Annotated in this window: 29 protein-coding genes; 11 read left to right on the forward strand and 18 right to left on the reverse strand. The window is 73.4% G+C overall.

What is annotated here, in order from left to right; all coding sequences use genetic code 11:
• Positions 1-90: 90 nt before the first annotated feature.
• From AB0958_RS34395 to AB0958_RS34455, 13 genes are all read right to left on the reverse strand, one after another.
• Complete coding sequence (locus AB0958_RS34395; protein ID WP_366894387.1) at positions 91-840, reverse strand: class I SAM-dependent methyltransferase; 750 nt, start codon at positions 838-840, stop codon at positions 91-93.
• A 97-nt stretch (positions 841-937) separates the two neighbouring features.
• Entirely contained in the window at positions 938-1,135 is a 198-nt protein-coding gene (locus AB0958_RS34400; protein ID WP_366894388.1) for an MbtH family NRPS accessory protein, read from the reverse strand.
• A gap of 120 nt (positions 1,136-1,255) precedes the next feature.
• Positions 1,256-2,338 (reverse strand): GntG family PLP-dependent aldolase, encoded by a 1,083-nt coding sequence (locus tag AB0958_RS34405; RefSeq protein WP_366894389.1) that lies wholly within the window; start codon positions 2,336-2,338, stop codon positions 1,256-1,258.
• Complete coding sequence (gene argH / locus AB0958_RS34410) at positions 2,325-3,848, reverse strand: argininosuccinate lyase (RefSeq protein WP_366894390.1); 1,524 nt, start codon at positions 3,846-3,848, stop codon at positions 2,325-2,327. Before argH ends, AB0958_RS34405 begins: the two co-directional genes overlap by 14 nt.
• Entirely contained in the window at positions 3,845-5,077 is a 1,233-nt protein-coding gene (locus AB0958_RS34415) for an ATP-grasp domain-containing protein (protein WP_366894391.1), read from the reverse strand. The genes argH and AB0958_RS34415 overlap by 4 nt, the downstream gene beginning before the upstream one ends.
• Entirely contained in the window at positions 5,074-6,132 is a 1,059-nt protein-coding gene (locus tag AB0958_RS34420; protein ID WP_366894392.1) for a pyridoxal-phosphate dependent enzyme, read from the reverse strand. The genes AB0958_RS34415 and AB0958_RS34420 overlap by 4 nt, the downstream gene beginning before the upstream one ends.
• Positions 6,107-7,114 carry a GHMP kinase gene (locus AB0958_RS34425; RefSeq protein ID WP_366894393.1) on the reverse strand — a complete coding sequence of 336 codons (1,008 nt, stop codon included), beginning with the start codon at positions 7,112-7,114 and terminating at the stop codon, positions 6,107-6,109. The genes AB0958_RS34420 and AB0958_RS34425 overlap by 26 nt, the downstream gene beginning before the upstream one ends.
• Entirely contained in the window at positions 7,115-11,176 is a 4,062-nt protein-coding gene (locus tag AB0958_RS34430; RefSeq protein ID WP_366894394.1) for an amino acid adenylation domain-containing protein, read from the reverse strand. It lies immediately after the preceding gene.
• Entirely contained in the window at positions 11,173-14,484 is a 3,312-nt protein-coding gene (locus AB0958_RS34435; RefSeq protein WP_366894396.1) for an amino acid adenylation domain-containing protein, read from the reverse strand. Before AB0958_RS34435 ends, AB0958_RS34430 begins: the two co-directional genes overlap by 4 nt.
• The gene (locus tag AB0958_RS34440) at positions 14,481-19,502 is read right to left on the reverse strand and encodes an amino acid adenylation domain-containing protein (protein WP_366894397.1); all 5,022 of its coding nucleotides are present in this window, start codon (positions 19,500-19,502) and stop codon (positions 14,481-14,483) included. Before AB0958_RS34440 ends, AB0958_RS34435 begins: the two co-directional genes overlap by 4 nt.
• Positions 19,503-19,793: 291 nt before the next feature.
• The gene (locus AB0958_RS34445; RefSeq protein WP_366894398.1) at positions 19,794-21,095 is read right to left on the reverse strand and encodes an MFS transporter; all 1,302 of its coding nucleotides are present in this window, start codon (positions 21,093-21,095) and stop codon (positions 19,794-19,796) included.
• A 397-nt stretch (positions 21,096-21,492) separates the two neighbouring features.
• Complete coding sequence (locus AB0958_RS34450) at positions 21,493-21,609, reverse strand: peptidoglycan-binding domain-containing protein (protein WP_366894399.1); 117 nt, start codon at positions 21,607-21,609, stop codon at positions 21,493-21,495.
• Positions 21,570-22,382 carry a lysozyme gene (locus AB0958_RS34455; RefSeq protein ID WP_366894415.1) on the reverse strand — a complete coding sequence of 271 codons (813 nt, stop codon included), beginning with the start codon at positions 22,380-22,382 and terminating at the stop codon, positions 21,570-21,572. The genes AB0958_RS34450 and AB0958_RS34455 overlap by 40 nt, the downstream gene beginning before the upstream one ends.
• Positions 22,383-22,462: 80 nt before the next feature.
• On the opposite strand from AB0958_RS34455, the gene AB0958_RS34460 reads away from it, so the two are divergent.
• Positions 22,463-22,951, forward strand: a complete 489-nt coding sequence (locus tag AB0958_RS34460) for a hypothetical protein (protein WP_366894400.1) — start codon at positions 22,463-22,465, stop codon at positions 22,949-22,951.
• Between the two features lie 39 nt (positions 22,952-22,990).
• On the opposite strand, the gene AB0958_RS34465 is transcribed toward AB0958_RS34460, so the two are convergent.
• The 4 genes from AB0958_RS34465 to AB0958_RS34480 all read right to left on the reverse strand — a co-directional run bounded on the left by AB0958_RS34465 (position 22,991) and on the right by AB0958_RS34480 (position 25,977).
• The gene (locus tag AB0958_RS34465; RefSeq protein ID WP_366894401.1) at positions 22,991-23,845 is read right to left on the reverse strand and encodes a helix-turn-helix domain-containing protein; all 855 of its coding nucleotides are present in this window, start codon (positions 23,843-23,845) and stop codon (positions 22,991-22,993) included.
• 151 nt (positions 23,846-23,996) lie between these two features.
• The gene (locus AB0958_RS34470; RefSeq protein WP_366894402.1) at positions 23,997-24,935 is read right to left on the reverse strand and encodes a hypothetical protein; all 939 of its coding nucleotides are present in this window, start codon (positions 24,933-24,935) and stop codon (positions 23,997-23,999) included.
• Positions 24,936-25,045: 110 nt separating this feature from the next.
• A complete protein-coding gene (locus AB0958_RS34475; RefSeq protein ID WP_366894403.1) occupies positions 25,046-25,567 on the reverse strand; it encodes a hypothetical protein in 522 nt (173 codons plus the stop codon).
• A gap of 200 nt (positions 25,568-25,767) precedes the next feature.
• Entirely contained in the window at positions 25,768-25,977 is a 210-nt protein-coding gene (locus AB0958_RS34480) for a hypothetical protein (protein ID WP_366894404.1), read from the reverse strand.
• Positions 25,978-26,178: 201 nt separating this feature from the next.
• On the opposite strand from AB0958_RS34480, the gene AB0958_RS34485 reads away from it, so the two are divergent.
• The 10 genes from AB0958_RS34485 to AB0958_RS34530 all read left to right on the forward strand — a co-directional run bounded on the left by AB0958_RS34485 (position 26,179) and on the right by AB0958_RS34530 (position 40,467).
• A complete protein-coding gene (locus AB0958_RS34485) occupies positions 26,179-26,622 on the forward strand; it encodes an SRPBCC family protein (protein WP_366894405.1) in 444 nt (147 codons plus the stop codon).
• Positions 26,623-26,771: 149 nt separating this feature from the next.
• On the forward strand, positions 26,772-29,201 hold the full coding sequence (locus AB0958_RS34490) for an MFS transporter (RefSeq protein ID WP_366894406.1): 2,430 nt from the start codon (positions 26,772-26,774) through the stop codon (positions 29,199-29,201).
• A 200-nt stretch (positions 29,202-29,401) separates the two neighbouring features.
• On the forward strand, positions 29,402-31,888 hold the full coding sequence (locus tag AB0958_RS34495; protein ID WP_366894407.1) for a SpoIIE family protein phosphatase: 2,487 nt from the start codon (positions 29,402-29,404) through the stop codon (positions 31,886-31,888).
• 135 nt (positions 31,889-32,023) lie between these two features.
• Positions 32,024-32,749, forward strand: coding sequence for a methyltransferase domain-containing protein (locus AB0958_RS34500; protein ID WP_366894408.1), 726 nt, complete (start codon positions 32,024-32,026; stop codon positions 32,747-32,749).
• Positions 32,750-32,839: 90 nt separating this feature from the next.
• Entirely contained in the window at positions 32,840-33,673 is an 834-nt protein-coding gene (locus AB0958_RS34505; protein WP_366894409.1) for a M55 family metallopeptidase, read from the forward strand.
• The gene (locus AB0958_RS34510; protein ID WP_366894410.1) at positions 33,666-34,970 is read left to right on the forward strand and encodes a M20/M25/M40 family metallo-hydrolase; all 1,305 of its coding nucleotides are present in this window, start codon (positions 33,666-33,668) and stop codon (positions 34,968-34,970) included. Before AB0958_RS34505 ends, AB0958_RS34510 begins: the two co-directional genes overlap by 8 nt.
• Before the next feature lie 16 nt (positions 34,971-34,986).
• A complete protein-coding gene (locus AB0958_RS34515; RefSeq protein ID WP_366894411.1) occupies positions 34,987-36,921 on the forward strand; it encodes a prolyl oligopeptidase family serine peptidase in 1,935 nt (644 codons plus the stop codon).
• 50 nt (positions 36,922-36,971) lie between these two features.
• Complete coding sequence (locus AB0958_RS34520) at positions 36,972-37,895, forward strand: LD-carboxypeptidase (RefSeq protein ID WP_366894416.1); 924 nt, start codon at positions 36,972-36,974, stop codon at positions 37,893-37,895.
• Positions 37,896-37,935: 40 nt separating this feature from the next.
• Positions 37,936-38,490, forward strand: coding sequence for a GNAT family protein (locus tag AB0958_RS34525; RefSeq protein WP_366894412.1), 555 nt, complete (start codon positions 37,936-37,938; stop codon positions 38,488-38,490).
• Between the two features lie 60 nt (positions 38,491-38,550).
• Entirely contained in the window at positions 38,551-40,467 is a 1,917-nt protein-coding gene (locus AB0958_RS34530) for a DUF5107 domain-containing protein (RefSeq protein WP_366894413.1), read from the forward strand.
• On the opposite strand, the gene AB0958_RS34535 is transcribed toward AB0958_RS34530, so the two are convergent.
• A complete protein-coding gene (locus AB0958_RS34535) occupies positions 40,468-40,818 on the reverse strand; it encodes a VOC family protein (RefSeq protein ID WP_366894414.1) in 351 nt (116 codons plus the stop codon).
• Between the last annotated feature and the right edge of the window lie 274 nt (positions 40,819-41,092).

A 41,092-nucleotide genomic window follows, 5' to 3' on the forward strand; every position in this document is an offset into this window, starting at 1 on the left:
GGCGCAGTACCAGCAGGTCCTCTCCGCCACCAGCAGCCTCACCCGGGACACCCTCTACAACATGGTCCGTGACCGCTGGTCGGCACCGCGTCAGGCCAGGGTGAGGACGACACCGTAGTCCGGGCCGTGCCGTTCGGCCTCGGCCAGCTCCCAGCCGGTGCCCTCGGCCAGCGCTTCGAGCTCCGGCAGCGAGGTGAACAGGTAGTCGAACCAGTCCGTCACCAGCAGTCGGTGCCGCAGCCGCAGCCGCATCTGGCCGCTCATCCGGCCCTGCCGCCGGTTCGCCGCGAGGTACTCGGCGTGCTGCGCCCCGTCGAGCAGGTAGGGGTCCATCCCGGTCCCGACGATCCGGGCCCCGGGCCGCGCCAGCCGGGCCAGCGCGCCGAGCAGCCGCGGGGCGCGCTCGCGGCTCTCCAGCAGGCCGAGGTTGCGGCCCAGCAGCAGGAAGGTGTCGAAGCGGGCACTCTCCGGCAGGTCGTCGACGGTGCCGAGGAACGTCTCCGCCAGTCCGCGGCGTCGGCACACGTCGAGCGCGTCGGCCGACACGTCGAGGCCCACGATCTCGCCGCCGCGGTCCTGGAAGGGAACCGCGAACCGGCCGGCCCCGACCCCGATGTCCAGGACCCGGCCGCGGAACCGGGAGAAGGCCCAGCGGTCCAGCGCGGGCCAGGCGTCCGGGCCCGCGAAGAAGCCCACCGCGTCGTAGCCGCTGATGTATCCGTCGTCGCGTTCACAGATCTCGAAATAGGCGTCCCGCGGCAGCCCCGCGGTGTGGCAGTCGAGCAGGAGCTGCCCCCACGCGTCTGCCGTGCGGGGCGTGAGCGGCTGGGCCACGGTCATCCGCGAAGTCCTTTCCGGGCGTGTGCCCTGTCCTGGTGGTCGGGTGCGGGACGGGGGTGCCGGCGGACCCGTTCCGCCGGCACCCCCGGGTCCGCTGTCAGGCGGCGGTGGCGGAGCGCAGGCTCAGCGGGCGCATGTCGGTCCAGACGCGCTCGATGTGGTCGAGGCAGTCCTCCTTCGGACCGCTGACGCCGACCGCGCGCCAGCCCTGCGGGATGTCCCGGTCGGCGGCCCAGACCGAGTACTGCTCCTCGTCGTTGACGACGACGAGCCACTGCTGGGAGCTCTGCTGCATGACGGTTCTCCGATCGTGTGGTGAAGCTGTTTCAGGGAGGTGGTTCGAACAGGTGGAGCGGTGGTGCGGGTGGTTGCTGTGGTGCGGGTAGTGGTCGCTGTGGTGCGGATGAGGCAAGGGTCAGACGGCGGCGGGCTGCGGCAGCAGGAGCTGCCGGAAGACCGCCAGGGCGCGGTCGACGTCGGCGTCGTCCACCCCCGCGTGGGTGACGGCCCGGATCCGGCCGCGACCCAGCTCGGCGAGGCGTACGCCCTCCTCCCAGGCCCGCTCCATGAACCGGGCCTGGGTCAGACCGGGGGCGTCGACCCGGAAGAAGACCATGTTGGTCTCGACCGGCTCCACCACCACCCCGGGCAGCGCGGCCAGCCCCTCGGCCAGCCGGCGCGCCGTGGCGTGGTCGTCGCCGAGCCGTAGCGTCATCTCCCGCAGCGCGACCAGCCCGGCCGCGGCCAGCACCCCGGCCTGCCGCATGCCGCCGCCGAGCATCTTGCGGATGCGCCGCACCGACCGGATGAACTCGGCACCGCCCGCGACCATCGAGCCGACCGGCGCGGACAGCCCCTTCGACAGGCAGAACTGCACCGAGTCCGCGTAACCGGCGATGACGCGCACCGGCACGCCGAGGACGAGCGCGGCGTTGAAGAGGCGGGCCCCGTCCAGGTGGACCGCCACCCCGCGGGAGCGGGCCAGCGCCCGGACCTCCGCCAGGTACTCCAGCGGCAGCACCCGCCCGCCGCAGCGGTTCTGCGGGTTCTCCACGCACAGCAGGGCGGGCAGCGCGAACTGCGGGTCCTCGGGGTCCTCCGGGAAGGCGGCCTCGATGTCGGCGAGCGCCATGGTGCCGTCGGCCCGGTTGGCCACCGGCTCGACGATCACCCCGCCGCAGTAGGAGGCGCCGCCGGCCTCGTAGACGTAGATGTCGGACTCGGCGCCCGCGAGGGCCTTGGTGCCGCGCGGGCAATGGGCCAGCAGGGCCGCCAGGTTGCCCATGGTGCCGCTGGGCATGAAGCAGGCGTCCTCCATGCCCAGCAGCCCGGCGGCCAGCTCCTCCAGTTCACGGACGGTGGGGTCCTCGCCGTAGACGTCGTCGCCGAGCGGCGCCCTGGTCATCTCCGCCAGCATGCGGGGCGTGGGCAGGGTGAACGTGTCGCTGCGCAGTTCGACGACGTGCGCCGGGGCGGCGCCGCGGTCAGTGTTCGTCATGGATGTCCTCCTCGGAATCGGGGCCGGCGGCCGCGGCGGTCCCCCGCGTCCTGCCGTGCACCAGGGCCATGGCGTCCCGCAGGCGCTCGTCGGCGTCGCGCCAGCGGGCGGTCTGCTTGGCCAACCGGGCGCGGTGGTCCTCCCAGCTCTGGATGAGCGGTTCGTGGCAGCGGCGGAACGAGGCCGGGCCGGGGCCGCCGCCGAACTCCGCCGCCCACCACACGCTCTCCGGCCGCAGGTCGGCGCAGTCGCCGGCCGGCAGGTGGCCGTTCGCCTCCAGGGCCGTGCCGAGCGAGCCGGCCCGCCCCTCCACGACGGCGAGCGCGGCCTCTCCGACCTGGTGGTGGGCCCGCCGGAACGGCACGCCCTGGCGCACCAGCCACTCCGCGGTCGCGGTCGCGTGGGTCAGCCCCGCCGTCGACCGGTCCGCCATGGCCCGGGGCACCGGCCGGGCCCCGTCGTAGGCCATCCGCAGGATCTTCACCGCGTCGATCGTCGCGTCCAGCGCCGGCATCACATGGGTCATCGCCTCGGTGCCGACCGCGATGGAATTGGTGAACGGAGTACCCCGCATCGCGCTCACCGCGGCCGTCAGCCCGCCGAGGGCGGCGGCCGACTTGCCCTGCACGTGCTCCAGCACGAACGCGTTGCGCTTCTGCGGCATCATCGAACTCGACCCGACCAGCCCGTCGGGGATCGTCACCAGCCCGAACTCCGCGCTCGACCACATCAGCAGGTCGAGGGCGGCCCGGTCGAGGGTGACGCCGAGGACCACGGCCGTCGACAGCAGCCGCAGCGCGGTGTCCCGGCTGGCGATGGCATCCACCGAGTTGCGCACCGCCTCGCCGAAACCGAGGAGTTCGGCCGTGCGCCCCGGGTTGATCGGCACGGTCGTCCCGCCGATCGACCCGGCGCCCAGCGGGCACCGCTCCAGCAGCTCGCCGGCCTGGGCCAGGGCCCGGGCGTCCCGCTCGAAGGCCTGCGCCAGCCCGAGGAGGTAGTGGCCGTAGGTGATCGGCACGGCCGCCTGGAAGTGGGTGTAGGCGGGCATCAGCACCTCGCGGTGCTCGTGGGCGCGTTCCAGCAGCACCCGGCCCAGCTCGGCCAGCTCCTCCGACAGCCGCCGGTACGGTTCGCGCAGGGCCAGCTGGAGGCAGGTGACGCCGAGGTCGTTGCGGGAACGGCCGGTCTGCAGGACACCGCCGGTCTCGTCGCCGAGGGTCTCGATCAGGTGGGACTCGTAGGCCAGGTAGAGGCCGCGCGGGGCGGGCACGGTCTCCAGGGCCCGGTAGTCCTGCTCGCGCAGTGCGGTGATGGCCGCGAGCAGGGTGGAGGCGGTCTCGGCGCCGACGATGCGGCGCTCGGCGAGCATCACGACGTGGGCGAGGTCGACGTGGGTGATCCGGTCGAGCTCGGTCTTCCAGGCGGGCCGCGGTGGGTCCCGCCGCTCCAGGAGCATGCGGCGGATCTCGGGCGACGCGGCGCTGCGCAGGCGGCCGGAGTCCGTCATGCCGGCACCTCCTGACGGGCCGCCAGGGACGGGGTGATGCGGCCCACGCCCTCCTCGGCGGCCGCGGCCGCCTCGGCGGCGGTCGCGCCCCGGGCCAGCACGTGTCCGATCCGGTCGCGGAAGTCGCCGCCCACGGTGATCTCCGCGCCCGGCTCCCGGTAGGTCTCCACGTCGACCACACCGGGAACGGCGCAGGCCCGTGCCACCCCGTCGACGCCGCGCAGCCGGCCGCTCTCGGCCGGGACCACGAACCGGATCGCCGCGCCCTGGGCCGCGGTCACGGCCACCGGGGACGGAAGTCCGGCGAACGCGGCGACCGTGCCCAGGATCAGGTCGGCGCCGGTCGCCTCCCGTACCAGCCGGGGGATCCAGCCGCCCGCCAGCCGCGGGTTGACCTCGATCAGGACCGGACCCGCCGGGCCGAGCCGCAGCTCCACGTGGGCCGGGCCGAGGGCGATGCCGAGCGCCCGTACGGCCGCCTCGGCCGCCTCGGTGATCGCCTCCCGCGCGGCCGGGGCCAGGGCGGCGGGGAAGTCGTGCCCGGTCTCGACGAACAGGGGCGGTGCGCCGAGGTGCTTGGCGGTGATCCCGGCCACGGTGCCGTCGAGGACCTCGGCCGAGTACTCCGGGCCGCTCACGAACTCCTCGACCGTGACCCGGCGCGGCACCGGCCGGCCGCGCTCGTCGGACCCGCGGGACAGCAGGGCGCGGGCGTGCCCGGCCGCCTGCTGCGGGTCCGCGCACAGCCGCACGCCGAGGCTGCCGCTGCCGGTGACCGGCTTGACGACCACCGGGTAGCCGGTCCCCGCCGCCGCGGCCAGGACCTCCTCGACCGTGCCGGCCACCGTGTACCGCGGCACCCGCACTCCGGCCGCGGCGAGCCGGGCCCGCTGCGTGCCCTTGTCGCGGACCGCGGCCAGGTCGGCGGGGGAGTTGGCCGGCAGGCCGAGCGCGACGGCCGCAGCCGCGGCGGTCTCCACGTAGTAGTCGGAGCTGGTGGCGACGCCCACGACGCGCCGCCCGACGGCCGGCCGGCGGCAGGCGTCGACCACCGCCGGCACGCTGTCGGTGTCGGTGCGGACCACCTCGGCGCCGCCGACCGACGCGTACCGGGACGGGTCGGCGGCCAGCAGCACCGGGTGCAGGCCGAGCGCGCGGGCCGCCGCGGGGAACAGCCGGCCCGTACCGGTGGTGTTGCTCTCGACGAGGACGAACACGTCCCGGGTCATACGGTCGCTCCTTCCGCGAGAGCGACGACCTCGTCGCGGGTGCGTCGCTGCCAGGCGTACCGGGACCAGCTGCCGGCGGCCTGGACGGGATGGTCCAGGGTGCGCGGCGCCGGGGGCGGCGGGGTCAGGAAGCCGTTGCGGCGCAGCCAGGCGTCGTTGTGCACGGTGTTGGTGTAGCGGTGACCCTCGTCCGGGAAGAGCGCCATCACCCGCAGTTCCGGGTGCTGTTCGGCGTACCAGCTCGCCACGTGGTGCGCGGCGCCGCTGGTCGGCCCCATGTAGAGGGCGTGCTCCGCGTGCAGCCGCCGGGTCGCGGTGAACGCGGTCCCCGCGTCCAGCCAGTGGACCTCGTCGAACAGCGTGTGCTCCAGGACCGGCGGCACCAGGCCGTTGCCGAGACCGCGCAGCTGCCGGGGCCCGGCGGGGGCGCCGAACAGCACGCTGCCCGGGGTGTCCACGCCGATCAGCTTCAGCTGCGGGTTCAGCGCCCGCAGGAACGAGCCGATCCCGGACGACGAACCGCCCGAACCGACCGGGCAGACCAGCGCGTCGAACGTGCCCATGCTCTCCAGCAGGAGTTCGGCGACCGCGCCGTACGACACCGGGTTCAGCGGATTGTCGTACTGGCCGGGGGTGTAGTAGGAGCCGAGCCGGGCCTGGATGCGGGCCACCCGGTCCAGGCGGGCCTGCTGCACCCCGCGGGTGCGCAGTTCGGGACCCGAGACGATGCTCACCCGGGCGCCGAGCGCCTCCAGCCGGCGGCGCAGCGGCGGTTCGATCGCCGGGTCCCCGACGAGGACCAGCGGAATGCCCTTGAGCCGGCACACCATCGCCAGCCCGAGCCCGAAGGTGCCGGACGTGGTCTCCACGACCGTGGTGCCCTCGTCGAGCTCGCCGGTCTCGATGGCACTGGTGAGGATGAACTGGGCGGGCAGCAGCTTCATCAGATGGAAGGCGGCCCCGTACACGTTGGGCCCGATCTGGATGACCTTGGGCAGGACGTGGCCGTCGACCACGCTCCTGAAGGCCCTACGACTGGTGTGCGTACGGGACATGAGTCTCGCTCCCGGCTGTGTAGCGCCAATGGTCGGTGATGCGCAGTTCCGCGAGCCGGCGGGCGGCCAGCGCGGTGCGCTGCTCCAGTCCCGGCCGCTGGGGTGCGAAGAGGAGGCCGGCGACCGTGCCGCTGTGGGCCACCTGCACGCCCAGCGCCTCGGTCTCCTCGGCGATCTCCAGCAACCGGTCGAAGCGGGGCACCGGCAGGAACCGCTGGTTGATCCGCGCGCTCGCGGTGGAGATCCGGCCGAGTTCCCGGTGGTCACCCCGGGCCACGGCCCGGCGCATGAGGCCGCGCAGCGCGCGGAAGCACTCGATCTCCCAGGCGTTGTACCGCGCCCGCGGCAGCGCCAGGGTGTCCACCTCCTGCTCCGTCGTGGCGAAGCCCACCACCGCGAGCGGTGGCACCGGCCGGTGGAAGTCCTCGATGACCGCGCCCTCGCGGTGCGCGAACAGCAGCATCCGGTCGAAGTAGATCAGGGGATCGGTGGCCGCCTCGGCGGCCACCGCGATCCGGGCGATCCGCTCCGGCGCGAGGTTGCGGCCGACCGCGGCCAGCACCGCCAGGATCGCCGCGGTCACGTCGCTGGTCGACGAGCCGAGGCCGCGGCCGACCGCGACGTCGCCCCGCAGCTCCAGCTCTCCGCCGTAGGCGCCCATGCCGAGCACCTCCAGGGTGGTGCGGGCGGCGGCGAGGGCCTTCGTCTTCCACGACGGGGTGACCGTCAGCTCCGGCTCCCAACGGCTCAGCCGCACCGTCGCGTTGCTGGCGAACAGCGGGCAGGGCAGCGTCACCAGGCCGCGGCGGAGCCTGCCGTCGTCCTCGAACACCCCCTGGAGCAGTTCACCGTGGTGGCTGGGGGCGGTTCCGGTGCCCATGAGCACGCCGTGCTCCAGGTGCGGGGGCTCCAGCCCCCTCTGTGCCTGGCCGTGCGTGTCCTGTGCGGACAGCACGCCCTGGCTCTGCACGCCGATCTTCACCTACGCCTCCTCGGACGTTCGGGTAATGGAGGTCACGCGCTCAGCCGCGCGGGCGGCGGGGACCGGGAAACCGGCGGGGCGGCCGGCGGTCTGGTGCGGGCCGACGATCTCGGCGATCCGCGCGGCCAGTTCGGCGACGTGCGGAGGGTGCACCATGTCGTGGTGGTTGCCCGGCACCGGGACGGTGCGGACCAGGCCGCGGGTCAGCGCCTGCCAGGCCGCCGGGTCGACGTCGGGGCTCTTGAGGGTCGGGTGGGACTCGGAGACGGTGAGCAGGTGGACGTCTGCGTGGACGACCGCGCCGGGCCGGTAGCGGCCGGCGGCCTCCCCGTTGGCGCGGGCGACCTCGACCATGCGGCGCACGGCCGTCGACTCGATCCGGTCGGGCAGCCGGCCGTTCTGGTGCGACTGGCGGACCAGGGCGGCGATGAGCGCGTTGTCGTCGAGGTCGTCCATCTCGTCGGACGACAGCCCGGCGTCGGCCCCGAACCGGGACAGCACGTCCTCGTCGCCGACGAGGTCCGCCGAGCCCGGCACCGGCGAGTCCAGCAGCACCAGCGCGCCGACCTCGCGGCCCGCCCGCTCCAGCCGCACCGCCATCTCGAACGCCACCACCCCGCCGAACGACCAGCCGCCCAGCAGCACCGGCCCCTCGGGGGCCCGCTCCGCCATCTCGGCGAGATAGCGCTCGGCGATCTCCTCGACGGTGCGCAGCGGCGCCGCGTCCGTGTTGTAGCCGACCGCCTCGACGCCGTACAGGTCGACCGCGCCCTCCAGCTCCCGCGCCAGGCCCATGTAGGAGCTGACGCCGCCGCCGTGCGGATGGACCAGGAACAGCGGCGAGCGGGTGGCGGGCGAGGCCGTCGACAGCGGGACCAGCAGCCGCTCGGAGACCGCGGACAGCCCGGGGAGCGCGCCGCACAGCGCCTCGATGGTGGGCGACCGGAAGAAGGTGCTGAGCGGCACGCTCACACCGAGTTCCCGCCGTACCGCCTCGACCAGTTCGAAGGCGCTGAGCGAGTTGCCGCCGGCGGCGAAGAAGTCGTCCCGCACGCCCACCGGGGACCGGCCGAGGACCCGCTCGCAGATCGAGGTGACCCGCAGCTCCAGCGAGTCGCGGGGCGCGACCGGCTCGGCGCCCGCCTCGGCGGCCGGTTCGGGCAGCTGCTTGCGGTCCACCTTGCCGTTCGGCGTCAGCGGCATCCGCTCCAGGCCGACCAGCACGGCCGGGACCATGTACTGCGGCAGGTGCTCCCGCAGGTGGGCGCGGAGTCCGGGCTCGTCGGGCTCGTCCCGCCAGGAGACGTAGCCGACGATCCGCCGGGCCATGTCCTCGCCCGCCGTGATCACCGCGGCCCGTTCCACCGAGGGGTACCGCTGGAGGACCGACTCGATCTCGCCGAGTTCGATGCGGTGGCCGCGGATCTTGACCTGGGTGTCCTCGCGGCCGATGTACTCCAGCCTGCCGTCGGGCCGCCTGCGGGCCAGGTCACCGGTGCGGTAGAGCCGGCCGCCGGCCCCGAACGGGTCCGGCACGAACCGCTCCGCCGTGAGGGCGGGCCGCCCGGCGTAGCCGCGGGTGACGCCCGCGCCGCCGATGACCAGTTCGCCGACGGCGCCGATCGGCACCAGCCGCATCCGGTCGTCCACCACGTGCACCGTGGTGTTGGCGATCGGCAGACCGATCGACACCGGCTCCCCGGGCCCCGGGGGCGCGATCAGCTGCACGGTCGAGTAGACGCTGGTCTCGGTGGGGCCGTACACGTTCCACAGCCTCGACACCCGCGGCGCCAACTCCTGGGCGAGCTGCGCCGAGAGCGCCTCGCCGCCGGAGACCGCCTGGAGGTCGCCGCCCTGCCAGCCGCTGAGCAGCAGCAGGTGCCAGGTGGCCGGCGTCGCCGCCATGACCGTCGTCCCCGACTCCGCCACGATCCGGGCCAGGGCCGCGCCGTCCGCGGACGTCTCCCGGTCCACCAGCACCACCCGGGCGCCGTGGACGAGCGGCACGAACAGCTCCAGCACCGACGCGTCGAACGCCACCGTGGTCACCGCGCACAGCACGTCGTCACCGGACAGGCCGAGGGTGGCGCCGATGTCCGCGACGAAGTTCACCAGACCGCGGTGCGGGACCATCACGCCCTTGGGGCGGCCGGTCGAACCGGAGGTGTAGATCACGTACGCCAGGTCGTCCGGGCCGAGCGGCGCCGCCGGCCCGCTCTCCGCGGGCACCCGCGGGGCCCCGCCCACGTCGACGAGCCGCACGTCCGGGGCCGGGTCCAGCCGGGCCACCAGCTCCGGGCGGCCCAGCAGCAGCCGGGCCCCGCTGTCGGCCAGCACGTACGCCAGCCGCTCCGGCGGATAGTCGGACTCCAGGGGCAGATAGGCCGCGCCGGACTTGAGCACCGCCAGCAGCGCCACCAGCAGGTCCGGGGACCGCTCGACCAGCACGCCCACCGGGGCGTCCTGGCCGGCGCCCTCCGCGCGCAGCACGGCGGCCAGCGCCGAGGCCCGCCGCACCAGTTCGGCGTAGGTGAGCCGCTCGCCGCCGGGTCCCTCCACGGCGACCGCGTCCGGGGTCCGGGCGGCCTGCCGGTCCACCAGGTCCGGCACGAGCAGCGGCGACTCGGGGCCGGCGGTGTCGTTCCAGTCCGAGAGCAGCAGCCGCTCCTCCTCGGGCGCCAGCAGATCGAGGTCGCCGATCCGGGTCTCGGGCCGCCGCACCGCGTGCGCCAGGATCCGCCGGTAGTGCTCGGCGAACCGGGCGACGGTGTCGGCCTCGAACAGCTCGGTCGCGTAGGAGATCAGCACCTCCATGCGCCGGCCCCGGGTCACCACGGTCACGTCCAGGTCGAAGCGGGCGGTGTCCGTCTCGACCGGCAGCGACCTGGCCGACACCCGGGGCAGCCGCAGCTGCGAGGTCTGCTCCTCGACCAGGTTGAACAGCAGCTGGAACAGCGGGTTGCGGCTCAGGTCGCGCTCCGGCCGCAGTTCGTCCACCAGCACGTCGAACGGCACGCCCTGGTGCTCGTACGCCTCCAGGGTGGTGGCCCGGACCCGGGACAGCAGCTCGGCGAAGGTCGGGTTGCCGTCCAGGTCGGTGCGGAGCAGCACCGTGTTGACGAAGAACCCGATCAGGCCCTCGGTCTCCTGGAGCGTACGGCCGGACATCGGCACGCCCACGGTCACGTCCCGGCTGCCGGAGTGCCGCGACACCAGCGCGGCGAACGCCGCGAACAGCACCATGAACGGCGACACGTGGTACTTCTGGGCGAGTTCCCGCACCCCGTCGGCGACGGCCGGGTCGATCACGTGCGAGACCCGGGCGCCCGCGCCGCCGCGCACCGCGGGCCGGGGCCGGTCGCCGCGCAGTTCGGTCGGGGTCGCCCCGGCCATGGTCCGCTTCCAGAACTCGACCTCGGCGGCCGCCTCGGGCGTCTCCAGCTGCCGGGCCGCCAGGTCCGCGTAGTCCTCGTACTGGATCGGCAGCTCGGGCAGCTCCGGACGGCCGCCCGCGGTGAACGCCGCGTAGGCCTGGGAGAGTTCCTGCCAGAGGATCTGCATGGACGCCGCGTCCACGGCGATGTGGTGCACGACCACCGTGAACAGATAGCGCTGGTCGGGGAGTTCGGTCAGCCGGGCGCGCAGCCAGGGGCCGTTTGCGAGGTCGAACCGGCCGCTGATGTCCGCGTCCCGCATCCGGTACGCCTCCTCGTACGCCGGGCCGACCGCCAGATAGCGCAGGTCGGTGCGCTGGAGCCGTACCGCCGACGCCGGTCCCACCCGCAGCCGCGGTCCGCCGACGGCGTCCTCCACCACCCGGGAGCGCAGGATGGTGTGCCGCTCCACGACCAGCCGCAGGGCGGCGGCCAGGGCGTCCACGTCGAGCAGCCCGGCCAGTTCGAAGACCTGCGCCATGTTGTACTCGACGAGTTCCGGACGGAGGTGCTCCAGGAGCCACACCCGTCGTTGCGCCGCCGACAGCGGCGCGTCCACGGCGGGACCGGAGCCGGTCCCGCGCCGCGCGGTCTCCACCGCGCGTTCCACGATCGGACTTGTCGTCATCGGGATGTCCTCCCGTCGGCGGTACCGGACGCGGGCAGCAGGTGTCCGACCGCTTCCGCCATGGTGCGGATGGTGGGGTTGTCGAAGATCAGCGCGAGTGGGATGTCGGGGGACAGAGCGGTCCGCAGCCGGGAGACGATCCGGGTGGCGAGCAGCGAATGCCCGCCCAGGGCGAAGAAGTTGGCGTCAACGTCCAGCTCCGGCCGGCCCAGCACCTCCGACCAGATCCCCGCGACCAGTTCCTCGGCCGCCCCACTCGCCCGGGTGGCCGTCTCCTCGGCGGCGGCCTTCGGTTCGGGCAGCGCCCGGTGGTCGGTCTTGCCGTTGGCGTTGACGGGGATGCGGTCGAGCACGGTGATGCTGGAGGGGATCATGTAGAGGGGCAGCAGGTCGCTGAGGTGGGTGGTGAGCCCGGCGAGCAGTTCGTCCTCGGGGCCGGTGTGTTCGGCGGTGATGTAGGCGGCGAGGCGCTGGTCGCCGGGGACGGGTTCCCATGTGCTGACGACGGCGTCGCGGACGCCGGGGTGGCGGCGCAGGGTGTGTTCGATCTCGGCGGGTTCGATGCGGATGCCGCGGATCTTGACCTGGCTGTCCACGCGCCCCAGGAAGACCAGGGAGCCGTCGGCGCGCCGGATGCCCCGGTCACCCGTGCGGTACAGCCGGGTGCCGGGCACCCGGGGGTGCGGCAGGAAGGCCGCGGCGGTCTTGCGGGCGTCACCCAGGTAGCCGCGGGCCAGGCCCACGCCGGCCAGGTACAGCTCCCCGGGGATGCCGTCCGGGACGGGGTCGAGGTGCTCGTCCAGCAGCAGCACCTCGTTGTTGGCGATGGCACGCCCCAGCGGGACGTCCGCGTCGTGGTCGTCGGTGGTGCAGGTGTGGCTGGTGGAGTCGATGGAGACTTCGGTGGCGCCCCATTGGTTGTGGAGGCGGGCGGGGGTGTGGGCGAGTCGGTCGTGGAATGTGGCGACGAGGTCGGGGCGGAGGGCTTCGCCGCTGGAGATGACGTGGCGGAGGTGGGTGAGGGGTTGTCGGGTGGGGGTGAGCTCGTCGAGGAAGAGGGTGAGCATGGAGGGGACGAAGTGGAGGGCGGCGATGTGGTGGTCGCTGGTCCAGTCGGCGATAGCGCGGGGGTCGCGGTGGAGGCCGGGGGGGAGCATGACGACGGTGGCGCCGGCGATGAGGGGCCAGAAGATCTCGACGGCGGAGTCGTCGAAGCTGAGGACGGTTTTGTGCAGGACGGTGTCGCCGGGGGTGAGGGGGTACTGGGCCTGCATCCATTGCATGCGGTTGGTCCAGCCGGCGTGGGTGGAGGCGACGCCCTTGGGCGTGCCGGTCGACCCGGAGGTGTAGTACACCGAGATCAGGTTGTCCCCGGTGACCCCGCTGCCGGGGGCGGCCGGGGACGACCCGGTGAGCGTTCCCGGCCCGCAGTCCAGCACCGCGCACCCGGCACCGGCCCCGTCGCGGGCCCCGGTGAGCAGGGCTGCCCGCTCGGCGTCCGCGCAGGCCACCGGGGCGCCCGCGTCGGTGAGCACCTGGACGGCGCGGCCGAGGGGCAGGTCCGGGTCGAGCGGGACGAAGGCCCCGCCCGCCTTGAGGATGGCCAGGAGGGTGACGGCCATCTCGGCGGAGCGGTCCATCCAGAGGCCGACGGGGGTGTCGGCGACGACTCCGGCCTCGCGGAGCCGGGCGGCCAGGTGGTTGGCGCGGCCGGTGAGTTCGGCGTAGGAGAGGGTGTTCTCGGAGTCGGTGACCGCCGGCGCGTGCGGGGTCGCCGCCGCCACCGCGTCCACCAGATCCGTCAGCAGACCCTCCGGGAACACCGTGGCCTCGCCCAGCCCCGTGGCGAGCAGCCGCTCGCGTTCGGCCGCGTCGACCATGCCGACACCGGAGACCGGACGGCCCGGCTCGGCCAGCGCGTTGCGCAGGAACGTGACGAAGTGCCGCATCAGCCGGCTGATCGTGGCCGGCTCGAACAGGTCCGATTCGTAGTAGGCGATCCCGGAGAACGCGTCGCCGGAGCGCGTGAGGGCCACGCTCAGGTCGAACCGCGACTTGCCGTCGACCAGTTCCACCCGCTCGGTCGCCAGACCGGGCAGGACCAGGTCGTCGGTCTCCTCGTCGCCCAGCGCGAACAGCACCTGGAACAGCGGGTTGCGGCTCGGGTCCCGCTCCGGCTGGAGCTCCTCCAGCAGGGCTTCGAAGGGGAGTTCCTGATGCTCGTAGGAGGAGAGGGTGTTCGCCCGGGTGCGGGCCAGCAGCTCCTCGAACGACGGGTCGTCGGCCAGCTCGGTGCGGATCAGCAGCGTGTTGACGAAGTAGCCGATCAACTCGTCGAGTTCGGGACGCACCCGGCCGGCGATCGGCGTGCCCAGGGTGACGTCCCGGGTCGCCGAGTGCCGGGCGAGGACCACGCTGAACGCGGCCGTCAGCGTCATGAACGCGGTCGCGTTGTGCTCCCGTGAGAAGCGGTTGACCGCCGCCCCCAGCTCGCCGTCCACGGTGAACGAGAACTGGGCGCCGTTCCCGGTGCGCACGGCCGGCCGGGGCCGGTCCGTCGGCAGTTCGTCGGTGCTCGCGCCGGCCAGCCGCTGCCGCCAGAACTCCAGCTGGTGCCCCAGCCGCTCCGGCGTCTGGTGGTCCCGGCTCCACGCCGCGTAGTCCCCGTACTGGAGGGGCAGAGGCGGCAGTTCCGGCTCGCGGCCGGCCGCCAGGGCCGTGTAGGCCCGGGACAGCTCCGACCACAGCACCCGCATCGACGTGCCGTCGATCGCGATGTGGTGGACCACCAGCACCAGCAGCGCGTCGTCCTCGGCCAGCCGCACCACCGCGACCCGGAAGACGGGGCCGGTGGCCAGCGAGAACGGCTCGCGCATCAGCGAACGGGCGAACTCCACGCCCGCCGCGTACCGTTCACCGGCGCTGTCCCCGACGACGTCGTGGACCTGCACCGGGACCGGCGCGGCCGGCAGCACCCGGGGGACGGGGGCACCGTCCCGCTCGTCGAAGACCGTTCGCAGCACCTCGTGCCGGCCGGCCACCACCGTGAAGCTCCGGGCCAGCACCTCGGTGTCGAGCGCGCCCCGGACCCGGATCACGGTGGACGTGTTGTAACCCGGCATCATCTGCTCCAGAAGCCACATCCGCTCCTGCGAGTACGACGCCACCCGCGCGTCCGGTCCGGCCACCGGAATGGCCGTCGCCGCCGCGTCGGCGCGCCGGGCGGCACGGGCGCCCTGGAGCAGCGACCTGACCTGCGCGCGCCGCGCCTCCCGCGGGTCCGCCTGGGGTGTCCTGCTCGTGGTCATGAGCGGGTCCTCTCGGCAGTCGCGTCCCCGGCCTGGTCCGTCTCCGGGTCACCGACCGCGTCCAGCAGCAGGTTCTCCAGGGCGGTGGCCATGGTGTGGATCGTCGGGTTGTCGAAGATCAGCGCCAGCGGGACGTCCACGGACAGCACCGAACGCAGCCGGGAGACGATCCTCGTGGCGAGCAGCGAATGCCCGCCCAGGGCGAAGAAGTTGGCGTGGATGTCCAGGTCGGTGCGGTCCAGCACCTCCGACCAGATGCCGTCGATGAGCTGCTCGGCCTCGGTGGCCGGCCGCACCGCGACCGCGTCCGCCTCGAAGCGCGGCCGGGGCAGCGCCCGGTAGTCCGTCTTGCCGTTGGCGTTGACGGGGATGCGGTCCAGCACGGTGATGCTGGAGGGGATCATGTAGAGGGGCAGCAGATCGCTGAGGTGCGTGGTGAGCCCGGCCGGCAGCTCGTCCTCGGGACCGGCGTGCTCGACGGTGATGTAGGCGGCGAGGCGCTGGTCGCCGGGGACGGGTTCCCATTTGGTGACGACGGCGTCGTTGACGCCGGGGTGGCGGCGCAGGGTGTGCTCGATCTCGGCGGGTTCGATGCGGATGCCGCGGATCTTGACCTGGCTGTCCACGCGCCCGAGGAACGACAGCCTGCCGTCCGGTCGCCGCACGCCCCGGTCGCCGGTACGGTACAGCCGCTCGCCGTCCGCGTACGGGTGCGGGACGAAGGCCGCGGCCGTCTTGCGGGCGTCGCCGAGGTAGCCGCGGGCCAGGCCCACGCCGCCCAGGTACAGCTCCCCGGGGACACCGTCGGGCACCGGGTTGAGGTGCTCGTCCAGGATCACCACCTGGTTGTTGGCGATCGCCTCGCCGAGGGACACGTCACCGGCCCACTCGTCCTCCGGGACACAGGTGTGGCTGGTGGAGTCGATGGAGACCTCGGTGGCGCCCCATTGGTTGTGGAGGCGGGCGGGGGTGTGGGCGAGTCGGTCGTGGAACTTGGCGACGAGGTCGGGGCGGAGGGCTTCGCCGCTGGAGATGACGTGGCGGAGGTGGGTGAGGGGTTGTCGGGTGGGGGTGAGCTCGTCGAGGAAGAGGGTGAGCATGGAGGGGACGAAGTGGAGGGCGGCGATGTGGTGGTCGCTGGTCCAGTCGGCGATGGCGCGGGGGTCGCGGTGCAGGCCCGGGGGGAGCATGACGACGGTGGCGCCGGCGATGAGGGGCCAGAAGATCTCGACGGCGGAGTCGTCGAAGCTGAGGACGGTTTTGTGCAGGACGGTGTCGCCGGGGGTGAGGGGGTAGTGGGCCTGCATCCACTGCATGCGGTTGGTCCAGCCGGCGTGGGTGGAGGCGACGCCCTTGGGTGTGCCGGTCGACCCGGAGGTGTAGTACACCGAGATCAGGTTGTCCCCGGTGACACCGTTGTCCACCGCCGTGGGCGAGGAGCCGGTGAGCGTTCCCGGCCCGCAGGCCAGCACCGTGAGCGCCCCGGCCGCACCGGCCGCCAGCGACTCGGCGCGCTGCCCGTCCACACAGATCAGCGGGGCGCCCGCGTCCGTCAGCAGGGTCACCACCCGGCCCACCGGCAGGTCCGGGTCGAGCGGCAGGAACGCGCCGCCCGCCTTGAGGATGGCCAGGAGGGTGACGGCCATCTCGGCGGAGCGGTCCATCCAGAGGCCGACGGGGGTGTCGGCGACGACTCCGGCCTCGCGGAGCCGGGCGGCCAGGTGGTTGGCGCGGCCGGTGAGTTCGGCGTAGGAGAGGGTGCTGTCGGAGTCGGTGACCGCCGGCGCGTGCGGGGTCGCCGCCGCCACCGCGTCCACCAGATCCGTCAGCAGACCGCCGGGGTACTCGACGCGTTCGCCCAGCCCGCCGCCGAGCGGCGGCAGTTCGCGTTCCGCGGCGCCGGACTCCAGCCCGATGCGGTCCATCGGCCGCTCCGGGTCGGCGACCGCCGACCGCAGCAGGGTGATGTAGTGGTCCACCATCCGTCGGATGGTGTCCTCGTCGAACAGCGACGAGGCGTACTCCCAGATCAGGGTGATCCGGTCGCGGTCCGGGTGGTCCTCACGGCCGGCCCGCTGCTGGGCCCGCGGCACCACCACGATGTTCATGTCCATCTTGGACGAGCCGTTGTGCCGCTCCAGGACGGTGCCCCGCACACCCCCGAACTCCAGGTCCGGGACGATGGCGTTGTGGAAGCTGAACATCACCTGGAACAGCGGGTTGATGGACGGCACCCGCGGCGGGGCCACGGCCTCCACCAGCCGGTCCAGCGGCACGTCCTGCCAGTCCGAGGTCTCCATCAGCACGTCGTTGACGCGGCGTCGCAGGACCTCGAAGCCCGGGGAGCCCGAGGTGTCCAGCCGCAGCGGCAGGGTGTTCACCACCATGCCCAGCATGCGTTCGGTCTCCGCGAGCCTGCGGTTCGCGACACCTGAGCCGACCACCAGGTCGCTCTGGCCCGAGTAGCGGCTCAGCAGGGCCGCGAAGCCCGACAGCATCGAGGCGTACAGCGTCACCCCGGAGCGCTCGCTGGACTCCCGCAGCGCACGGCTGAGTTCGGCCGGCAGCTCGATCCGCAGGGCCGCGCCGTGGAAGGACGGGACGCGGGGCCGCGGCCGGTCCGTCGGCAGATCCAGGACGAGCGGGGCGTCCTCCAAGTGCTTCTTCCAGTACTCCAGGTGACGGTCCAGCACGTCGTCGCGCATCCAGGAGCGCTGCCAGGCGGCGAAGTCGGCGTACTGGATGGGCGGTTCGGGCAGCGGTGACGGGCGGCCGGCCGCCAGCTCGGGGTAGATCGCCCGGATCTCGTCCAGGAGCACGCCGAACGACCAGCCGTCGTGCACGAAGTGGTGCTCCACCTGGACGAGGGTGTGGTCGTCGGCCGCGTGCCGGATCAGCAGCCAGCGGGCCAGCGGCGGGTCGGTGAGCTCGAAGGGACGGCGGATGGTGTCCCGTACGACCTCCTCGGTACGGCGCTCCCGGTCCGCCTCCGGCACGTCCTGGAGGTCGACCACGGGCAGCCGGACCGTCATCGGCGGACGGACCTCCTGCATCGGCGCGCCGTCGACCGTGGAGAAGGCCGTACGGAAGATCTCGTGGCGGCGGACCACCTCGGTGATCGTGGCGCCCAGCGCCTCGGCGTCGAGCGGGCCGCGCAGCCGAATGGTGGCCTGGGCGTTGTAGGCGAGGTTGCCGGGGGAGAGCTGCTCCAGGAACCAGATCCGCTCCTGGGGGAAGGACAGCGGCAGCGGACGGTCCCGAGGCACCCGGACCACCGGCGGCAGCGGCGGCGCGCTGCGGCCCAGCCGGTCCAGCTCGGCGGCCATCCGGGCCACCGTGCGCTCCTGGTAGATGCTCGATATCGGCAGCTCGGTGCCGAACTCCGAACGGACCCGCGCCGCGAGGCGCCCGGCGAGCAGCGAGTGGCCACCCAGCAGGAAGAAGTCGTCGTCGACACCGACCTCGTCGATGCCGAGGAACTCGGCGGCGAGCTCCGCCAGTCGGCGCTCGGTCTCGGTGCGGGCCTCGGCCCCGTCGCCGCCCAGCCCCAGCGACGCGCGGTCCAGGGCGGGCAGGGCGGCCCGGTCCAGCTTGCCGTTGGGCAGCAGCGGCAGCCGGTCGATCAGCACGACCGACGGCACCATGAAGTGCGGCAGCCGGCCGGCGGCGAACTCGCGAAGCTCCAGCGGCTGCGCCGACGGCGCCACGGCGTAGGCCACCAGCCGGTCCTCGTCGCCGACCCGGCCGACGACCACCGCGACATCCTGGACGGCGGGGTGTTCGCGCAGCACGGCGGCGATCTCGTCGGGCTCGATGCGGAAGCCGTTCAGCTTGACCTGCTGGTCGATGCGGCCGAGGAAGTCCAGCTCGCCGTCGGGCGTCATCCGTACCAGGTCGCCGGTGCGGTAGGCCCGCTCGCCGGGGGAGTCCGGGTCCGGCACGAAACGGTCGGTGGTCAGGTCCGCCCGGCCGATGTAGCCGCGGGCCACCCCCGCGCCGCCGATGACCAGTTCACCGGGCTCGCCGGGCGCCACCGGGCGCAGCGACTCGTCCAGGACGTAGAGGCGCACGCCGTCGATGGCCCGGCCGATGACCGGCTTGCCGCCGCCCGGCACGGTCCGGGACACCGAGGCCCACACGGTGGTCTCGGTCGGGCCGTACGCGTTGAACATGGCCCGGCCCGGCGCCCACCGGTCGACCAGCTGCTGGGGGAGCGCCTCACCGGCGCACACGATCGTCTCCAGGTGCGGCAGTTCCCGCTCCGGCACCATCGCGAGCACGCTCGGCGGCAGGGTGATGTGGGTGATCCGGGCGTCGGCGAGGAAGTCGCCGAGGCCGGGCCCGTACAGGACGTCGCGGCGCGGCGGCAGGACCAGGGTGGCGCCCGAGCACAGCGCCATGGCCAGCTCGAAGACGGACGCGTCGAAGCTGGGCGAGGCGAACTGGAGGACCCGGTGGCCCGGACCGACGGTGAACGTGGAGCGCTGGGCGTCGGCCAGGTTGGCGAGCCCGCGCTGGGTGAGCGTCACGCCCTTGGGGCGGCCGGTGGAACCGGAGGTGTAGATGACGTAGGCCGCGGACTCCGGGCGCAGCCGGGGCAGCGGGAGGGACTCGGCCGGCGCGGTGTCGTCGGCGGGGTCCGCGAGCGGCACGCCGAGGGAGCGCAGCCACTCGGGCGCGTCCGCGTCGGCGATCACCAGCGCGGCACCCGAGTCGCTGATCATGTACGACAGCCGGTCGGCCGGGTACGAGGGGTCCAGCGGCAGCCAGGCGGCGCCGACGTGGGCGACGGCGAGGACCGAGGCCACGAGGTCGAGGGACGGCTCCAGGAACACGCCGACCGTCGCCCCGGGGCCCACGCCGAGGGAGCGCAGCCGGGCGGCCAGGGCGCGGGCGCGGGCGCCGAGTTCGGCGTACGTGAGGTGCCGGTCGCCGAGCTCTGCCGCGGGGCGGTCGGGGGTGGCTGCTGCTTGCCGGAGGAACTTGTCGAGGAAGTGTCCGGAATCTGCTGGTGTCACGGAAGTCTCCATGAGGGGCGGTGACGGACGGGCGAGGACCGGGGGACCGGGGCGTTCCATGGCCGGCCCGGGGGCCTGCCGCGGAACGCCCCCGTCCCGGTCGCCCTGCTTCGGCGGTTGCGGGCAGACGCGGGCGGACGTCCGGGAAAGGGGTGGGAAGCGTGCGAGCTGCGTGCGCGGTGCTGCGACGGCGATCATCGATCGGTACAAGAACGCTAACCGCGCCACGACGGCCGGAACGGCACTGTCACAGGCAGTCCGGGCGGCACTTCCGGCTGCCGCTTGTGCCGCTCAGGTCTGCTGTACGGCCTCGGGCGTGGTCCTGCGGGACAGCGGCGAGGGCAGGATCCACAGGCAGGCGGTGAGGGCCCCGGCCGCGGCGATCCACAGGGTCGTCCGCAGCCCCAGCGGCCCGGCGACGGCACCGGCGAGCAGCGCGGCGAGCGGCCGCATGCCGAGGTTCACCCCCTGGTAGGCGCCGAACACGCTGGACCGCATGGCGTCCGGGACCTGCGAGGTCAGCAGGGTCGCGGCGGTGATGTCGATCCAGATGACGCCCATCGCCGAGCCGAACTGGGCGCCGACCAGCATCGTCAGGACCGTGCCCCCGGACCCGTGGGCCGCGGGGATCAGCAGCAGCGGGGCGGGGGTCGCCAGGCAGCCGAGCAGGAAGGTCCGCCCCATCCCCAGGCGCCGCGTGAGCGGGGTCGCGGAGACGGCGCCCACCACCGCGCCGACGGCTCCGGCACCCAGCACCGTGCCCAGCAGGCCGGCGCCGAGGCCGAGCGTGGTGGTGGCGTACAGCACGAAGAGGGTGGTGGTCACGAAGCAGAAGAAGTTGACGGTGGCGGTGGCGGCCAGCGCCGCCCGGATGGTCCGGGAGCGGACGATGAACCGGCCGGCCGCCCGCAGCCGGGCACGCTCCTTCGAGGGCGGTGCCTCCTGGGGCGCGATCCGCGCCAGCTGCACGGCCGAGACGAGGTACGACACCGCGTCCACCAGTAGGGCGACGGGCGCGGAGAACAGCTGCACCAGGAAGCCGCCGGCGCTGGGGCCGACGACCTTCGCCATGGCCCGGCTGCCGCTGCCCAGCGAGTTCCCGGCGACGTAGTGCTCGGGCGGCACCAGCGCCTTGAACACCGGGGGGTTGCACACCTCGAAGAGGACCGACAGCAGCCCGACGCCGAACGCCACCGTGAACAGGACGGTGAACGTCAGCGTGCCGAAGGTGTACACGAGAGGCAGGCCGAGCAGCAGCGCGCAGCGCCCCAGGTCGGCGGCGATCATGACACGGCGGCGGTGCCTGCGGCGGTCCGCCCACAGTCCGGCGTACGGCCCGAACAGCAGGTGCGGCAGCCAGACCGCGGCGCCGAGGTAGCCCATCTGGGCCGCGCCCGCGTGCACCACGGTGACGGCGATGAGGGGGATGGCGAGGGCGGACACCTGGTCGCCGAGGTACGACACGGTCTGCGCGGTCCAGTAGCGGCGGAACGCGGTGTCGCGCAGCAGGCCGGGGATCCAGGACAGGGCGCGGGAGAGGCCGGCCGGTCGGGTCGTGGGGGCGGCGGTCTCCTCGGGGGCGGACACGTGCACGAGAGGGCCTTCCTCTGGTCGTCGGGCATGACGTGCGGCGGGATGCCCGTGGCCGCACGGCATGCCGGGACCTGGGAGGACCGCCCGGCGCGGGGCGCGGGCCGGTCGGGGGCACGGCATGGCACACGGCCACGACCGTTCGACGACCCGGCCGTCCGGGAGCGCGTGACCCGGCCGGGGTGAGGTGTGGACCGCCCGTCCCACCCTTCGCACCCACCGGCCGAACCCCCACGATAGCGCGCCACCCCCGCGCCGATCTCCCCCCGACCCCCGAACCCCCGCCGCCCGCAACGGATTTCGGCCGGTACGGGCCGACGACCACCCCGGTCCGGTCACCTCACCGGGTGGTGCCCGCCTCCCGGGCCGCCTGGCCGCAGCGGGCGCGAGCGGGTTGCTTTCAGGAGACCAGGTGCTGCCAGGTGTCGGGGCCGACGATGCCGTCGGCGGTGAGCCCCTGGTCGTTCTGGAAGGCGGTCACGGCACTGCGTGTGGCCGGCCCGAAGTCGCCGTCCACCGCCAGGGTGGCGCCGTGGGCGTCGAGCAGGTACTGGATGGCCGTGACGCTGTGGCCGGTGGCGTTCTGCGACACCACGGGCCAACTGCTGCCGGCGGGGGCGGAGGCGGCGTGTAGGTGCCGTGCGCGAAGGTCCTGAGGTTCGCCAGGGTGCCGTTGAAGACGTCCTGGTCGCCGGGGAAGGTGCCCGCGGCGGCGTTCTGCCAGAGCGTGTAGGTGGTCCAGCCGGCCGGGAGCGGCGTGGCGGAGCCGCTGTAGTCGGCGATCCACAGGGGGTCGTACCGGCCCGGTGTGGCCGAGTCGCCGGTGCAGGTCGACCACCAGTCCCGGGTGGAGTAGACGATCGGGTAGCGGCCGGTCCTGCTGTGGTATTCGGTGCTGAAGGCGGTGATCCAGGAGATCATCGCGCTCTGGCTGAGGCCGTAGCAGGTGGCTCCGTAGGGGTTGTATTCGATGTCGAGGGCGCCGGGGAGCGTCCTGCCGTCGTCGGACCAGCCGCCGCCGTGGGCGACGAAGTAGTCGGCTTGTGTGCTGCCGCCGGAGACGTCCGGCAGGGCGAAGTGGTAGGCGCCGCGGATCAGGCCTGCCGCCGCGGATCCGTTGTACTGCTGGGAGAACTGGCCGCTGGTGTAGTTGACGCCCTCGGTCGCCTTGACGTAGGCGAAGGACGCCCCCTGGGCCGCCACCGAAGGCCAGTTGAGGTTCTCCTGGTACGCGCTGACGTCGAGGCCCTTGAGGGTGTCGGCGGTGTTCGGGACGGCCGCCGCTCGCAGGCCCGGTACGGCTCCGGCCGGACACCACCCGGCTGTGGAACGTCACCGACCCGGCCCACCCCGAGCAGTCGGGTCCGCCGTTGAACGCGCACGCCGGCGGCGTGGGATCGGTGGCCTTCAGCCCCGACGGCCACACCCTCGCCACCGCCAACGACGACCACACCGTACGGCTGTGGGACGTCCGCGACCCTCGCCACCCGGCCGCACTCGCCGCACCGCTCACCGGGCACACCAGCTTCGTGCTGTCCGTGGCGTTCAGCCGGGACGGCCGGACCCTCGTCAGCAGCGGCAGCGACGGCACGCTCCGGCTGTGGGACGTGGCCGACCCGGCCGCGCCGGCCGCCTCCGGTGGCGCGATCAGCGGCCACACCGGGCCCGTCGACCAGGCGGTACTGAGTCCCGACGGACGTACGCTGGCCAGCGCGGGCGACGACCACACCGTCCTGCTGCAGTCCCTGGACACCGGCGAGGCCGTGCGACGGGTCTGCGCCACCACGGCTGGAACCCTCACCCGCCGGGTGTGGGGCCAGTACATCTCCGCACTGCCCTACCGGCAAGTCTGCGACTGACGCGGCGGGGCGAGCGCCCCCCGGCAGGACGGAAGCGCATCACGCAAGAGGAAGATGCCTTCTGCGCCATTCGCCGGGGGGCAGGCCGTACGCCTGCTTGAAAGTGCGGCAGAACACCGCGTCGCAGCTGAATCCCCAGCGCGAACCGATCCGCCCGACACTCACCCCGGACAGCGACGGATCGGACAGATCGACCCGGCAGCGCCTCAGCCGCTGTTCCAGGATGTAGCGGCTGACGGTCCGGTTGTCCCGTCGGAACAGGTAGTGGAGGGAGCGCACGGAGATGTGGTGCGCCGACGCGACTGTCCGCGGCGACAGGTCGGGATCGGCCAGGTGACGGGTGATGTACGAGGTCAACCGCCCCAGGAGCGCGTCGTGGCGGGACGCTTGCGGAGCCGGTGTGCGCGCGGTCGGCAGGCTCGCCAGGAATTCGGCAGCGAGGTCGATCGCGGCCGTGCCGAGCCGCTCGGTCCGGGCGGCGGCCAGCGATGACGCCACGTCCGCCACCGACTCGAGGAAGCCCGCGAGGAGCGCGGCCGGCCCCGAGGCCGAGGGCACCGGACGGCCCGCCAGCCGGCCGAGCAGCCCGTCCGGGATCGGCAGGGCGCGTGGCGGGAGGCGCAGGACCGTCGCACACGCCGGATCTCCGGTGGCCTTGGAGACGGTCACCGGGTGGGCCGGATTCCACAAGACCAGGTCTCCGGAGCGCAGGTGCGTACCGCCCCGGTCGTGCCACACCTGCAAGGGTGCCCCCGAGACCAGTGTCAGCGGCCAGGACGTCGGTTCACCGCCTGCCTCGCTCGGGGCGAACGCCGCTGACACCCCGCAGCGCAACACCGCGACCCGCACCCCCGCGCCGAGCGCGACTTCCGAATCCGCGGGTGATCCGTTCAACGTTCCGTCGACCATGGTCCGAACCCCGTTCACAGCGCTTGAGCAGCGACTCCGGCGTTGCCGTTCTACTGCCGGGCGCCATGTCAGCTGTCGGGGCCAGAGCGCCGGACAACGCAGTCAGGACAACGAGGTGACGACATCGCGACCGCTCTCAGCCGCCGAACCGGGACATCAGCGAGTTGATGTCTGCGGCTTCTCGGGCACGCGCCGCGGCCACGGCTGCAAGCGGGCCGGCGTTCTTCGCCATCATCGATCGCTGGTACTCCGACTCCACGGCCAGCCAGCGGGCCACCAGGCCTGTCCTCTTCTTGCATGCCACGTCTGCCAGCGCCTGGGTGATCTCCGCCCGACTCGGCTTCGGGGCGGCCATGGAGAGGTGATCGGCGGCGTGCAAGGGATCGGCGAGGTGGTATCCGCGGGCGGCCATGCAGGCGGACCACCGTGCGAAGACCGCGGTGACCCGGTGGTCGCCCAGTGAGCGCTCGAAGGTCTTCTGCTTGATCCGTGCTATCAGGCCACCGGGTTCGGCACCCGGTCCCTGCGAGCTGGCACTGTCGGCGTGGATCAGCCCGTGTGCCTCCCCGACACATCCGCCGTGCGGGATCGCGGTGCCGGCGGCGCTGTGCGGCACCGGTCCGGCCGCCGCACCGAGCAGGGTGCTTCGGGCCGCGGGCGGGAACTGCGACAGGTTCACCGCGGGGGCCGGCGTCCGTGGGGCGTTGCGGGGGGCGTGCGGGAGGTGATAGCCCCAGATGCGTACGCTGGCCGGGTCCGTTACTCCGTAGCGCCGGTAGAGCAGCGCGCGGGAGGCAACGGCCGCACTGTCGGGGGCCGGGAGTTGTGCGACCGGGTAGTTCCAGCCGTAGCGACTCATGCAGGCGCTGATGGCGGCGTCGGTGACATGGTCGAGCTCGACGGACTGCCAGGGGGTGAGCATGTATGCCTCGATCGGCAGGTGCCGAGCCGGGTCGCTCGCGGGCGGAGTCGGCCGACCTGCTGCCGCCGGGGGCGTGAGCTGTCGGCCGGTGCAGGCGGTGAGGGCGACGGCGGCGACGACGGCGACCGTCCATCGGGAGATCGTGCTGTGCATCGCAGCATCCCTGTCTTTCCTTCCGCGGTACGCGGACAGCGGCCTTCGCGGTGGTCCGGGCCGGTTGCGTGCCGGCCCGGACCACCGCCCCTTCCTACGAGGGCTCAGGATCATCCGATCCCGATGCCGGGGCAGCGTGAGCTGTCGTCGACCGCGATGGAACGCTCGTTGTCGATCAAGCCGCTCGAGAGGTTCCCGCCCCTCCACGGACTCAGCCAGTCGGAGTCGCCGCTGAAGTCGGCCGAGTACCAGATGCCGACGTTGCAGTTCGACTTGTTCTCCGCCGACTCCGCGTTGTTGCCCACCACCTGTCCGCTGCCGGGGCCGTCGTTGCTCGGAAAGCGGTAGTTGTTCAGGTCGTGGACGTTGGCGTCGGCGTGCGGGTAGCCCCAACCGGCCTGGGTGCCGTCCAGGTTGTAGTAGAGGCAGAACCAGTTGACGCTGTTGCACCGGGAGGTCGTCCACTCGCTGATGCCCGTGGAGGTGGCGGGCTGGTAGGCGACGGCCTGCACGGTGTGCGCACTGCTCGGGGCGGCGTGGGATGCGGGGGCGAGGCCCAGCAGCCCGCCCAGAGCGAGCGTGGTCGCGCCGGCGAGAAGGCCGGACCGGCGGCGTAACGGTGAAAGGTTCACCAGAGTCCTTTCCTGACGATGCTGGTCTGGAACAGGGGGGACAACCCCTGGCACAACGATGGCGTCTGCCCTGTTCGGTGTCTTTGCCCGTCAGTGAAAGCCCTTTGACACGTGAGGCATTGCCCGCGGTGGTCCACGGTGTGCCTCACTCGACGACCTGCCACGGCGGTAAGGCGACAGGTTCAGGCGACGAGTGGGCGTCAGGTGGTGAGGCGGGTGGCGGTGCGGTCGCGCAGCAGAAGCCACTGCTCGGCCCGGGGGCTCGGCTCGCCGCTGTCCTGCGGGTCACGCAGGAGCGTGCTGTAGGCGGCCGTCCCTGCCGCGCTGCGGTGTCTGCCCGTCGCTCCCTGGCTCGGGAACGACCTCGTCATGCCTTTCCAGGCCTGGTCCGCGTTCGGAGTGCTGAGCATCGGCCCTCCCGGGCTCCCTGGGGTCAGGCGGTGACGTGCACGCACACAGAATAGAACATGTGTTCCCTTGATCGTGCGAACGATCCGTGGAGACCGTGCGGACGCGCTTTCCGACCGCTTCCGGCACCCCGATTTGGGGCGCCGGGTGCCGGGGTGGTTGGCTTGGCACCACCCCGAGAACCCAGCTGCTGGAGGAACGCAATGGCGCAGGTCGAGGCCACCACGGAGCGGATCGTCGCCGCGGACCCGGAGACGGTGTTCGACACACTCGCCGACTACGGCGGCACGCGTGCGAACCTGCTGACCGAGCACTACAGCGAGTACGAGGTGCGCGAGGGCGGCGACGGCGAGGGCACCCTCGTCCACTGGAAGCTCCAGGCCACCAGCAAGCGCGTCCGCGACTGCCTGCTGGAGGTGACCGAGCCCACCGACGGCGAGCTGGTCGAGAAGGACCGCAACTCCTCCATGGTCACCACCTGGCGCGTCACCCCCGCCGGGGAGGGGAAGTCCAGGGTCGTCGTCACCACCACCTGGCAGGGCGCCGGCGGCATCGGCGGCTTCTTCGAGAAGACCTTCGCCCCCAAGGGCCTCGCCCGGATCCACGACGGAGTGCTCGGCAGGCTCGCCGCCCACGTCGAGAAGTAACCTCCGGACGAAAAGGGGGCGTTGGCCGCCCTCACCGGTTCGAGTGGATCTCCGTTCCGGACGGTCTCGTGCCGTAACCCGTCGCGCCTGCCCGTAGTTGTCGCCATCACGGCGGCAATGGTGCGCAGGCGCGACGAGGGGAGCGGTACGTGGGCGGAACGACGCTGGTGGAGTACGAGGAACCGGCGGCGGCGCCTTCGGCCGCCCCGGTACCCGAACCCGCCCCGGCGCCCGGACTCGGTCCGCGCCGCACCTGGCTGGTCTTCTGCGGGCTGATGCTCGCCCTGCTCCTCGCCGCGCTGGACCAGATGATCGTCGCCACCGCGCTGCCGAAGATCGTCGGTGAACTGCACGGCCTCGACAGGATGTCCTGGGCGATCACCGCCTACCTGCTCACCGCCACCGTCGGCCTGCCCGTCTACGGCAAGCTCGGCGACCTGATCGGCCGCAAGGGCGTCTTCCAGTTCGCGATCCTGGTCTTCGCCGTCGGCTCCGCGCTGGCCGGACGGGCGCAGAGCATGGACCAGATGATCGCCTTCCGCGCCGTACAGGGCGTCGGCGCGGGCGGGTTGATGATCGGGGTGCAGGCGATCATCGCCGACATCGTGCCGCCCCGGCAGCGCGGCCGGTTCATGGGACTGATCGGCGCCGCCTTCGGCCTCGCCTCCGTCGCCGGGCCGCTGCTCGGCGGCTACTTCACCGACCACCTCTCCTGGCGCTGGTGCTTCTACGTCAACGTGCCCTTCGGGCTGGTCACGCTGGCCGTCGTCACCCTCGTGCTGAAGCTGCCGAAACCCCGGCCCCGCGCCCGGTTCGACGTGCTGGGCGCGCTGTCGCTCACCGCCGCCTCCACCTGCCTCGTGCTGCTCACCAGTTGGGGCGGGACCGAGTACGCCTGGGGCTCGGGCGTCATCCTCGGCCTGGGCGTCGGCGCGGTGGCCGCCGCCGGGCTGTTCCTCGTCGTCGAGCGCCACGCGGTCGAACCCCTGATCCCCCTCCGGCTGTTCCGGGACCCCGTCTTCACCGTGACCGGTCTGGTGGGGCTGGTCGTCGGCGTCGCCCTGTTCGGCGCGGCCAGCTACCTGCCGACCTTCCTGCAAATGGTCGACGGGGCCTCGGCGACCGGGTCCGGGCTGCTGATGCTGCCCATGATGGGCGGGATCGTCGGGGCCTCGATCGTCGCCGGACAGCTCATCAGCCACACCGGGCGCTACCGGATCTACCCCGTGCTCGGCGGGGGTCTCTCGGTCGTCGGCATGTGGCTGCTGTCCCGGCTCGACATCGGCACCCCGCGCTGGCAGTACAGCATCTGGATGGCCGTCCTCGGCGCCGGGATCGGCATGGTGATGCCGGTACTGGTCCTCGCCGTGCAGAACTCCGTGCGCCCCACCGACCTCGGCACCGCCACCAGCGCCAACAACTACTTCCGGCAGATCGGCGGGAGCGTCGGCGCCGCCGTCTTCGGCACCCTCTTCACGGACCGGCTCACCGACGCCCTGCACCGCCGCCTCCCCGTCCACGCCGGTGCCCGGCTGCCCGACCCGGAGGCCCTCACCCCGCAACTCGTCCACGCGCTGCCCCCGGCACTGCGTGACGCCTACATCCGCGCCTACGCCGACGCCATGCCCCGGATCTTCCTCTACCTGGTCCCGGTGCTCGTCCTCGGCCTGATCGTCGCCTGCTTCCTCAAGGAGAAACCGCTGGTGTCGCACCACACCGCCGAAACGGAGTCCGCTCCCGTGACCGCCCCGATCCCGCAGGCCCGCATCCAGCCCCCGGCCGCGGGGACCCACGCCCCGCCCCGCCCGCCGGGCACCGGAGCGGGGATCCCCGTCTGCGGCACCGTCCAGCACCCCGACGGGACCGTGGTGCCCCGCGCGGCCCTCACCCTCATCGACGCGGTCGGCCGGCAGATCGGCCGCGGCGCCAGCGGCGAGGACGGCCGGTACGCACTGGCCACGCCCGGCTCCGGGGCGTACGTCCTGATCGCCGCCGCCGGCGGACACCAGCCGCAGGCCGTCACCGTGACCGTCGGCGAGCGGCCCGTCGAACTCGACGTGGTCCTCGGCGGCGCCGGACGCCTCGCGGGCAGCGTGCTCACCGCGGACGGCACGCCGGTACGGGACGCCACCGTCACCCTCACCAACGTGCACGGCGAGGTCGTCGCCAGCGTGCGCAGCGGGCGCGAGGGCGGCTATGTCATCACCGAGCTGGTGGCCGGCGAGTACACCCTCGCCGGCAGCGCGCCCGCCTTCCGCCCGGCCGCCCTCCCGGTCACCGTGCAGGCGTCCCGGGAGACCCGGCAGGACGTGGAACTCGCCGGCGGCGCGGTGCTGAAGGGCACGGTCCGGGCCGGCGGCGGGCGGCCGGTGGAGGACGCGCGGGTGACCCTGCTCGACGCCGCGGGGAACGTCGTGGACACCCTCACCACCGGCGCCGACGGAACCTTCCGGTTCGTCGACCTCTCGTCCGGCGAGTACACCGTCATCGCCGCCGGCTACCCGCCGGTCGCCACGGTCCTCCAGGTCGCGGGCGGCGGCCGTACCGAACGCGACCTCCAACTCGGCCACGAGGACTGACCGCCGACCGGGCCGGGCGGCCCCGGCTCCGGTGCGGTGCGGACGGTTCGCGCGGCGGCCGGGGGCGTGGACCTGCGCGCCGGTGCGATCGGGTGAAACCAATTCCAGGAATGCCACACATCGCGACCTGCGGCCACCGTACGGTAGTGGCGGGCGGCACAGATCTTTTTGCGGAGCCGTGGGGAGAGAGGGCCTGGGTCATGGACCGTGGCAGCGAGCGGGACGCACCTGCCGGCCTCGGTGCCGGAGGCGGCACGGTGGGCCGCATCCCGCTGGCCGTGGTCGTCGTCGACCGCGCCGGCCGGGTCTCCCACTGGAGCACCGGTGCCCGACGGCTCTTCGGTGCCGCCAGGGAGGAGGCGATCGGCCGCGCCGTCCTCGACCTGCTGCCCGTCTCCGGCGCCCTCCCCGAAGAGGACGAGAGCACCCCGTACGGGGCCTACGCGGCGTACGACGGACTCGGCCCCGACCTGGAGGCGTCCCTCGACGGACGGCTCAACTTCCCGGCTGCGGGCCGCGCCCGCCTCACCGTGCCCGCGCGAAGCGAGCCGGGGGCACCCGCGCCCGAAGAGCAGGGCGGCGACCGCACCGACGTGCTCTGGTGGGCGTACCCACTGGTCGGCCCCGGGGACGAGCGGCTCCTGGTGCTGGCCGCCGACGCCGGACGGCTGCACAGGGCCGAGCAGGACGAGGACGTCGCCTTCGAGCGGATCGCGCCCGGCTTCGCCCTGCACACCGACTTCCCCGGCGCCGAGGAACTGGCCCGCAGGCTGCCCGAGATCCTGCCCAGCATGAGCGTGGGCGAAAGCGCCCGGATAGTCGCCCAGGTCCTCGAACTGGGCTATCCCATCCTGGAGTTCAGCCAGAACGACCGGGTGCCCGTCACCCCCGACTGGGGGGTCGCCCGGCGCACCGAGCGCAAGGCCCGACGGGCGCGCGCCGCGCACGCCGCCGCCCAGGGGCTGCCCGTCCCCGCCGAACTCGCCGACGACGTGGCCGAGGACCTGGAGTACGCGGCCGTCCGCGAACGCCTGGAGTTCCTCAACGAGGTGAGCGGGAAGATCGGCACCTCGCTCGACCTGTCCCGCACCATCGTCGAGGTGAGCAGAGCCGTCGTACCCCGCTTCACCGACGTCGCCGGCACCTACCTGCGGGAACAGGTCGTCGCCGGTGAGGGGTTCCCGGACGGTGTGCCCGACACCACCACGATGTGGCACCGGGTCGCCCTGGAGCACACCGACGAGCCCGGCCGCTGGGACGACGTCGTACCGATCGGCGAGGCCATGCCCTTCCCGGCGCACACCCCGTTCTTCCAGTGCATGACCAGCGGCGAACCGGTCCTCGTCCCGCACATCAGCGAGGAGATGGGCCACGCCATCGCCGCCCAGTTCGAGAAGCGCGACATCCGGCCCCTGATCACCGGCCGTTCGATGCTGGTGGTGCCCCTGAAGGCCCGCAACGTCGTGCTCGGCTTCATGATCCTGCTGCGCCACCCCGAGCGCGAGCTGTTCAACGACATGGACCGGGTCACCGGCGCCGAACTCGCCGCCCGCGCCGGTCTCGTGCTCGACAACGCCCGCATGTACACCTTCCAGGAGAGCGTCGCCGAGACCCTCCAGGACAGCATGCTGCCGCACATCCCGCCCCGGATGGCGGGCTGCGACATCGCCACCCGCTACCTGCCCGGCACCCTGCTCGGACGGGTCGGCGGCGACTGGTTCGACTCCGTGAAACTTCCCGGCGCCCGTACCGCGCTCGTCGTCGGCGACGTCATGGGCCACGGCCTCAACTCGGCAGCGATGATGGGCCAGTTGCGCACCGCCGTCCAGACGATGGCGGCGATGGACCTGCCGCCCGCCCAGCTCCTGCGCAACCTGGACGACCTGGCGCAGCGCCTCGGCGACACCTACCTGGCCACCTGCCTCTACGCCGTCTACGACCCGATCGAGGGCGAACTGCACCTCGCCAACGCGGGCCACATCCCGCCGGTCCTGGTGCGGGCCGCCGACGGCCGCAGCGAACTCCTCGACCTGCCGACCGGCGCGCCCATAGGGGTCGGCGGGGTCGCCTTCGAGTCGCTGCGGGTGCGCGTCGAGCCCGGGGACCGACTGGTGATGTGCACCGACGGCCTGGTCGAGATGCGCGGCGAGGACATCGGTGTCGGCCTCGCCACCCTCTGCGAGTCCGCCGCCCACCCGGCCGCCTCCATGGACCAGGCCTGCGACACCATCATCCGCGCGCTCAACACCCGAGGCGGCCGCAAGGACGACGTCGCCCTGCTGATGGCCCGGCTCAACGGCATCGCGCCCGAGGACGTCGCCGAATGGCGGCTCGCCCTCGACCCGGCCGAGGTCGGCCGGGCCCGCGCCGCCGTCCGCGAGCAGCTGCACGACTGGGGTCTCGGGCGCCTCGCCGACCCGGCCGAACTCATGGTCAGCGAGCTGGTCACCAACGCGGTACGGCACTCCCACAGCCGTCCGGTGCAGCTCCGGCTGATCCGCGGCGAGACCCTGCTGTGCGAGGTGGACGACGACGACCACACCCTGCCCACCCTGCTCAACGCGCGCCCCGACGCCGACGCCGGACGCGGACTGCGGGTGGTCAGCACCCTGGCCCGGGAGTGGGGCACCAGCCGTACGGCGGCCGGGAAGACCGTCTGGTTCGAGCTCACCTCGGGGCGCCGCTGACCCGGGGGGCGCAGGTTGGCCGAACGGGTGGTGAAGGAAAGCGCCGGGCGCTTGTGGCCGAAACCCGCGCAGGGTAAACCGTACTGGCCCGTCAGTGATGACGGTCATCTGCGGTTTCACCCTGGGGAGTTGGCCATGAGCGTGACTAGTCGGAACCGGCATGCGTGGGAGGGCTTCTGGCGAGAAGCACCCGACGAACCGGGGGCGGTGTTCTGGGACGCCGATCCGGACGTGACCGCAGCGGTCCACGTCGCCCTCTTCGAACCCCACCTCATCGACCCGGGCCTGCCCCTGGTCGACCTGGGCTGCGGCAACGGCACCCAGACCCGCTTCCTCGCCCAGCACTTCCCACGCGTCCTGGGCACCGACATGTCCGAGGCCGCCCTGGAGCACGCCCGGCACGCCGATCCCGCGGGCCAGGCCCGCTACCGGCTCCTCGACGCGGCCGACAAGACCGACGCCCAGGCCCTGCACCTGGAGCTGGGCGACGCCAACGTCTACATGCGGGGCGTCCTGCACCAGTGCGAACCGGACGACCGACAACCACTGGTCGACACCATCGCCACCCTCGTCGGCAGCCGCGGCCGCGCCTTCCTCGTGGAACTCGCCGAGGCCGCCGGGCCCCTCCTCGGCGGCCTCGCGCAGAGCCCGTCGGGCCCGCCGCCCAAGCTCGCCCCGGTCTTCCGGCACGGCATAGCCCCCGGCGAGGTCGCCGACGACGCGATCCCCGGCTACCTGCGCAGCGCCGGCCTCACCGTCCTGGCGAGCGGTGAACTTCCCCTGACCACCACCGAGTTCACCCCGGACGGCGAGCTGATCGTGCTGCCGTCGAAGTGGCTGCTCGCGGGCCGGGAGGGCTGAGGGACCACGCGGGGGGCCGGGCGGGGCAGGTGGGCGCGCTGCCGCCCGCCTGCTGGCCCGGCCCTCCCGCGACGCGTAACGTGACCGACCATGAAGATCCTCATCAGCGCCGACATGGAGGGCGCCACCGGGGTGACCTGGCCCGGTGACGTGCTGCCGGGGACACCGCAGTGGGAGCGGTGCCGGTCGCTGTTCACCTCGGACGTGAACGCCGCCGTCCTCGGCTTCTACGACGGCGGCGCCGACGAGGTCCTGATCAACGAGGCCCACTGGAGCATGCGCAACCTGCTCCTGGAGCAGCTCGACGAACGCGCCGAAATGATCACCGGCCGCCACAAGTCCCTCTCCATGGTCGAGGGCGTCCAGCACGGCGACGTCGACGGGGTCGCCTTCGTCGGGTACCACACCGGCGCCGGCATGGCGGGCGTCCTCGCCCACACCTACCTCGCCAACTCCATCACCGGGGTCTGGATCAACGACGTCCGCGCCAGCGAGGGACTGCTCAACGCCCACGTCGTCGCCGAGTACGGCGTCCCCGTCGTCCTCTTCACCGGCGACGACCTGGCCTGCGAGGACGCCCTCGGCTACGCGCCCGAGGCCCTCAAGGTCGCCGTCAAGGACCACGTATCCCGGTACGCGGCGGTGTGCCGGACCCCGGCCAGGACGGCCGGGGACATCCGGGCCGCCGCCAAGGAAGCCGCCCGCCTCGCGGTGCGGCACGAGCCCGTGACCGGCGGCCCCTTCACGATCGCCCTGGAGTTCGACGCCGAGCACCTCGCCCTCTCCGCCACCGTCGTCCCCGGCGTCGAGCGGATCGGCGAGCGCAAGGTGGCGTACACCGAAGAAACCATGTACGACGGCATCCGCACCTTCAAGGCGGTCACCACGATCGTCTCGGCCGCGGTGGAGGAGCAGTATGGCTGACCAGCAGGCACGGGACGAGGTCGTCCGGTTCACCTCCGAACTGATCCGGATCGACACCAGCAACCACGGCGGCGGCGACTGCCGGGAGCGCCCGGCCGCCGAGTACGCGGCCGAGCAGCTCGCCGGAGCGGGCCTGGAACCGATCCTCCTGGAGCGCACCGAGGGCCGTACCAACGTGGTCGCCCGCATCGAGGGCACCGACCCGGCCGCCGACGCGCTCCTGGTCCACGGCCACCTCGACGTGGTGCCCGCGCGGGCCGCCGACTGGAGCGTCGACCCCTTCTCCGGGGAGATCCGCGACGGGGTGGTGTGGGGGCGGGGCGCCGTCGACATGAAGAACATGGACGCGATGATCCTCGCGGTGGTGCGCGCCTGGGCCCGGCAGGGAGTACGGCCGCGCCGGGACATCGTCGTCGCCTTCACCGCCGACGAGGAGGACAGCGCGGTCGACGGCTCCGGCTTCCTCGCCGACCACCACCCCGAACTGTTCGAGGGCTGCACCGAGGGCGTCGGCGAGTCGGGCGCCTTCACCTTCCACGACGGCACCGGGCGGCAGCTCTACCCGGTCGCCGCCGGGGAGCGTGGCACCGGCTGGCTCAAGCTCACCGCGCGCGGCCGGGCCGGACACGGCTCCAAGGTGAACAAGGAGAACGCGGTCACCCGCCTCGCCGCCGCCGTCACCCGCATCGGCGAGCACACCTGGCCGCTCCGGCTCACCCCGACCGTCTCCGCGGCCCTCACCGAACTCGCCGCGCTGTACGGCATCGACAGCGACCTGCGCGACGTCGACCTGCTCCTCGACAAGCTCGGCCCGGCCGCCCGGCTGGTCGAGGCCACCGTCCGCAACAGCACCAACCCGACGATGCTGGACGCCGGCTACAAGCTCAACGTCATCCCCGGCGAGGCCGTCGCCTTCGTCGACGGGCGCTATCTGTACGGCACCGAGGACGAGTTCCGCGCCACCCTCGACGAGCTCACCGGACCCGACGTCGACTGGGAGTTCCAGCACCGCGAGGTCGCCCTGCAGGCACCGCTGGACTCACCGACGTACGCCAGGATGCGCGCCGCCGTCGAGGAGTTCGCCCCCGAGGGGCACGTGGTGCCGTACTGCATGTCCGGTGGTACCGACGCCAAGCAGTTCTCCCGGCTCGGCATCGCAGGCTACGGCTTCGCCCCGCTCAGGCTGCCCGAGGGTCTCGACTACCAGGCCCTCTTCCACGGGGTCGACGAACGCGTGCCCGTCGAGGCCCTGCACTTCGGCGTCCAGGTCCTGGACCGCTTCCTGCGCACGGCCTGAGAGCGAAGGAGACACCGTGCAGACGAAGGCGTACGGCTCGTGGACCTCGCCCGTCGACGCGGCCCTGGCCGCGGCGCACGACGGCGCCCCGGAGTGGGTGGGGTACGTCGGCGGCGAACCCTGGTGGACCGAACCCCGGCCCGGGGAGGGTGGCCGCCGCACCCTGGTCAGGGGCAGCACCGGGCAGTCCGTGCTGCCCGCGCCGTGGAACGTCAGCAGCCGGGTCATCGAGTACGGCGGACACCCCTGGGCGGGCGCCGTGCCCGCCGCCGGCGGCGCCCCGCTGCTGGTCTTCACGCACTTCGACGACCAGCGGCTGTACCGGTTCGAGCCCGGCGCCGAACCCCGCCCGCTGACCCCGCCCGGACCCCGCTGGGCCGAACCGCTGCCGTTGCCGGACCGGGGTGAGGTGTGGTGCGTGCTGGAGGAGTTCACCGGGGACGGTCCCGACGACGTGCGGCGCGTGCTCGCCGCCGTACCCCTGGACGGCTCGGCCGCCGAGGACCGGGCCGCCGTACGCGAACTCACCGGCGAGCGGCACCGGTTCCTGACCGGGCCCCGGCTCTCGCACGACGGGCGGCGGGCCGCCTGGCTGGCCTGGGACCACCCGCGGATGCCCTGGGACGGCACCGAGCTGCTGGTCGGCGAGGTCGGTGACGACGGTTCCCTGCACTCGGTCCGCACCGTCGCGGGCGGACCGGCGGAGGCCGTCGCCCAGGTGGAGTGGTCCGCGGACGACCGGCTGCTGTACGCGAGCGACCGCAGCGGCTGGTGGAACCTCTACCGGGACGGCGTCCCCCTCTGCCCGCGCGAGGAGGAGTTCGCCGGGCCGCTGTGGAGGCTCGGCTCCCGTTGGTTCGCGCCACTGGACGACGGGCTGATCGCCGTCGTCCACGGCCGGGGACCGGCCGCGCTCGGGGTGCTCGACCCGGAGACCGGCGAACTGGTCGACGCCGCCGGACCCTGGACCGAGTTCGCCTCGACCCTCGCCGTGCACGGCACCCGGGTTGTCGCGGTCGGGGCCGGCCCGCGCACCGCGCCCGAGGTCGTCGAACTCGACACCGCCTCCGGCCGCGCCCGGGTCGTCGGCACCCAGCACCACGACCCGGTCGACCCGGCCTACTACTCCGAGCCGCAGGTCCGCACCTTCACCGGACCGGGCGGCCGGGAGGTGCACGCCCACGTCCACCCGCCCCGCAACCCCGGTCACACCGCCCCCGCGGGCGAGCTGCCGCCGTACGTCATCTGGGCGCACGGCGGCCCCACCAGCAGGGTGCCGCTCGTCCTCGACCTCGCGATCGCCTACTTCACCTCCCGCGGCATCGGGGTCGCCGAGGTGAACTACGGCGGCTCCACCGGATACGGCCGGGAGTACCGGGAACGGCTGCGCGAGCAGTGGGGCGTGGTCGACGTCGAGGACTGCGCGGCCGTCGCGCTCGCCCTCGCCGAGGAGGGCAGCGCCGACCGCGCCCGGCTCGCGATCCGCGGCGGCAGCGCGGGCGGCTGGACCGCCGCCGCCTCCCTGACCGGCACCGACGTCTACGCCTGCGGCACCATCGCCTACCCCGTCCTCGACCTCGTCGGCTGGGGCGCGGGGGAGACCCACGACTTCGAGTCCCGGTACCTGGAATCCCTGATCGGGCCGCGGGCCGAGGTGCCCGAGCGCTATGCCGAGCGGTCTCCCACCGAGCAGGTGGACCGGCTCACCGCGCCCTTCCTGCTGCTCCAGGGCCTCGACGACGTGATCTGCCCGCCCGCGCAGTGCGAGCGTCTCCTCGCCCGGCTGGACGGACGGCCGGTGCCGCACGCCTACCTGACCTTCGCGGGGGAGGGGCACGGCTTCCGGCGCGCCGAGACCCTGATCCGCGCCCTGGAAGCCGAACTCGCCCTGTACGCCCAGGTGTTCGGCATCGACGTGGCGGGGATCCCCGCCCTGGAGCTGGTGAAGTGAGTGACGTGACCGCAGCAACCGCATCGACGTCAGCGGCCGGAGCGGCCTCGGTGGCCGAACTGACCAGGCCGCCCCGGCTGGCCGCCGGAGCGCGGGTCGCCGTCGTGGCGCCCAGCGGGCCGGTCGTGGAGGAGCGGCTCCAGGCGGGGCTCGACATCCTGCGCGGCTGGGACCTCGACCCGGTGGTGGCGCCCCATGTGCTCGCCCAGGACGGCGGGTTGGGCTACCTGGCGGGCTCGGACGCCGACCGTGCGGCCGACCTCCAGCGGGCCTGGTGCGACCCGTCCGTCTCCGCCGTGCTCTCGGCGCGCGGCGGCTACGGTGCCCAGCGCCTCGTCGACCTGCTCGACTGGGAGGCGATGCGGGCGGCCGGGCCGAAGGCGTTCGTCGGCTTCAGCGACGGGACCGTCCTGCACGAGGCGTTCGCCACCCGGCTGGGACTCGCCACCCTCTACGGGCCGGTGGCCGCGGGCGCCGACTTCGTCAAGAGCGCCGAGGCCCAGGAACACCTGCGGGCCACCCTCTTCGCCCCGGAGACGGTCCGCACGATCTCCTCCCGGGGCACCGCGCTGGTCCCCGGCCGGGCCCGGGGCGTCACGGTCGGCGGCTGTCTGCGACTGCTCGCCACCGGCCTCGGCACCCCGGGCACCCACCCCGGCGCGCGCGGCGGACTGCTCCTCCTGGAGGACGTGGGCGAGCAGCCGTACAGCCTCGACCGGAGCCTCACCCAGCTGCTGCGGTCCGGCTGGCTCGACGGAGTCGCCGGGGTCCTGCTCGGCTCCTGGGACCGCTGCGGACCGTACGAGAGGGTGCGGGCCATGCTCGCCGACCGGCTCGGCGGCCTGGGGGTGCCGGTGGTCGAGGAGTTCGGGTTCGGGCACTGCGCGGACGCCCTGACGGTCCCGCTGGGAGTGACCGCGGAACTGGACGCCGACGCGGGCACCCTCACCCTGACGGAGCCGGCCCTGCGCTGACGGCTCACCCGGGGGCCTGCGCTCCGCGTAGGGTGACGGGATGCCGCACACCGCTTCCCGCTACCTCGCCGAGGGCCCCCGCGTGGGCATCCGTCACTTCACCTACGAGGACGGCGCCGAGTTCATCGCCCGGGCCCGGGAGAGCAAGAGCCTCCACCAGCCGTGGCTGTTCCCGCCCACCACCGACGCCGCCTACGCCGGTTACGCGGGGCGGCTGATCGAGGACCGCAGCAAGGCCGGGTTCCTGGTGTGCGAGAAGGACGCCGACGGCGCGATCGCCGGGTTCATCAACATCAACAACATCGTCGAGGGCGGCTTCCAGTGCGGTGCGCTCGGCTACGGCGCGTTCGCGCACGCGGCCGGGCGCGGCCTGATGCGGGAGGCCATGGGACTGGTCGTCGACCACGCCTTCGGGCCGATGCGGCTGCACCGCCTGGAGATCAACGTCCAGCCCGGCAACGCCGCGTCCATCGCGCTCGCCCGCGGTGCCGGCTTCCGCCTGGAGGGCTTCTCGCCGAACATGATCTACATCGACGGCGCCTGGCGGGACCACGAGCGGTGGGCGATCACGGCGGAGATGCGCGCGCCCGGCTGACGGCCTTTGCGCAATCCTGACCGGTAGCTCCCCTGGCCACCGCACCCGCGGCCGGGTTCCATGGTGATCGTGACCAGGATCCGACGTGAGGTACTGACCCTGCCCGCGGCGGAGTTGGGCCCGGACAACCCGCTGCCCCCGCTCCGTCCCCTGAAGGAGATCCACCGCGTCGACGAGCGCGACCGGCCGGACCTGCCGGCGGACATGGTCCGGCAGCTCGGCCACGGACAGCCGCGCAGCCTGCTCCCGGTGCGGATCCGCGACGGCTACGGCAGGACCCGCGAGCCCCGTGACCTGGACGCGCTCGTGATCGAGAACGACCGGCTGCGGGCCACCGTCCTGCCCGGCCTCGGCGGCCGGATCGCCTCCCTCGTCCATCTCCCCACCGGTCGCGAACTCCTCTACCGCAATCCGGTGTTCCAGCCCGCCAACCTCGCACTCAACGGCGCCTGGTACGCCGGCGGCATCGAGTGGAACATCGGCGCCACCGGTCACACCACCCTCTGCTGCGCCCCGCTGCACGCGGCCCGCGTCCCCGCCCCCGACGGCGGGGAGATGCTGCGCCTGTGGGAGTGGGAGCGGCTGCGCGACCTGCCCTTCCAGGTCGACCTGTGGCTGCCGGACGGCTCGGACTTCCTGTACGCCGGGGTCCGCGTCCGCAACCCGCACGGACACCCCGTGCCGTTCTCCTGGTGGTCCAACACGGCCGTACCCGAGGACCGCCGGATCGCGGTACCGGCGGCACACGCCTGGGAGTTCGGCCCCGAGCGCCGACTGCACCGGGTGCCCGCCCCCGCGTACGACGTCATGCCCGCGTACGCCACCGACTGGTTCTACGACATCCCGGACGGGCGGCGCCGCTGGATCGCCGCGCTCGGCGTGGACGGCCACGGGCTGGTGCAGACCTCCACCGACGAACTGCGCGGCCGGAAGCAGTTCGTATGGGGCTCGGGGCCCGGCGGGCGGCGCTGGCAGGAGTGGCTCGGCGCGTCCGGCACCGGCGACTACCGCGAGATCCAGGCCGGCGTCGCCCGCACCCAGCTGGAGCAGGTCCGGCTCGACGCGGAGAGCGAGGTGTCCTGGCTGGAGGCCTACGGGCCGCTGAGGGCACGCCCCGAGGAGGCGGGGGAGGCCCTGGAGTCCGTCCTGCCCCGCGCCGCACTCGACGCCGCCCGGGCCGCCTGGCAGCCGTACGCCGACGCCGAACCCGGCGAGACCCTCGCCACCGGCTCCGGCTGGGGCGCCCTCGAAGTGCTGCGCGTGGACCGCAAGTTGCCCGGCACGCCGTTCGCCGAGTCCACCCTGGGCGAGGAACAGGCGCCCTGGCTGGCGCTGTTGCGCACCGGTACCCTGCCCGAACCCCGCCGGGTACGGCCCCCGGGACCCACCCTGGTCGCGCCGCACTGGCGGGACATGCTGGAGACGGCACCCGCCACCCCGGACACCGAGTACCACCTCGGCGTCGCCCAGTGGCACGCCGGGGACCATGCCCAGGCCGTCCGCAGCTGGGAGCGCGGCCTCCGACTCGCCCCGTCCCTGTGGCCGTCGCTGCGCTGCCTGGCCGTCGCCGACCAGGAGTACGGGCACCACGAGCGGGCCGCCGAGCGGTACGCCGACGCCTTCGACGACCTGTGCCGGGAACGCCGTGACGACGGCGAGACCTGGACGGCGGCCTGTGCGGCGCTCGGCCGCGAGGCACTGGAGGCGCTGCTGCGGGTACGGCGGGTCGCGGACGCCCGCGCCGTGTGGGAGGCGCTGCTGCCCGCGACCCGGGAGCGCGGCCGGTTCCGGCTCCTGGAGGCGGAGCTGCTGCTCGCGGAGGGACGACAGGAGGCCGCGCGGGCCGTGTTCGAGGGCGGCTTCGAGGTCGCCGACCTGCGGGAGGGGGCGGACGCCGTCGGCCGGCTGTGGGCGCGGCTCACCGAGGAGCCGCTGCCCGGCCGGTACGACTTCCGGATGCGGCCGCCCGGCCCCTGATCAAGCCTGGTGCTGGTCGACGTACTCGAAGATCGAGCCGTCCGGGTGCATCGCCAGCAGGTTGCGGCCGGCCGGCGTCGGCACCGGCCCCGCGATGATCTGCGCACCGAGGCCGCTGAGCAGCCGGTGCGCCTCCGTCACGTCCTTCACCGCGATGGTCGCGGCCACCTTGCGCAGCACCTCCAGCTCCGCCTCCGGGCCGCTCATCAGAAGGAACGAGCCGACCGCGGCGACCTGGACGCCGCCGCGTTCGAAACGGCTGGCTCTGCCGCCGGAGAGACGTTCGTAGAAGGGGATCGCGGTATCGAGGTCGTCGACGCAGATGCGCAGGGAGGCGCCCAGAATCTCCATGCCACGAGCCTAGTGCCGCAACAGGCAACGTTCGCCCCGTCGCGACGCCGGGCACCGTACTCTCGCCGCACCGTCCGAAAGCCCAAGTACATCCAGTACGAGGCCTTCCGGCCGGCACTCCCCCCAGAGCACGCACCGGACGCCGCTCCTTGACGGGCAAACGTTGCCTGCCGCGGCACCAGGGCCCTTCTGATGGATCTCCGCGGCGTCGCGACGCCCGCCACCCCGCACGCCGATCGCACGCACCGAACGCCGCTCCTTCTCCCACGGAGAT

Source organism: Streptomyces sp. NPDC006655 (assembly GCF_040703965.1).
In the GTDB taxonomy this organism is placed as follows: Bacteria; Actinomycetota; Actinomycetes; order Streptomycetales; family Streptomycetaceae; genus Streptomyces.

Bases quoted from the DNA above. Each gene is read 5' to 3' on its own strand.
- AB0958_RS34395 (WP_366894387.1), bottom strand. From the start codon at position 840: ATGACCGTGGCCCAGCCGCTCACGCCCCGCACGGCAGACGCGTGGGGG.
- AB0958_RS34400 (WP_366894388.1), bottom strand. From the start codon at position 1,135: ATGCAGCAGAGCTCCCAGCAGTGGCTCGTCGTCGTCAACGACGAGGAG.
- AB0958_RS34405 (WP_366894389.1), bottom strand. From the start codon at position 2,338: ATGACGAACACTGACCGCGGCGCCGCCCCGGCGCACGTCGTCGAACTG.
- argH (WP_366894390.1), bottom strand. From the start codon at position 3,848: ATGACGGACTCCGGCCGCCTGCGCAGCGCCGCGTCGCCCGAGATCCGC.
- AB0958_RS34415 (WP_366894391.1), bottom strand. From the start codon at position 5,077: ATGACCCGGGACGTGTTCGTCCTCGTCGAGAGCAACACCACCGGTACG.
- AB0958_RS34420 (WP_366894392.1), bottom strand. From the start codon at position 6,132: ATGTCCCGTACGCACACCAGTCGTAGGGCCTTCAGGAGCGTGGTCGAC.
- AB0958_RS34430 (WP_366894394.1), bottom strand. From the start codon at position 11,176: ATGACGACAAGTCCGATCGTGGAACGCGCGGTGGAGACCGCGCGGCGC.
- AB0958_RS34435 (WP_366894396.1), bottom strand. From the start codon at position 14,484: ATGACCACGAGCAGGACACCCCAGGCGGACCCGCGGGAGGCGCGGCGC.
- AB0958_RS34470 (WP_366894402.1), bottom strand. From the start codon at position 24,935: ATGCACAGCACGATCTCCCGATGGACGGTCGCCGTCGTCGCCGCCGTC.
- AB0958_RS34480 (WP_366894404.1), bottom strand. From the start codon at position 25,977: ATGCTCAGCACTCCGAACGCGGACCAGGCCTGGAAAGGCATGACGAGG.
- AB0958_RS34485 (WP_366894405.1), top strand. From the start codon at position 26,179: ATGGCGCAGGTCGAGGCCACCACGGAGCGGATCGTCGCCGCGGACCCG.
- AB0958_RS34495 (WP_366894407.1), top strand. From the start codon at position 29,402: ATGGACCGTGGCAGCGAGCGGGACGCACCTGCCGGCCTCGGTGCCGGA.
- AB0958_RS34500 (WP_366894408.1), top strand. From the start codon at position 32,024: ATGAGCGTGACTAGTCGGAACCGGCATGCGTGGGAGGGCTTCTGGCGA.
- AB0958_RS34505 (WP_366894409.1), top strand. From the start codon at position 32,840: ATGAAGATCCTCATCAGCGCCGACATGGAGGGCGCCACCGGGGTGACC.
- AB0958_RS34510 (WP_366894410.1), top strand. From the start codon at position 33,666: ATGGCTGACCAGCAGGCACGGGACGAGGTCGTCCGGTTCACCTCCGAA.
- AB0958_RS34525 (WP_366894412.1), top strand. From the start codon at position 37,936: ATGCCGCACACCGCTTCCCGCTACCTCGCCGAGGGCCCCCGCGTGGGC.
- AB0958_RS34530 (WP_366894413.1), top strand. From the start codon at position 38,551: ATGGTGATCGTGACCAGGATCCGACGTGAGGTACTGACCCTGCCCGCG.
- AB0958_RS34535 (WP_366894414.1), bottom strand. From the start codon at position 40,818: ATGGAGATTCTGGGCGCCTCCCTGCGCATCTGCGTCGACGACCTCGAT.